Annotated in this window: 49 protein-coding genes and 2 pseudogenes (1 of these 51 running past the window's edge); 17 read left to right on the forward strand and 34 right to left on the reverse strand. The window is 70.5% G+C overall.

Going from position 1 to position 57,671, the window contains the following annotated elements; translation table 11 throughout:
* Positions 1-1,245, forward strand: a pseudogene (locus K228_RS28850) (hypothetical protein); the annotation flags it as partial.
* Positions 1,246-1,311: 66 nt separating this feature from the next.
* Here the strand turns inward: K228_RS28850 and pulA are convergent.
* The 3 genes from pulA to K228_RS28855 form a co-directional block, all read right to left on the reverse strand.
* A complete protein-coding gene (pulA, locus tag K228_RS0114475; RefSeq protein WP_025619081.1) occupies positions 1,312-4,158 on the reverse strand; it encodes a pullulanase-type alpha-1,6-glucosidase in 2,847 nt (948 codons plus the stop codon).
* Between the two features lie 128 nt (positions 4,159-4,286).
* The gene (locus tag K228_RS0114480; RefSeq protein WP_025619082.1) at positions 4,287-4,895 is read right to left on the reverse strand and encodes a disulfide bond formation protein B; all 609 of its coding nucleotides are present in this window, start codon (positions 4,893-4,895) and stop codon (positions 4,287-4,289) included.
* Positions 4,896-4,909: 14 nt separating this feature from the next.
* Positions 4,910-5,068, reverse strand: a complete 159-nt coding sequence (locus tag K228_RS28855) for a DUF5993 family protein (protein ID WP_188116204.1) — start codon at positions 5,066-5,068, stop codon at positions 4,910-4,912.
* A gap of 224 nt (positions 5,069-5,292) precedes the next feature.
* Between K228_RS28855 and K228_RS0114490 the strand changes: the two genes are divergently transcribed.
* Positions 5,293-8,136, forward strand: a complete 2,844-nt coding sequence (locus K228_RS0114490) for an aconitate hydratase (RefSeq protein ID WP_025619083.1) — start codon at positions 5,293-5,295, stop codon at positions 8,134-8,136.
* Positions 8,137-8,294: 158 nt separating this feature from the next.
* Positions 8,295-8,543, forward strand: coding sequence for a DUF2630 family protein (locus K228_RS0114495; RefSeq protein ID WP_018251532.1), 249 nt, complete (start codon positions 8,295-8,297; stop codon positions 8,541-8,543).
* A 128-nt stretch (positions 8,544-8,671) separates the two neighbouring features.
* Here K228_RS0114495 and K228_RS0114500 read toward each other — a convergent pair whose 3' ends face one another.
* Entirely contained in the window at positions 8,672-9,598 is a 927-nt protein-coding gene (locus K228_RS0114500) for a serine protein kinase RIO (RefSeq protein WP_025619085.1), read from the reverse strand.
* Between the two features lie 156 nt (positions 9,599-9,754).
* Complete coding sequence (locus K228_RS0114505; protein ID WP_025619086.1) at positions 9,755-10,399, reverse strand: HAD family hydrolase; 645 nt, start codon at positions 10,397-10,399, stop codon at positions 9,755-9,757.
* Between the two features lie 241 nt (positions 10,400-10,640).
* Between K228_RS0114505 and K228_RS0114510 the strand changes: the two genes are divergently transcribed.
* From K228_RS0114510 to K228_RS0114530, 5 genes are all read left to right on the forward strand, one after another.
* Positions 10,641-11,213 carry a TetR/AcrR family transcriptional regulator gene (locus tag K228_RS0114510; protein WP_025619087.1) on the forward strand — a complete coding sequence of 191 codons (573 nt, stop codon included), beginning with the start codon at positions 10,641-10,643 and terminating at the stop codon, positions 11,211-11,213.
* 89 nt (positions 11,214-11,302) lie between these two features.
* Positions 11,303-12,226 carry a TIGR04222 domain-containing membrane protein gene (locus tag K228_RS0114515; protein WP_025619088.1) on the forward strand — a complete coding sequence of 308 codons (924 nt, stop codon included), beginning with the start codon at positions 11,303-11,305 and terminating at the stop codon, positions 12,224-12,226.
* Complete coding sequence (locus K228_RS0114520; RefSeq protein WP_025619089.1) at positions 12,223-13,041, forward strand: MbnB/TglH/ChrH family RiPP precursor modification enzyme; 819 nt, start codon at positions 12,223-12,225, stop codon at positions 13,039-13,041. The genes K228_RS0114515 and K228_RS0114520 overlap by 4 nt, the downstream gene beginning before the upstream one ends.
* Complete coding sequence (locus tag K228_RS0114525; protein WP_025619090.1) at positions 13,038-13,544, forward strand: SCO6045 C-terminal-like domain-containing protein; 507 nt, start codon at positions 13,038-13,040, stop codon at positions 13,542-13,544. The genes K228_RS0114520 and K228_RS0114525 overlap by 4 nt, the downstream gene beginning before the upstream one ends.
* A gap of 41 nt (positions 13,545-13,585) precedes the next feature.
* A complete protein-coding gene (locus K228_RS0114530; protein ID WP_025619091.1) occupies positions 13,586-14,350 on the forward strand; it encodes an SDR family oxidoreductase in 765 nt (254 codons plus the stop codon).
* Positions 14,351-14,396: 46 nt separating this feature from the next.
* Here the strand turns inward: K228_RS0114530 and K228_RS0114535 are convergent, their stop codons facing one another.
* The 14 genes from K228_RS0114535 to K228_RS0114600 form a co-directional block, all read right to left on the reverse strand.
* Positions 14,397-16,373, reverse strand: coding sequence for an ABC transporter ATP-binding protein (locus K228_RS0114535; protein WP_029723592.1), 1,977 nt, complete (start codon positions 16,371-16,373; stop codon positions 14,397-14,399).
* Positions 16,374-16,486: 113 nt separating this feature from the next.
* Positions 16,487-17,254 (reverse strand): enoyl-CoA hydratase/isomerase family protein, encoded by a 768-nt coding sequence (locus K228_RS0114540; RefSeq protein WP_025619094.1) that lies wholly within the window; start codon positions 17,252-17,254, stop codon positions 16,487-16,489.
* Between the two features lie 46 nt (positions 17,255-17,300).
* On the reverse strand, positions 17,301-17,528 hold the full coding sequence (locus K228_RS0114545) for a helix-turn-helix domain-containing protein (protein ID WP_007462679.1): 228 nt from the start codon (positions 17,526-17,528) through the stop codon (positions 17,301-17,303).
* A 154-nt stretch (positions 17,529-17,682) separates the two neighbouring features.
* Positions 17,683-19,287 carry an ABC-F family ATP-binding cassette domain-containing protein gene (locus K228_RS0114550; protein ID WP_025619095.1) on the reverse strand — a complete coding sequence of 535 codons (1,605 nt, stop codon included), beginning with the start codon at positions 19,285-19,287 and terminating at the stop codon, positions 17,683-17,685.
* A 211-nt stretch (positions 19,288-19,498) separates the two neighbouring features.
* A complete protein-coding gene (locus K228_RS0114555; RefSeq protein WP_281171583.1) occupies positions 19,499-20,179 on the reverse strand; it encodes an acVLRF1 family peptidyl-tRNA hydrolase in 681 nt (226 codons plus the stop codon).
* 39 nt (positions 20,180-20,218) lie between these two features.
* Complete coding sequence (locus K228_RS0114560) at positions 20,219-20,911, reverse strand: LysE family transporter (RefSeq protein ID WP_025619097.1); 693 nt, start codon at positions 20,909-20,911, stop codon at positions 20,219-20,221.
* A gap of 179 nt (positions 20,912-21,090) precedes the next feature.
* Positions 21,091-21,510, reverse strand: a complete 420-nt coding sequence (locus K228_RS0114565) for a metal-sulfur cluster assembly factor (protein ID WP_025619098.1) — start codon at positions 21,508-21,510, stop codon at positions 21,091-21,093.
* A complete protein-coding gene (gene sufU / locus K228_RS0114570) occupies positions 21,507-21,983 on the reverse strand; it encodes a Fe-S cluster assembly sulfur transfer protein SufU (RefSeq protein WP_025619099.1) in 477 nt (158 codons plus the stop codon). The genes K228_RS0114565 and sufU overlap by 4 nt, the downstream gene beginning before the upstream one ends.
* Positions 21,983-23,287, reverse strand: a complete 1,305-nt coding sequence (locus tag K228_RS0114575; protein ID WP_018722891.1) for a cysteine desulfurase — start codon at positions 23,285-23,287, stop codon at positions 21,983-21,985. Before K228_RS0114575 ends, sufU begins: the two co-directional genes overlap by 1 nt.
* A 26-nt stretch (positions 23,288-23,313) precedes the next feature.
* Positions 23,314-24,087, reverse strand: coding sequence for a Fe-S cluster assembly ATPase SufC (sufC, locus tag K228_RS0114580; protein WP_018216247.1), 774 nt, complete (start codon positions 24,085-24,087; stop codon positions 23,314-23,316).
* Positions 24,087-24,431 (reverse strand): non-heme iron oxygenase ferredoxin subunit, encoded by a 345-nt coding sequence (locus tag K228_RS0114585; protein WP_025619100.1) that lies wholly within the window; start codon positions 24,429-24,431, stop codon positions 24,087-24,089. Before K228_RS0114585 ends, sufC begins: the two co-directional genes overlap by 1 nt.
* Positions 24,431-25,627 carry a Fe-S cluster assembly protein SufD gene (gene sufD, locus K228_RS0114590; RefSeq protein ID WP_025619101.1) on the reverse strand — a complete coding sequence of 399 codons (1,197 nt, stop codon included), beginning with the start codon at positions 25,625-25,627 and terminating at the stop codon, positions 24,431-24,433. The genes K228_RS0114585 and sufD overlap by 1 nt, the downstream gene beginning before the upstream one ends.
* A 75-nt stretch (positions 25,628-25,702) precedes the next feature.
* The gene (gene sufB, locus K228_RS0114595) at positions 25,703-27,133 is read right to left on the reverse strand and encodes a Fe-S cluster assembly protein SufB (RefSeq protein ID WP_025619102.1); all 1,431 of its coding nucleotides are present in this window, start codon (positions 27,131-27,133) and stop codon (positions 25,703-25,705) included.
* Positions 27,130-27,885: a helix-turn-helix transcriptional regulator gene (locus tag K228_RS0114600; RefSeq protein WP_025619103.1), complete on the reverse strand. Its 756-nt coding sequence runs from the start codon at positions 27,883-27,885 to the stop codon at positions 27,130-27,132. The genes sufB and K228_RS0114600 overlap by 4 nt, the downstream gene beginning before the upstream one ends.
* 98 nt (positions 27,886-27,983) lie before the next feature.
* Here K228_RS0114600 and K228_RS0114605 point away from each other — a divergent pair, with 98 nt between their 5' ends.
* Positions 27,984-28,964, forward strand: coding sequence for a COX15/CtaA family protein (locus K228_RS0114605; protein ID WP_029723595.1), 981 nt, complete (start codon positions 27,984-27,986; stop codon positions 28,962-28,964).
* A gap of 122 nt (positions 28,965-29,086) precedes the next feature.
* Here the strand turns inward: K228_RS0114605 and K228_RS0114610 are convergent, their stop codons facing one another.
* From K228_RS0114610 to K228_RS0114620, 3 genes are all read right to left on the reverse strand, one after another.
* Positions 29,087-30,010 carry an ATP-grasp domain-containing protein gene (locus K228_RS0114610; RefSeq protein WP_025619105.1) on the reverse strand — a complete coding sequence of 308 codons (924 nt, stop codon included), beginning with the start codon at positions 30,008-30,010 and terminating at the stop codon, positions 29,087-29,089.
* A 10-nt stretch (positions 30,011-30,020) separates the two neighbouring features.
* Positions 30,021-30,356 carry a hypothetical protein gene (locus K228_RS0114615; protein WP_025619106.1) on the reverse strand — a complete coding sequence of 112 codons (336 nt, stop codon included), beginning with the start codon at positions 30,354-30,356 and terminating at the stop codon, positions 30,021-30,023.
* A 252-nt stretch (positions 30,357-30,608) separates the two neighbouring features.
* The gene (locus K228_RS0114620; RefSeq protein WP_025619107.1) at positions 30,609-31,571 is read right to left on the reverse strand and encodes a heme o synthase; all 963 of its coding nucleotides are present in this window, start codon (positions 31,569-31,571) and stop codon (positions 30,609-30,611) included.
* A gap of 255 nt (positions 31,572-31,826) precedes the next feature.
* Between K228_RS0114620 and tkt the strand changes: the two genes are divergently transcribed.
* Genes tkt through pgl form a run of 6 tightly spaced genes read left to right on the forward strand, consistent with a single transcriptional unit; the run spans position 31,827 to position 40,184 of the window.
* Positions 31,827-33,965 carry a transketolase gene (gene tkt / locus K228_RS0114625; RefSeq protein ID WP_025619108.1) on the forward strand — a complete coding sequence of 713 codons (2,139 nt, stop codon included), beginning with the start codon at positions 31,827-31,829 and terminating at the stop codon, positions 33,963-33,965.
* A 15-nt stretch (positions 33,966-33,980) separates the two neighbouring features.
* The gene (gene tal, locus K228_RS0114630) at positions 33,981-35,159 is read left to right on the forward strand and encodes a transaldolase (protein WP_025619109.1); all 1,179 of its coding nucleotides are present in this window, start codon (positions 33,981-33,983) and stop codon (positions 35,157-35,159) included.
* Positions 35,156-36,820, forward strand: a complete 1,665-nt coding sequence (locus tag K228_RS0114635; RefSeq protein ID WP_025619110.1) for a hypothetical protein — start codon at positions 35,156-35,158, stop codon at positions 36,818-36,820. The genes tal and K228_RS0114635 overlap by 4 nt, the downstream gene beginning before the upstream one ends.
* A gap of 31 nt (positions 36,821-36,851) precedes the next feature.
* Positions 36,852-38,369, forward strand: a complete 1,518-nt coding sequence (gene zwf, locus K228_RS0114640; protein WP_025619111.1) for a glucose-6-phosphate dehydrogenase — start codon at positions 36,852-36,854, stop codon at positions 38,367-38,369.
* Positions 38,370-38,403: 34 nt separating this feature from the next.
* A complete protein-coding gene (locus K228_RS0114645) occupies positions 38,404-39,417 on the forward strand; it encodes a glucose-6-phosphate dehydrogenase assembly protein OpcA (RefSeq protein WP_025619112.1) in 1,014 nt (337 codons plus the stop codon).
* Positions 39,414-40,184: a 6-phosphogluconolactonase gene (pgl, locus tag K228_RS0114650; RefSeq protein ID WP_025619113.1), complete on the forward strand. Its 771-nt coding sequence runs from the start codon at positions 39,414-39,416 to the stop codon at positions 40,182-40,184. Before K228_RS0114645 ends, pgl begins: the two co-directional genes overlap by 4 nt.
* Positions 40,185-40,301: 117 nt before the next feature.
* Here the strand turns inward: pgl and secG are convergent, their stop codons facing one another.
* The 7 genes from secG to rapZ form a co-directional block, all read right to left on the reverse strand.
* On the reverse strand, positions 40,302-40,562 hold the full coding sequence (gene secG, locus K228_RS0114655; RefSeq protein ID WP_018251559.1) for a preprotein translocase subunit SecG: 261 nt from the start codon (positions 40,560-40,562) through the stop codon (positions 40,302-40,304).
* Between the two features lie 96 nt (positions 40,563-40,658).
* Complete coding sequence (gene tpiA, locus K228_RS29195; protein WP_025619114.1) at positions 40,659-41,450, reverse strand: triose-phosphate isomerase; 792 nt, start codon at positions 41,448-41,450, stop codon at positions 40,659-40,661.
* Positions 41,451-42,650: a phosphoglycerate kinase gene (locus tag K228_RS29200; protein WP_025619115.1), complete on the reverse strand. Its 1,200-nt coding sequence runs from the start codon at positions 42,648-42,650 to the stop codon at positions 41,451-41,453.
* 52 nt (positions 42,651-42,702) lie between these two features.
* Positions 42,703-43,707 carry a type I glyceraldehyde-3-phosphate dehydrogenase gene (gene gap / locus K228_RS0114670; RefSeq protein WP_025619116.1) on the reverse strand — a complete coding sequence of 335 codons (1,005 nt, stop codon included), beginning with the start codon at positions 43,705-43,707 and terminating at the stop codon, positions 42,703-42,705.
* 264 nt (positions 43,708-43,971) lie between these two features.
* Positions 43,972-44,952 (reverse strand): DNA-binding protein WhiA, encoded by a 981-nt coding sequence (gene whiA, locus K228_RS0114675; protein WP_012014313.1) that lies wholly within the window; start codon positions 44,950-44,952, stop codon positions 43,972-43,974.
* Positions 44,953-45,006: 54 nt separating this feature from the next.
* Positions 45,007-45,996, reverse strand: a complete 990-nt coding sequence (locus tag K228_RS0114680; RefSeq protein ID WP_025619117.1) for a gluconeogenesis factor YvcK family protein — start codon at positions 45,994-45,996, stop codon at positions 45,007-45,009.
* The gene (gene rapZ / locus K228_RS0114685) at positions 45,993-46,901 is read right to left on the reverse strand and encodes an RNase adapter RapZ (protein ID WP_025619118.1); all 909 of its coding nucleotides are present in this window, start codon (positions 46,899-46,901) and stop codon (positions 45,993-45,995) included. The genes K228_RS0114680 and rapZ overlap by 4 nt, the downstream gene beginning before the upstream one ends.
* Before the next feature lie 206 nt (positions 46,902-47,107).
* On the opposite strand from rapZ, the gene recQ reads away from it, so the two are divergent.
* A complete protein-coding gene (gene recQ, locus K228_RS0114690; RefSeq protein WP_025619119.1) occupies positions 47,108-48,949 on the forward strand; it encodes a DNA helicase RecQ in 1,842 nt (613 codons plus the stop codon).
* A 122-nt stretch (positions 48,950-49,071) separates the two neighbouring features.
* On the opposite strand, the pseudogene K228_RS0114695 reads toward recQ, so the two are convergent.
* The 5 genes and pseudogenes from K228_RS0114695 to rsgA all read right to left on the reverse strand — a co-directional run.
* Positions 49,072-49,866, reverse strand: a pseudogene (locus K228_RS0114695) (alpha/beta fold hydrolase); the annotation flags it as partial.
* 39 nt (positions 49,867-49,905) lie between these two features.
* On the reverse strand, positions 49,906-51,918 hold the full coding sequence (uvrC, locus tag K228_RS0114700) for an excinuclease ABC subunit UvrC (protein WP_025619121.1): 2,013 nt from the start codon (positions 51,916-51,918) through the stop codon (positions 49,906-49,908).
* A 69-nt stretch (positions 51,919-51,987) separates the two neighbouring features.
* Positions 51,988-52,524, reverse strand: coding sequence for a Rieske (2Fe-2S) protein (locus tag K228_RS0114705; protein WP_025619122.1), 537 nt, complete (start codon positions 52,522-52,524; stop codon positions 51,988-51,990).
* A gap of 304 nt (positions 52,525-52,828) precedes the next feature.
* Positions 52,829-55,792: an excinuclease ABC subunit UvrA gene (gene uvrA, locus K228_RS0114710; protein ID WP_025619123.1), complete on the reverse strand. Its 2,964-nt coding sequence runs from the start codon at positions 55,790-55,792 to the stop codon at positions 52,829-52,831.
* Positions 55,793-56,047: 255 nt separating this feature from the next.
* A complete protein-coding gene (gene rsgA, locus K228_RS0114715; RefSeq protein WP_025619124.1) occupies positions 56,048-56,833 on the reverse strand; it encodes a GTPase RsgA in 786 nt (261 codons plus the stop codon).
* Between the two features lie 122 nt (positions 56,834-56,955).
* Between rsgA and K228_RS0114720 the strand changes: the two genes are divergently transcribed.
* On the forward strand, positions 56,956-57,671 hold the 5' portion of the coding sequence (locus tag K228_RS0114720) for a maleylpyruvate isomerase family mycothiol-dependent enzyme (RefSeq protein ID WP_025619125.1). 1 nt of this gene lie beyond the right edge of the window; only the first 716 of its 717 coding nucleotides appear in the window; it begins with the start codon at positions 56,956-56,958; the stop codon is cut by the window's right edge — 2 of its three bases fall inside, at positions 57,670-57,671.

Raw genomic sequence — 57,671 nt, forward strand, 5'->3', positions numbered from 1 at the left:
AGCAGCGACGCGGCGGATGCCGACGCCAACGCAGACGACGCTGGCTACAACAATGACGTGGCCGACGCCGACACCACCGACACGGCCGACGCCAACGGCAACGACGCAGCCGCTGACACTACCCACACAGCGGACGCCGACACGGCCGACGCCGACACCACCGACGCAGCCGCTGACACCACCGACACAGCGGACGCCGACACGGCCGACGCCGACACCACCGACACGGCCGACACCAACGGCAACGGCAACGGCAACGGCAACGGCAACGGCAACGGCAACGGCAACGGCAACGGCAACGGCAACGGCAACGACGCAGCCGACGTCAACGCAGACGTTGACAGCAACGACGCCGACACCAATGCCTTCGGGGACGCGAATGTCAACGACGGCGCCGGTGTCCTGGTGCAGGCGGGGGGTTCCGCTGAATTCAAGAAGTCCCTTCTGGAGCACAACGTCGCTGGCGGGGTCGGGGGCGGAATCGCCAACTTCGGCAAGACCAGCCTCTACCACACCACGGTGCAGGATGCTGCTGCCCTAACCTACGGCGGCGGAATCTTCAACGCCGGCATCCTGAAGGTCTCCTCGTCGAAGGTGAAGGACAACGGTGCCGCCATGGGTGGCGCCGGCATCGCCAACGGCGCGGCGTACGTCGATGGCGACGACATTGAGGCCGGCACGGTCCGGCTCGAGAAGGCCGATGTCAGCGGGAACAACACGCTCGGCTTCGGCGGGGGCCTGCTCGACATCGGTGGCGACACCACGGTCGAGCACTCAAAGATCAACAGCAACCTGGGGCTCGCCGCCGGCGGTGGTATCGCGGCGGTCAAGCACAGCAACCTCTACCTGAAGGAGACAGAGGTCTCCGACAACGACACCGTCGGTGTCGGCGCCGGTATGGCCCTGGTGTACGACGCCATCGCCAACGTGGACAAGAGCAAGATCACGGAGAACAAGGCCGGTGTCGCCGGTGGCGGTGTCTTCAACGAACTCAGCGCGGTTACCCTCCGGTACAGCTCGGTCTCCGAGAACACCGCCGGCAGCAACGGTGCGGGAATCTTCAACGTCGAGGGCAGCGTTGACCTGACCGCTAGCAAGGTGCTGAAGAACCGCTCCCTCTTCGAGCCGGGTGGCGTGTTCAGCGACGAGGGTGAAGTATCGGTCGACAACAAGTCCGCGATCAAGGGCAATGCCCCGACCAACTGCAAGGGCAGCCCCGACGAGATCGAGAACTGCTTCGGCTGATCGATCAGCTAGCCAGTCCGGCCCCCTCCGCTGGCGCGGAGGGGGCCGGACCCCATTGTGCGGGGGTCACCGCTGCACGAAGACCGCCACGCTGCGGGCCGGAACCGTGAACGTGCCGCTGTCGGCCGCGAACGAGGAGGTCCGCAGCATCTGATCGGCGGAGCTGCGCAGCACCGGGTGTAGCGCAACGTCCGCCCCGCGCAGGTCGGTGAGTTGTTGGGTAGCCGACTCCGGCGTGGCGTTGAAGACCACCGTTACCGACCGCCACGGACCACCCAAACCCCGGCTGTCCAGCGTCATCGTCAGTACGCCGGGCTGCTCCGCGCGGCCCGACAGCGGGAACGCCACCCGCTGCTGCACCTGCTCCGCCGTCCGCAGCCCGAACACCGGCGACGAGGAGCGAATCTGGAGCAACTCGGCGTAGCGCGCTTCGGCCAGGTCCACCGTCGCGCAATCGGGCACCAGCCCCGGGTCGGCCAGCAGGGGCCGGGCGTACGGCCACTTGTCCTGGTTGTCGGACTCGGCCGGGAGCCCGACGCCGAACCCGTTGCCCTGGGCGCAGTCCCACCGGATCTGGTTGAACCAGTCACCCGAGTTGTACGAGTTGCGGTCCAGCGACTTCGACCGCAGCCGCTCGCTGCCAGCGGTGACGAAGCCGGCGCCCTGCCCCAGCACGGTGGTGCCGAGCGCAAGCACCTGCATCCGGGCTCGGTCCATCGCCGCGGTCTCCGCTGGCAGCTTGTACGCCAGCGCGTCGTACAGGATCTCGTTGTCGTGCGCGTCCACGTAGGTGACCGACTCACCTGGTGCAGCCGTATAGCCGGCCGGCGATCCGTTGTAGTCCACCTGCGCCCCGGTGACCTGCTCCCCGGCGGTGTTGGTGAACCGGTAGCCGCGCAGGTTGCCGGCGAGCCCCACCTTGATCAGGTCATGCTGGTGCAGCAGACGTGCGCGCTGCTGCGCCAGCGAACCGTTGACCGGGTCGTGGTTGGGGTCGGTGTACAGCCCAGAGGCGAAGCCCTGGCGCCGTGGGTTGGCGTCGAAGGGGCCACCCCCACGCACCGCGTCCCGGAACCGATCGTTGAAGGTGCCGATACCGGTGCCGGCCAGGTTGGTCTGGGTCGCCTGAACGAACCGGGCGCCGTCGGCCACCTCACCGAAGTCCCAGCCCTCGCCGTACAGCAGGATGCCCCGACCATCCACTCCGTCGCGGGCGAGGGTCAGCTCGTCCAGTGCGGCACGGACGGCCAGCATGTTCGCCTTCGGATGGTGACCCATCAGGTCGAACCGGAAGCCGTCCACCTTGTACTCTCTCGCCCAGGTGACCACCGAGTCGACCACGAGCTTGCCCATCATGGCGTGCTCGGGAGCGGTGTTGGCACAGCAGGTTGAGGTGGCGACCGAGCCATCCGCCAGCAGCCGGTGGTAGTAGCCGGGAACCACCTGGTCCAGCACCGAGTTCGGGTCGGTGCCCGTCGCCGAGGTGTGATTGTAGACGACGTCGAGCACCATCCGCAGCCCAGCCCCGTTCACCCCGGCGACCATCCGTCGGAACTCGGTGCTCCGCGCCGCCCCGGCCGGGTCAACGGCGTAGCCGCCCTCCGGCACGGTGTAGTGCAACGGGTCGTACCCCCAGTTGTAGCCGTCGGTGTCGGCGACCGCGGCGACGCATCGCTGCTGCTCCTCCGAGTCCGGCGGGAGCGCCGCCAGGTCGCAGGGGGGTTGCTGCTGGTCGGCGCGGCGTTCGGGGATCGTGGCGAAGTCAAACGCCGGGAGCAGGTGCAGGTGGGTCGTCCCGGCCTCGCCGAGCGCCCGCAGGTGTCGCATCCCCGCCGTGGTCGGGTCGGTGAAGGCACGGAAGGTGCCGCGCCGCTCGGCCGGCACCGTGCTGTCAGCGATCGAGAAGTCCCGCACCGACAGCTCGGAGATCTGTGCCTGCGTCGCCGGTACCGCCGCCGGCTTACGCAGGTGCGTCCAGCCCGGTGGCGCGAGCCGCGGGTCGGCCAGATCGACGATCTGGCTGTGGGTGGAGCCGGGGGCGAGCGCCAGCGAGTACGGGTCGGTCACCGCCGCGGTGACCATCTGCTGCTCGGCCGGCTGCCACGCCTCAACCTGGTAGCGGTAGTACTTCCCGGTCCAGGCGGGGGTTCCCCGCACCGACCACACGCCGGTGCGCTCGTCCCGTCGCATGGGGACTGGCCGCGGTCGCGACGTCGGTGTGTCGAACAGCTGCAGTGCCACCGTACGGGCGGTGGGGGCCCAGACCGCGAGCGTCGGCGCCGCACCGGCGAAGGTCGGGCCGAGCCGCGCCCGGGTCGCCGGGGCGTAGACATCGTCGAGCACACCCGGGATCTGGACGCCGGTGGCGGCGCGCAGGGACCCTCCGGCGTCCCGCTCGGTCACCACGAGTTGTCCGCGCAGCGCCGCTGGCACCCCGGCCAGGTGCTTTCGGTTGAGGGCGAGGGCCTGATACGCCCCCAGGTGCGGGAATCGCTCGCGTTGCGCCGCGGTCAGCCCGTGCCGCCGGGCCTGCAGCGGGATCGTTCGGTACGTCCCGGCGAGTTCGCCGTCGACCAGGGTCACCCCGCCAGCCGCAGCGGTCATCAGGGCATACGTCGTGCCGTCCGGAATTTCGGTCGGCCAGGCGAGGGTGCCGCGGTCGATCCAGTGCGCCTTCTGTGTGGTCAGGTCGAGGCCGGTGGCGGTCCCGGTCTCCGGCTGGTGGCTACCGGCGGCGAGCAGCGTGGTGGTGGCGAGGTGGTCGGCAGCCCACGGCTCGGCGCCGGCCACGGCCAGCACATCGGCATCGCCGGGCGGTTCGAGGTGAACGAGGGTGTTGGTGCCGGCGAGGGTGAGGGTCGCCAGCGAGGCGAGAGTGAGCAGCGCCTTGCGCGGAATCGGCGAGGGTTTCATCGACGGCCTTCCTCTGGTCGCTGATGAGCCGCACGCTAGCTGCCACTGAAATTTTCTGCAATACCTTGCAACAACAGTCGGAAGCAGGCAGACAACTTGCACAAGTGGTCGACCCCCGGCTACCGCCCTCACCCAGCAGCGCCGCCGGGCATCGCCGCACCCAGCAGCGGCAGGCCAGGGAAGGTCTCGTAGCGAGTGGGGTCGGGCGGCAGGAACCAGTGGAAGCCCAGTTCGAAGAAGGCCGCCACCAGGTTCGCCGCCACAATCACCAGGAACAGCCCGCAGACCACCTTCGACGGCCAGCCGAACCGCACTCCCCGCGGCACCAGCTCACGGCCGAAGATGAGGCTCACTCCACAGAACACCAACACGACGCAGAACGTGATGAACGACCAGGTGTAGAGGTGCAGCCCCAGAACGGTTGACCCGTAGCCGGGATCTGGCGGCGCGATGTGCAACAGGATCTGACGGGCCGCCACGGCGGCGCCGACCACGGCGGCGACGATGCTCATTCCGTAGCCCGTGGTGTAGTCGGCGAGCGTCACGTCGCCGCGGCGGGTCCGCGCGATGATGTAGAGCGGCCCACACATCACCAGGATCATGGCCTGTCGTTGCAGGAGGCAGAGCGGGCACGGGAGTTCGTCGCCCCCGAACTGTACCGCGAACCCGGCAAGCAGCACCCCGCAGTAGCTGAGGACGAAGAGGTGCGCGAGCCAGAAGCCCAGACGGCCGGTCATGACGCCTCAATCGATCAGAAGTTCAGGGACAGCTTCGCTGCCACATGGTGGTTGAACACCACCAGGACGGCACAGAGCGCAACCGTCCACACGGCGAGGACCGCCCCGCGCCCGCTGCCCCGCACGGTGAGCCAGCCGGCGAGGAGCAGCACCGCAAAGATCAATATCGCCATTTACCGACGATACCGCTACTAAAGAGAGATTCCTGGCCAGAATGGCAAACTCACCATCGATGATCCGCCCGGTGCCGACCCACTCCGCCCACGAGCCGAGGTTGCACGAATAGCAAGACGGACGTACGGTTTGTACACGCAATCACGGCAAGTAAGGGCCGCCTAAGCACCACACCGCACCCGCCGGTGCGACAGACTGCTCAGGACTGCTCACGGCCACTGGTGTGAAGGAGTACGACGTGGCGAGCCTCGACACCTTCGGTGCGAAGACCCAGCTACGCGTCGGCGACGCGAGCTACGAGATTTTCAAGATCAACAAGGTGGAGGGGTACGATCGGCTCCCCTACAGCCTCAAAGTCCTCCTGGAGAACCTGCTCCGGACCGAGGACGGCGCGAACATCACCGCCGACCACATCCGGCAGCTCGGCGCCTGGGAGCCGACCGCGGACCCGAGCGTGGAGATCCAGTTCACCCCGGCACGGGTGCTGATGCAGGACTTCACCGGCGTGCCCTGCGTGGTTGACCTGGCCACCATGCGTGAGGCCGTGCGGGACCTGGGCGGCGACCCGACCAAGGTCAACCCACTCGCACCAGCCGAGTTGGTCATCGACCACTCCGTCATCGCCGACCTGTTCGGCCGGGAGGACGCCTTCCAGCGCAACGTAGAGCTGGAGTACGAGCGCAACAAGGAGCGCTACCAGTTCCTGCGCTGGGGTCAGACCGCCTTCAACGAGTTCAAGGTCGTCCCGCCGGGCACCGGCATCGTGCACCAGGTCAACATCGAATACCTCGCCCGTACGGTGATGGAACGAAACGGCCAGGCCTACCCGGACACGGTGGTCGGCACCGACTCGCACACCACGATGGTCAACGGCCTCGGCGTGCTCGGCTGGGGCGTCGGCGGCATCGAGGCCGAGGCGGCAATGCTCGGCCAGCCGGTCAGCATGCTCATCCCGCGGGTCGTCGGATTCAAGCTCTCCGGTGAGATGCCGGCCGGCACCACCGCTACCGACCTGGTCCTGACCATCACCGAGATGCTGCGCAAGCACGGTGTGGTCGGCAAGTTCGTCGAGTTCTACGGCCCCGGCGTCAGCGCGGTGCCACTGGCCAACCGGGCCACCATCGGCAACATGTCCCCGGAGTACGGCTCCACCGTCGCGATCTTCCCGATCGATGCCGAAACCGTGCGCTACCTGGAGCTGACCGGGCGCGACCCGCAGCAGGTCGCGCTCGTCGAGGCGTACGCGAAGGAACAGGGCCTCTGGCACGACCCGGCCGCGGAGCCGAACTACTCGGAGCGGCTGGAGCTGGACCTGGGCAGCATCGAGCCGTCGCTCGCCGGCCCGAAGCGGCCCCAGGACCGGGTGCCGCTGGGCAACGCCAAGACCCTGTTCCGGGCAGCGCTCACCGACTACGTCGCCGCGGACGGGGCCGGCGACGAGCAGGGCATCAGCGGCCCCGCCGACGAGGCCAGCGCCGAGTCCTTCCCGGCCAGCGATGCCCCCGCCAACGAGGTCACCGACCCCGCTGACGCCCCGCGCGAACTCGTGACCGCGGCGGTGGGCTCCGGCGGCCGGGCCACCAACCCGATCCGGGTCACCGGCGCCGACGACACCGAGTTCGAGCTGGACCACGGTGCGGTGGTGATCGCCGCCATCACCTCCTGCACCAACACCTCCAACCCGCAGGTAATGATCGGCGCCGCGCTGCTGGCCCGCAACGCCGTGGAGCGGGGCCTGGCCCGCAAGCCGTGGGTGAAGACCACCCTCGCCCCGGGCTCGAAGGTCGTCATGGACTACTACGAGCGGGCCGGACTCACCCCGTACCTGGAGAAGCTCGGCTTCCACCTGGTCGGCTACGGCTGCACCACCTGCATCGGCAACTCCGGCCCGCTGCCGGAGGAGATCTCGGCGGCGGTGAACGAGAAGGACCTCTCGGTCGTCTCGGTGCTCTCCGGCAACCGCAACTTCGAGGGCCGGATCAACCCGGACGTCAAGATGAACTACCTGGCGTCCCCGCCGCTGGTGGTCGCGTACGCGCTCGCCGGCACGATGGACATCGACCTGGCCAACGAGCCGATCGGCGAGGACACCCAGGGGAACCCGGTGTTCCTGCGCGACATCTGGCCAAGCAGCGCCGAGATCCAGGAGGTCATCTCCGCCGCGATCGGCGCCGGTGGCTTCAGCGCGGCGTACGCGGATGTCTTCGCCGGTGACGAGCGGTGGCAGTCGCTGCCGACGCCGACCGGCGACACCTTCGCCTGGGAGGGCGAGTCGACCTACGTCCGCAAGCCCCCGTACTTCGAGGGCATGCAGCGCGAGCCCGTTCCGGTCCGCGACATCGGGGCGGCGCGGGTCCTGGCCAAGCTCGGCGACTCGGTAACCACCGACCACATCTCGCCCGCTGGTGCGATCAAGGCCGACTCCCCTGCTGGTCGGTACCTCGCCGAGCACGGCGTGCCGCGGCACGAGTTCAACTCGTACGGCTCCCGCCGGGGTAACCACGAGGTGATGATTCGGGGCACCTTCGCCAACATCCGGCTGCGGAACCAGCTTCGGGTGCCCGTTGCTGACTCCGCTGCCGGGACCGCACTTCCGGAGGGCGGCTTCACGGTCAACCACCTGACCGGCGAGCAGAGCACCATCTACGACGCCGCGGTGGCCTACCAGGAGGCGGGGGTCCCGCTGATCGTCCTGGCCGGCAAGGAGTACGGTTCGGGCTCGTCCCGGGACTGGGCAGCAAAAGGCACGATGCTGCTGGGCGTCAAGGCGGTCATCGCCGAGTCGTACGAGCGGATCCACCGCTCCAACCTGATCGGTATGGGCGTCCTGCCACTGCAGTTCCCGGCCGGCGAGACCGCCGAGTCGCTGGGCCTGTCCGGCACCGAGTCCTTCTGCATCGTCGGAGTCACCGCCCTCAACGAGGGCAACACCCCGCGGACCGTGCAGGTCACCACCGACACCGGGGTCGAGTTCGACGCGGTGGTCCGCATCGACACTCCGGGAGAGGCGGACTACTTCCGGCACGGCGGCATCCTGCAGTACGTGCTGCGCCGGATGATCGGCTGAAGCGGTAACGGACGGGGCCCCCACACCAGTGGGGGCCCCGTCGTGTATCCGCCCGGCGGGTCGGGCTATCTACCCCGAAGCCACTGACCAGAGGTGGGCCGCGAGACAGCAGCCCGATCCCGGGTGTGATCTCGCCATGCTGTGCCAGGCTCGTGGTCATGGACGACAAGACCATCCTGAAGCGCATCTCCGAGCTGGTTGACGAGGAACACCAGCTCCGCGCCGCGGCCCAGGCCAACGAGGAGGGCACCGACGACGAGAGCCGCGACCGGCTCCGAGATCTGGCGGCGTCGCTGGACCAGTGTTGGGACCTGCTCCGCCGGCGGCGTGCCGCCCGCTCCACCCACGGCGACCCGGATGCCCAGGGCGTACGCCCGGCACCGGAGGTGGCGCGCTACCTCCAGTAGGGGCGGGCACTGCGCCCTCCGACGTTGCGGTACCGGGCTACCGCCTCGACCGCCCAGGAGCACCCGGGTGAGCGCGAGCCCGCCACTCGGAGCGGTGCTCAACGCCGGCCCGCCGCCTGGGGCGGTGCTCAACGCAGGCCCGCCTCCCGGAGCAGGCTTTCGGTGAGGGCGAGCGGGTCTGCCTGCTCCGCCGGCAGGCCACGGGCGACGAACCAGGTGGCGACCACCCGAACGTCTCGGGCCAGGTACTCCGGCCCCTGCGGGTTGGCGACCAGGTCCACGACCTGAGGTAGGTCGATGAGCACCAGGCGCCCCTCGTGCACCAGTAGGTTGTAGGGCGACAGGTCACCGTGGGCATGGCCAGCCCGAGCGAGTACCACCAGCGCCTCGACGAGTTGTCCCCACAGGTCACGCAGGTCGGCCTCCGCCGGCCGCAGCTGCGCCAGCCGTGGGGCGGCCTGCCCCTCGTCGCAGTCCCCAAGAAACTCCAGCATCAGCTCGGTGCCGCGTAGCTGAACCGGGTAGGGCACGGTGATCGTGCCGTACCGGGCCCCGATCTCCCAGAGGCGGCCGAGTACGGCGAACTCCGCCGCCGCCCACTGTCCGGCGATCATCTGCCGGCCGAACGTGGTTCGCCGGGTCATCGCCCGCATCTCCCGGGAGCGTCGGACGCGCCGCCCCTCCAGATATCCCGCGTCCCGGTGGAAGAGCCGGTGGTCGGCATCTCGATATCGTTTGGCCGCGAGCAGGCAGGACCGATCGGTGTCGGGCACGGCCCGGCGAACGAGATGGACGTCCGCCTCCTTGCCGGTCTTGAGCACGCCCAGTTCGGTGTCCTTGGCGGCCAGCTCCGTCACCAGCCAGGCGGGGTACGGCTGGGGACCGTGGACCGCGTCGTCCCAGGACGACCAGGTCTGGGCGTCTGGCAGCGGGTCGGAGTCAACGGGCTGCGGCCCGGTTCTCCACCCGCGCTTGGTGAAGTGTGGTTCGTCATCGTCGAAGCGGCGTCTGCCGCGGGTCCGGCGCTCCGGCGCCGGAAAGTCGTGATCGCGCACTGCGGTGAGATCCCTCGGTCGAGGTCAGTGGAGACAGTGGGAAGTGACCTTTGCTGACGGCCATGACCGACCTCCTCTCCTCAACCGGGCCACCCTCGCCCGGAGTGCACCGTGCGGCCCCATGCTCGCTGGCGGATCGCCGCGCGGCAACCGGTATTACGCCGCGAGCACCGCGGCGAGGCCGGCGATCAGACCGTCGACCGTGAAGGTGGGGGCGAACCGGCCGTCGGTCCAGGTGCGTCCCCGGTGTAGCCAGACGCTGGGCAACCCCACGGCCGCGGCACCGCCGATGTCCGCCTCCGGGCCGTCGCCGACCACCCAGGCCCCACGCAGCGGCATCCGAACCCGCTGCGCGGCCAGTGCGAAGATTCGCGGATTCGGCTTGCTGACGCCGGCTGCCTCGGAGATCACCCAGTCGGCCAGGTAGCGGTCCAGCCCGGTCCGCCGGATCTTCTCCTCCTGCTGCCGTACCGCCCCGTTGCAGACCACCACCGGCATCCACCCGGCGTCACCGACGATCTGCAGCGCGCACGCCACCAGTGGATCAAGTCGGGTGCCGGCGAGCACGCCATCGTGCAGCTCCTCCACCAGGTCGACCGAGCGGACCGCCAGCGAGTAGCGGTTGCGGATCGCATCGGCCACATCCCACCGATCGGTAAGCCCGTCCGCGTCAACGGAGAGCAGCCAGTCGAGGTCACCTGGCGGTGCACCGATCTTGACCAGGAAGCGCTCACCCCAGGATCGGAACAAACTTTCTCGATCGAGCAGGGTGTTGTCCAGGTCAAGAAGGAGCAGCGGCACTCCGGCACCTTACGGGACTGAGGCAGCCGCCCGACAGACCCGAACAGCCAAATGGTCAGAAATTTGTGACAAACGGATGAAGCCCCAGTAGGAGAATTTGCCAAAGTGGGCGGACTCGTGGCTGCCCGGCACCCGAGCTGGCCGATCGGATCTCCTCCGCCGCGCGGGCCGAGCTGGCGGGTCAGACCGCAAGCCGTACGTACGGTTTGCGGGACGCCGGGTGGTTTGACACGATCGACCCGTGCCCAGAGTAAGTCAGGACCAACTCGACGCGCGCCGGCAGGAGATCCTCACCGCCGCCCGGGTCTGCTTCGCCCGACACGGGTACGAGGGCGCCACCGTGCGCCGCCTGGAGGAGGCGACCGGGCTGTCCCGTGGAGCGATCTTCCACCACTTCCGCGACAAGGACTCCCTCTTCCTCGCCGTGGCCGAGGACGATGCGGCGGCGATGGTCGAGACTGTCGCCCGCAATGGCCTGGTGCAGGTGATGCGAGATCTGCTGGCCCGGGCTGCCTCCCCGGACACGACGGGCTGGCTGGGCAGCCAGCTGGAGGTCTCACGCCGGCTCCGCACCGATCCCGCGTTCGCCCAGCGGTGGACCGAACGATCCGCGGCGATCGCCGAAGCCACCCGCGACCGCCTACTCCGCCAGCGCGAGGCGGGCGTCCTGCGCGACGACGTGCCCGTCGATGTGCTCGCCCAGTTCCTGAAGCTGGCGTATGACGGTCTGGTCCTGCATCTGGCGATGGGCCGACCCGCCGACGACCTCGGACCGGTACTCAACCTGGTCGAGGAGGCCGTCCGGCGGCGTTGATCATCCTTGCCCATACCTGCCCTGACGGCCCTCCTTTCAGTTGGCACAGGTGACCCACAATGGGTTCCACCCCACGACAGGAGTGTCCGATGATCCTCCTCGCCGCACCCAGCAACACCTGGGGCATTCCCGGCTCGATCTTCCTCGGGCTATACCTGGTGACCGCCGCCGTTCTCGTCGCCATCGCACTCCGACGTCGAAACGAGGTACTAAGCGGATCGAGGTACAACGCGAGCCTGCTCAGCCCCCAGCAGGCCGCCTACCTCAGCGGTGGTACACCGCTGGCGGTCTGGACATCTCTCGCGGGGCTCCGCAGCGATGGTGCGGTCAACGTGGACTCGGATCGGCGGTTGACCGCCAGCGGCTCGCTGCCCACCGGCAGCGCCCCGTTGGACCAGGCCATCCACCTCGCCGCCAGCCGGGGCCTTCGCGCCCAGGAACTCAGCAGCGACCAAGGAGTGCGGCAGGCCGTCCACCAGCTCCGCGTTGACCTGGAGCAACACGGCCTGGCGCTCTCCGCCGAGCAGCGGGCAGCCCTACGCAACGCGGTACTACCACTCACCATCCTGCTCGCCGTCGGCATGCTGCGGCTCGGGGCGGGTTTGGCGAACGACCGTCCCGTCGGCTGGCTCTTCCTGACCCAGATCGCGCTGCTGGTCGTGACAATCCTGCTCTTCCGGCGTCCATGGCGAACCCGCACCGCCGACCAGGTCCTACGCCGGCTACGCCACCGGCACACGCACCTGGCACCCCGCCACAATCCGGCCTATGCCACCTATGGCGCCGCCGGGGCCGCGATGGGAGTCGCCCTCTTCGGCACGGCCGCCCTGTGGGCCATGGATCCCAGCTTCGCCGAGCAGGCACAGATCCAGCAGCAGTTCCTAGCCGGTGGGTCGACAGCCGGCGGGGGCGGGGCCGCCGGAGCAGATAGCGGTGGTGGCGGTGGTGATGGTGGCTGTGGCGGTGGTGATGGTGGCTGTGGCGGTGGCGGTGGCGGTGGGTGCGGAGGATGACCGGTCCGGTCGGGGTGGGCATCGGCTGGCGGCCCGAGATCGCTGGCTTCGTCGCGGGACTCCCCGGGCTACGGTTCGTCGAGGTGATCGCCGAGTCGGTGCCGACCGCCGGCCCGCTGCCGGCTGGGCTCACCGCGCTGCGGGAACGCGGCGTGGCCGTCGTACCACACGGGGTGCGGCTCTCCCTCGGCGGCGCCGAACCGGTCGCCCCTGCCCGGGTAGCGCACCTGGCCGCGGTGGCTGAGCTGACCAACGCAGCGCTGGTGAGCGAGCACATCGCCTTCGTCCGGGCCGGCGGGCTGGAGGCTGGTCACCTGCTACCCCTGCCGCGCAGCAGAGAGGCGGTAGCGGCGGTCTGCGCCAACGTCACCCGCGCCCAGGCCGAGCTGCCGGTGCCGATCGCGCTGGAGCCGATCGCCGCGCTCTTCGACTGGCCCGACGACGAGCTGGACGAGGCGGCATTCCTCACCGAGATCCTGGACCGCACCGACGCCCACCTGCTGCTCGACATCGCCAACGTCTACGCCAACGCCCGCAACCGCGGCACCGACCCGCTCGGCCTGCTGGACCGGCTGCCGCTGGAACGGGTCGCGTACGCGCACGTGGCCGGCGGGGCCGAGCGGGACGGCTTCTACCACGACACACACACCAGCCCGATATCCCGGCCGGTCCTCGACCTGGTGGGCGAGCTGTGCGCTCGCCACAGACCGCCGGCCCTGCTGCTGGAGCGGGACGGAAACTACCCCCCGGCCGCTGCCCTCCGCGCCGAGTTGGACGCGCTCGCTGCCGTCGGCGGCCTCCCGGTGGTCACGTGAACCCCACTAGCCCGACGAACGTACCGACGACGCGGTCCACCGACCCGACGGTGAGCACGCTGGCCGCCCGGCAGGCCGCCCTCGTCGCCGCTCTGGTGGCCGACGCCCCGCCGCCACCAGGTTTCGCTCCGGAACCGCTGGCCGCTACCCGGGCCGCCCTGCTGCGCAAACGGGCCGGCGAGGTGGCCCGGTACTGGCCGCTGCTCGCCACCAGCCTGGGCCCATGGTGGCTGGAGGTGTTCCAGCACTGGGCTGCCGGGCGACCGCCCGCCGGTGCCCTTCGCGAAGGTTGGGAGCTGGCCCGCTACCTACACGGCGCCGACGAACTGTCGCCGTTGGGCGCGGACGAGTTGGCCTGCTGGCAGGCCGGATACCACTACCCGGAGCCGGGGCATCCGCCCCGGCCACGCCGGCTGCCGTCCTGGGGGCGAGTCGGCGGCGCCGTCGCGATTCAGTTCGCCGGGCGGGTGCGCCTCCTACGTCCCGCCCGCCGCCAGCCCTAGCCAGCCCCGCCCGACGACGCCGGATACGGCAGGATCAGGGCATGGATCTCGGCCTGACTGACCGCGTGTACGTACTCACCGGCGCGTCTCGGGGCCTCGGCTACGCGACCGCCGAGGCGCTCGTCGCCGACGGGGCTCGCGTCGTCCTCGCCGCCCGGGACGCCGCGGCGGTGACCGCCGCCACCCACCGCCTCGGTGGCCCCGCGCACGCCGTCGGCGTGGCCGCCGCCGACCTCGCCGACCCGGAGCTGCCCGAACGGCTGACGGCGACCGCCCGGGAGGCGTTCGGGCGGCTGGACGGCGCGCTGGTGTCGGTCGGCGGCCCACCGCCGGGTAGCGCGGCCACGGTGACCGACGAGCAGTGGCGCAACTCCTTCGAAACAGTCTTCCTCGGCACCGTCCGAATGGCCCGGACCGTCGCCGCCGCCCTGCCCGACGGCGGGGCGATCGGGCTGGTGCTGTCCACCTCGGCCCGGGCACCGCTGGCCGGCCTGGGCATCTCCAACGGCCTCCGGCCCGGCCTGGCCGGTGTCGCCAAGGACATGGCCGACGAGTACGGCCGCCAGGGCGTCCGGGTGGTGGGGCTGCTGCCAGGGCGGATCCTCACCGACCGGAACGCCCAGCTCTTCGCCGCCGCCGGGGACCCCGAACAGGCCCGCGCCACGGCGGAGGCGGAGATCCCGCTCCGCCGGCTGGGTGAGCCGGCGGAGTTCGGCCGGGTGGCGGCGTTTGTGCTCTCCCCCGCTGCCAGCTACCTGACCGGAATCACGCTGCCGGTGGACGGCGGCGCGCTGCGCGGGCTGTAGTCACCCAGCCCTCACCGCGGAGGCCGGGCGGGGACACCCGGCGCTGCTAGTTGGCGGCGGCCGGCGGCAGCGCCTCCTCGGCGACGTAGGAGCGCATCGGCAGCGTCACCGGTTCCGGCCCGGTCGCGTCCTGGTATGGCGTGGGCGAGTCGGCGACCGCAAACTGCGTCCGGTACAGCTCGGCGTAGAGCCCGCCCAGGACGACCAGCTCCTCATGTCGCCCCCGCTCGACGATCCGCCCCTGATCGAGTACGAGAATCTGGTCGGCCTCCCGCACCGTGGAGAGCCGGTGCGCGATGACCAGCGCGGTCCGCCCCGTCAAGGCCACCGAGAGCGCCTGCTGCACCGCCGCCTCACTCTCCGAGTCCAGATGCGCGGTGGCCTCGTCGAGGATCACGATCGAGGGTGCCTTGAGCAGAACCCGGGCGATCGCGATGCGCTGCTTCTCCCCGCCGGAGAAGCGATAGCCGCGCTCGCCCACCACCGTGTCCAGGCCGTCGGGCAAAGCCCGCACGAGGTCCGCCACCTGAGCACCGGCGAGGGCAGCCCAGAGTTCGTCGTCGGTGGCCGCCGGCTTGGCGTACCGCAGGTTCTCGGCGATGGTCTCGTGGAACAGGTGCGAGTCCTGGGTGACGACACCGATCTCGTCGCGCAGGGAGTCCAGGCTGGCGTCCCGGACATCAACCCCGCCGACGAGCACCTGACCGTCGGTAACGTCGTAGAGCCGAGAGATCAGCATGGACAGGGTGGACTTGCCGGCGCCGGAGGGCCCGACCAGGGCGACCATCTGCCCCGGCTCGACGGTGAACGACACGCCCCGAAGCACCGGCTCGGTGGCCGTCCGATCGAGGGCGGCGACCTCCTCCAGGGAGGCCAGCGAGATCTCGGCGGCGCTCGGATAGCGGAACCGCACCGACCGGAACTCGACCCGACCGTCGCCTCGTGGCACGGTGACGGCAGCGGCCTGCTCGGTGATGGCGGGTTCCAGGTCGAGCACCTCGTAGACCCGGTCGAACGAGACCAGCGCGCTCATCACGTCAACCCGCACGTTGGACAGCGCGGTGAGTGGGCCGTACAGCCGGGTGAGTAGCAACGCGAGCGTTACGACGGTGCCGGCACTGACGCTGCCGGTGACCGCCAGCCAGCCGCCCAGCCCGTAGGTGAGCGCCTGCGCGAGCGAGGCGACCAGCAGCATCGCCACGAAGAAGGTCCGCGAGTACATCGCGGACTGGATGCCGATGTCCCGGACCCGCTCGGCCCGCGCGGCGAACCGGCGTGCCTCGTTGTCGGGCTGGCCGAAGAGCTTGACCAGCAGGGCCCCGGAGACGCCGAAGCGCTCGGTCATCGTCGCGTTCATCTTCGCGTCGAGGTTGTAGGACTCGCGGGTGATCTCGGCGAGGCGCCGCCCGACCCGGCGGGCCGGGATGATGAACACCGGTAGCAGCACCAGCGACAGGGCGGTGATCTGCCACGACAAGGTGAACATCACCGCTGCGGTGAGCACCAGCTGGATGACGTTGCTGACCACCCCGGACAGGGTCGAGGTGAACGCCCGCTGCGCGCCGAGCACGTCGTTGTTGAGTCGGCTGACCAGCGCGCCGGTCTGCGTCCGGGTGAAGAACTGCAACGGCATCCGCTGGACGTGGTCGTAGACCCGGGTCCGCAGATCGAGGATGATGCCCTCTCCGATGCGGGCCGAATACCACCGCTGGGCGAGCGAGAGCAGCGCATCGGCCACCGCGAGCGCGGCGATCACCAACGCCAGCCGGACCACCAGGGAGGACGCTTCGGTGCCGCCCCGCGTGATGGCGTCGATCACCTTGCCGGCGAGCACCGGGGTGGCGACCCCGATCATGGCGGCCAGCACGACGGTAACCAGGAAGACGACGATGTCCCGCCGGTACGGCTGGGCGAAGCCGACGATCCGACGCGCCACCCCGCGGTGGAGCCGGTGCGCCGAGATCTCGTCGTGGCTACGCATTGACCGGAGCATGCTCCAGCCACCCATGCCGCCACCGGACATCGGATTGGACACGGTCACCTCCGGGTCATCGGGCCGACCACAACCTCCGGGTCGATTCTCCCGACGCCTGTGACAACCCGGTAAGTAACCCGAATCTTCCCGTACGGCCCTTACTACTCTCCCCTGCCGGCGAGTTCCCGCAGCCGCCGGGTCTGCGCCTCCCGCTCGGCTCGTTCCTGCTCGGCCGGGGTGCGGCCGGACGCGCCCGCGAGCAACGCCTTGATCTCCACGACCGCGTCCCGGTCATTGGCGAGCAGCCCCGCCGTCAGGTCGCTGACCGCGCCGGTCAGCTCCCCGGCCGGCACGACCAGGGTCGCCAACCCGATCCGGTCCGCCTCGGCAGCATCCAACCGCCGCCCGGTGGCGCAGATTTCCAGGGCGCGCGAGTAGCCCACAAGCTCGACCAGGCGCTTGGTGCCGGCCAGGTCGGGGACCAGGCCAAGTGTCACCTCGGCCATGGAGAACCGGACATCCTCGGCGAGAACCCGTAGGTCACAGGCGAGTGCCAGCTGAAACCCGGCGCCGATCGCGTGCCCCTGCACGGCCGCGATCGACACCAGGTCGGGGCGGTGCAGCCAGGTGAAGGCGTCCTGAAGCTCGGCGATCCGGTCCGCGCACTCCTGCTCGGGCAGGGTGGACAGCTCGGCGAAAGAGCCCGGCCCGGAGGCACCCGCCACCGACAGGTCAAGGCCGGCGGAGAAGGCCCGGCCTTCACCGCGGACGACCACGACGCGCACGTCGCCGGGGAGCTTCCGGGAGAAGTCGCGCATCGCCTGCCACATCGCCGGCGTCTGCGCGTTGAGCACGTCGGGCCGAGCCAGCGTGACCGTGGCCACCGCCCCGTCGCACTCCAGCCGGACCCCGGTCGCCTCGGCAGTCACCGGACGGCCCGGGGAACGGTGCTGATGGGTGGCGCCGCTCGGCGGCTCACGCCTTCTTGCGACGCCGGGCGCCGCCGCGCTGCCGCAGCTGCACCCCGGACTCGGTGAGCACCCGGTGGATGAATCCGTAGGAGCGGCCCGTCGAGGCCGCGAGCGCACGGATGCTCTCCCCCGAGGTGTACCGCTTGACCAGGTCCTTGGCGAGCGTCTGACGCTCGGCCCCGACGATCCGGCGACCCTTCTCAGTGCTGGTGGCTGTGCCAGTGGCTGCCATGCTGTGTCCTCACGTCCCAGACTGTGCGGTTCGGATACGGTCCCACCTATTAGACCGCCTCGAACGATCATGCGCCAGATATCAACTATTCGCCAACCGACACGCTATGTAATGTCGGCTTCCCGATAGGGCAAAACCCGGAGCCCACGATCGGTCAGGCCAGCTCGACCAACTCCAGGAGGTCGTCGCTCCAGGCGTCCTCGTCCCCGTCGGGCAACAGGATGGCCCGATCCGGCTTGAGCGCGGTCACCGCGCCCGGATCGTGCGTGACCAGCACGATCGCCCCGGGATAGCGGGCGATAGCGTCCAGCACCTGCTCCCGACTGACCGGGTCGAGGTTGTTCGTCGGCTCGTCCAGCAGCAGCACGTTCGCACCGGAGCAGACCAGAGTGGCCAGGGCCAGCCGGGTCTTCTCCCCACCGGAGAGCACACCGGCGGGCTTGTCCACATCCTCCCGGGAGAAGAGGAACGCACCGAGGATCCGGCGCAGATCGGTGTCACTCTGCTCCGGCGCGGCGCTGCGCATGTGTTCCAGAATCGTCCGCTGGACATCCAGGGTCTCGTGTTCCTGGGCGTAGTAGCCCAGCCGGAGCCCGTGTCCGGGCCGTACCTCACCGGTGTCCGATTCCAGCAAGCCACCAAGGATCCGCAGCAGGGTGGTCTTACCGGCGCCGTTGAGGCCGAGGATCGCCACCCGGGATCCGCGGTCGACCGCGACATCCACATCGGTGAAGATCTCCAACGACCCGTACGACTTCGACAGTCCACTCGCGGTCAGCGGGGTGCGACCGCACGCCGCGGGGGTGGGGAAGCGCACCTTCGCCACCTTGTCGGCGACCCGCACCTCCTCCAGGCCGGAGAGCAACCGCTGGGCCCGACGGGCCATGTTCTGGGCGGCGACGGTCTTGGTGGCCTTGGCCCGCATCTTGTCCGCCTGCGCCATCAGCGCGCCGGCCTTCTTCTCCGCGTTGGCCCGCTCCCGGCGACGACGCCGCTCGTCGGTCTCCCGTGCCTCCAGGTATGCCTTCCACCCCAGGTTGTAGACGTCAACCACCGAACGGGTGGCATCGAGGAACCAGACCTTGTTGACCACCGCCTCCAGCAGAGCGGCGTCGTGGGAGATCACGATCAGGCCGCCCTTGTGGTTTGCAAGGAACCCGCGCAGCCAGGTGATCGAGTCGGCGTCCAGGTGGTTGGTCGGCTCGTCGAGCAGCAGAATGCCGCCGCCGTTCTCCCCCGCGTCGCGGAACAGGATCCGCGCCAGTTCGATCCGGCGGCGCTGGCCACCGGAGAGGGTGCCGATGGTCTGGGCCAGCGCCCGGTCGGGGAGCCCGAGGTTGGCGCAGATGCGGGCCGCCTCCGCCTCGGCCGCGTACCCGCCCAGCGAGGCGAACTGGTCCTCCAACGTGCCGTAGCGGCGGACCAACCTGTCGTCGGGGGTCTCGGCGAGCTTCGCCTCCAACTCGGCCATCCGGGCCATCAGCTGGTCGAGGCCGCGGGCGGAGAGGACCCGGTCGCGGCCGGTCACGTCGAGGTCGCCGGTGCGTGGGTCCTGCGGCAGGTAGCCGATGTTGCTGCGGCGGTCGAGCTGACCGGCGTACGGCTGCCCCTCTCCGGCCAGCACCTTCAGCGTCGTGGTCTTGCCGGCGCCGTTGCGGCCGACCAGGCCGATCCGGTCCCCCGACTGCACCCGCAGCGTGGTGTCGGAGAGCAGGATTCGGGAGCCGGCGCGGAGTTCCAGGCCGGTGGCAGTGATCATGTCGGAAGACTCGCTCTCGGGGTGGAGGGCTGACTCAGGGCACGCGAAAGCACCGACGGGCCGGAGGACCGTCGGTGCGGGGCGGTTCAGCCTTCGCAGAGCAGCACGCGGCAAGTGTACCGGGGCATCCCCCACCCGGTCCTGCGGATTCTCCCGACAAGATCACTCACCGTCCGCGGGCCGCCCGCCGTAGGCCGGCGCCGACCATCGATCAGGTGGCGGACCCGGCGTTACGCGAAGCCCCCACCGCGGGATCACGGACGAGGATGTGGACGGCTCGGGCGGCGGGAATGGCGTCGAGCAGCACGGCGCGCCGGGGCTCCGGCACGGTCAGGAGGCGCTCGGCACGCAACCCGACCAGCGGAGCCAGCCGACGATCCGCGAGCACCGCGTCGACCGTCCGGCGGTCCCCACCACAGACCAGGGCAGCGAGCGTCGGAGCCGCCGGCAGCAGCCGGCGCACGGCCAACTCGACGGCGTCCGCCACCGCCGCCTTCGCCTGATTCTCCCGCCGCCGGGCGAACCGCTGCTGCGACCAGCCGCCGGCAGCCGTCCGGCCCTGCACGTAGTGCGTATCGACCTTCGACACGACCAGCTCCGCTCCCTCGGCGACACCGAGGGCCACCGCGCCCTTGCGGGCGAGTAGCAGGCCGATCCGCCGGGCCTGGGACACGGCCGCCAGGAACCCGTCCAGGTCAGCCGCGCCCGACGCGCCGGGCGGGGTATGCAACTCGGCGGTCGTACCGTCCGCAGCGGTCAACAACAGCCCGTACTCCTGCGGGGTGGAGGTCGACGGACCGTGCCGGCCGGTGAAGCCGGCAACCCAGCGAGCGACCCGGCCCGGGTCCACGTCGACCCACCGGCCGCCTCCCGCTGCGGGCCTACTACGCACACTCCGAACCTACCCTGTCGTCCGGCGGCCTTCGTCGGGTCAGGCCGCCACAAGCATGACGACGGCGAGGGCAGCGATGATGGCGCTGGACACCAGGGCCGTGCCGAGCCGGCCACGGGGACCGGCAAGGATCCGACCGACCATCGTGCCACCCCCCGCGACCATCAGTTGCCAGCTCGCCGAGGCGAGGAAAGCCCCGAGCACGAACGCCCCGACGGCCGGTAGAGCCGGGGCTGCGGAGTCCTGACGGCCGAGCACGAGCGCCGCGAAGTAGACGACGGTGGCGGGGTTCAACAGGGTCAACGCCAGTACCCCGGCGAACGCCCGGGGCGGCGTCTCCAGGCCCCGGCGGCCCGCGAATGGTCGGCTGCCGAAGCCCGGACCGCCGGAGGTGGAGGTGGGGTCGGTGCCGGCAACCGCACCCGGCCGGGCAGAGCGCAGGGCCCGCACCGCGGTGTGGGTCGCCAAGGCGAGCAGTATCGCCGCGGCGACCATCCGGAGCGGACCTGCGACCGGGGTAAGCACCGTGACCAACGCCGCGCCGCCGAGGGCAGCGACGGCCGCGTACAGGCCATCGGCCGTGGCGACGCCGAGGGCCGCGGCGGCCCCCACCCGGAACGAGGTCCGCGCGGCCAGCCCCATGACGAGTACCGCGATGGCGCCGACTGGGATGGCCACCCCGAATCCGGCGGCCAGCCCAGCCAGGAACACCCCGGTCATGGTTGTGGGCAATGGGCCAAGCCCGCCCCGGCCAGCCGGGTTCGCTGTCGGCGCCCGGCCCCGGCTACGCGGACTGGAAGCGGCAACAGGTACACCTCGGTCATTCCGTCATCCTGCGCCGCCCCGACGCCCGCGGCTACCGGTTTTCCCCGACGGGCGCGGCTACCGGTTCTTCCCGACGGGCACCCTGGTCAGACGTTGAAGCCCAGCGCCCGAAGCTGCTCGCGCCCCTCGTCGGTGATCTTGTCTGGGCCCCACGGCGGAAGCCACACCCAGTTGATCCGCATCTCGTTGACCAGGCCGCCCCCCGGACCGGTGGTCAGGGCCGACCGCGCCTGGTCCTCGATGACGTCGGTCAGCGGGCAGGCCGCCGAGGTGAGCGTCATGTCCAGCGTGGCGACGTTGTCGTCGTCAACGTGGACGCCGTAGAGCAGGCCAAGGTCGACAACGTTGATGCCCAACTCGGGGTCGACGACATCCTTCATCGCCTCCTCGACGTCGGCGACGGCGGCCTTGCCGGCCTTCGCGGCCGGCACGCCCTCCGGAGCCGCCGCACCGGTCGCGCCATCGCCAGGGGCCGGCGTGGCCTCGGTGGCAGTGTCCTCGCTCATCCCTGAACCTCCGTCGGGCTCGTGTCCACACCGGCGCGTGCCGCAGCGTCCTTGAACGCCATCCACGGCAACAGCGCGCACTTAACCCGGGCGGGGTAGCGGGCGACGCCCGCGAACGCCACCCCGTCCCCGAGTACCTCCTCGTCCGGCGTGACCTCGCCCCGGCCGGACATCAACTCCACGAACGCCGCGTGCACCGCGAACGCCTCGGCGGCCGGACGGCCGGCGAGCAGCTCGTGCAGCACACTCGCCGAGGCCTGGCTGATAGAGCAGCCGTACCCGTCGTACGAGACATCGTGCAGCACCACACCGTCGGTGGCGACCCGGACGGTGACCTCGTCCCCGCAGGTCGGGTTAACGTGGTGCGCCTCGGCGACGGATGCCGCCGGGTCGTCCGCGTCGCGCAGCCCCCGGCCGTGCGGGTGCTTGTAGTGGTCCAGGATGATCTCCTGGTAGAGCTGGTCAACCTGCATCAGGCGAACACCTTCCGCACCTGCTCCAACCCCGCCACCAGAGCGTCGATCTCCTCCGTGGTGGTGTAGAGGTAGAACGAGGCCCGGGTCGTGGCCGGCACCCCGAACCGGGTACAGACCGGGCGGGCGCAGTGGTGACCGACTCGCACCTGCACGCCCAGCGAGTCGAGCACCTGCCCGACGTCGTGCGGATGGATGTCACCCAGCGCGAACGAGATCGTTCCACCCCGGCCAACCGGAACGTTCGGCCCGAAGATCCGCAGCTCGGGCACCGTCGCCAGGGCATCCAGGGCATACGCGGTGAGTTGCTTCTCGTGCCACTGGATGGCCCGCATGCCGACACCGGAAAGGTAGTCCACCGCCGCGCCCAGCGCGACCGCCTCGGCGATCGGCGGGGTTCCCGCCTCGAACCGGGTCGGCGGCGGGGCGAAGGTCGACCCCGACATCGCCACCGTTTCAATCATCGACCCACCGCCGAGCACCGGCGGCATCGCCGCGAGCAGCTCGGTGCGACCCCAGAGCACTCCGATGCCGCTCGGGGCACACATCTTGTGCCCGGTGAAGACGATGAAGTCCGCGTCGTAGTCGACCACGTCCATCGGCATGTGCGGCACCGACTGCGAGCAGTCGAGCAGCAGTAGCGCCCCGACCTCCCGGACCCGCTGAGTGATCCGGGACGTCGCGTTGACGGTGCCGAGAATGTTGGACATGTGCACCAGCGAGACGATCTTCGTCCGCTCGTTTACCAGGTCCGTCAAGCCCGACTCGTCCAGCCGACCGTGGTCGGTGACCGGGAACCAGCGCAGGGTGGCGCCGGTGCGCTCGCAGAGCAACTGCCAGGGGACGATGTTCGAGTGGTGCTCCATCTCGGAGATCACCACCTCGTCTCCCGGGCCCAGCCGGAACCGCGGGTCGGCGTCCGGACGCAGCGACGCGTTCGAGAAGGCGTACGCCACGATGTTGATCGCCTCGGTGGAGTTCTTGGTGAACACCACCTCGTCCGGGCTCGGGGCGTTGATGAAGGCGGCGACCTTGGCCCGCGCGCCCTCGTACGCCTCGGTCGCCTCGGTGCCCAGCGTGTGCACCGAGCGCGACACGTTCGCGTTGCGCCACTCGTAGTGCTCCCGCAGCACGTCGAGCACCTGCCGTGGCTTGTGTGACGTGTTCGCGCTGTCCAGGTAGACCAGCGGGTGCCCGTTGACCGTCCGGTCCAGGATCGGGAAGTCAGCGCGCACCGCCGCCACGTCGTAGCTTGGCACGTCGCCGTACTGCGGCATACCCGGTGGAATCGCGATGGTGGTCATCGTGACCGGCCTTTCCTTTGAGGTCGTCAGGCCCGTGCCGAGCCAGCCCCGGCGACGTACCGCTCGTAACCCTCGTCCTCGAGCTTGTCGGCCAGCTCCGGGCCGCCCTCCTCGACGATCCGGCCGGCGACGAAGACGTGCACGTGGTCCGGCTTGATGTACCGCAGGATCCGGGTGTAGTGGGTGATCAGCAGCAGGCCGGTGTCGCCGGTCTCGCGGACCCGGTTGACACCCTGGCTGACCACCCGGAGTGCGTCCACGTCGAGGCCGGAGTCGGTCTCGTCGAGGATCGCCACCTTCGGCTTGAGCAGCTCCAGCTGCACGATCTCGTGCCGCTTCTTCTCGCCGCCGGAGAAGCCCTCGTTGACGTTGCGCTGGGCGAACGCCGGGTCCATCTGCAGGCGCTCCATGGAGCCCCGCAGCTCACCCGCCCAGGTGCGCAGCTTCGGCGCCGTACCGTCGATCGCGGTCTTCGCGGTGCGCAGGAAGTTCGCCACCGACACCCCGGGAACCTCGACCGGGTACTGCATGGCCAGGAAGAGGCCGGCGCGGGCCCGCTCGTCCACGGACATCTCCAGGACGTCCGCGCCGTCCAGGGTCACCGAACCACCGGTGATCTCGTACTTCGGATGCCCGGCGACCGAATAGGCCAGGGTGGACTTGCCGGAGCCGTTCGGGCCCATGATGGCGTGCGTCTCCCCCGACCGGACGGTCAGGTCGACACCGTGCAGGATCGGCTTGAGCTCACCCTCGGGCAGCTTGACCGACACCTGCAGGTCACGGATCTCAAGGGTGCTCATTATCGGGTCACTCCATTGCTCGGCATCGGGCGGCCGTCGGCGCCCACTGGGATGTAGATGTCGCCGTCGCGGATCTCGACGGGATAGACGGGGACGGGTTCGGTGGCGGGTAGCCCGGTCGGCTCGCCGGTGCGCAGGTCGAACCGCGAACCGTGCAGCCAGCACTCCAGGGTGCAGCCCTCGACCTCCCCCTCGGAGAGGGCCACCGCGGCGTGCGAGCACTCGTCGTAGACGGCGTAGAAGGCGCCGTCCTCGCCGTGCACGATCGCGATCTTCACACCGTCAACGTCCGCACTGACCACGCTGCCCTTCGGCACGTCCTCGGCGGAGCAGATGCGGATCATCACGCACCGGCCTTCGCGGCGGTGTCCCCGCCCGCGTGCGTGGGGTCGGCGAACTCGCTCCCCCCGCTGGCCAGCCGGGCCTCGATCGCCGCGCCGAGGCGCTCCCGCAGGGACTCGACTGGGATCTTGTTGAGCAGCTCGGCGAAGAAGCCGCGGACCACGAGGCGCCGCGCCTCGGCCTCCGGGATGCCCCGGGCCATCAGGTAGAAGAGCTGCTCATCGTCGAAGCGGCCGGTCGCGCTCGCGTGACCGGCGCCGGCGATCTCCCCGGTCTCAATCTCCAGATTGGGTACGGAGTCCGCCCGCGCACCCTCGGTGAGCAGCAGGTTCCGGTTGATCTCGTAGGTGTCGGTGCCGGTCGCCTCGGCCCGGATCAGCACGTCGCCGACCCAGACGGTACGGGCGCTCTCGCCCTGCAGGGCACCCCGGTAGCCCACGTAGCTGCGGCAGTCCGGGACCGAGTGGTCCACCAGCTGCCGATGCTCCAGGTGCTGCCCCTCGTCGGCGAAGTAGACACCGTACAGCTCGGCCTCGCCGCCCCGCTCGGTGTACTCCACGGTGGTGTACTGCCGGACCAGGTCGCCGCCGAGGCTGACCTGGACGTGCACGACCCGGGCGGCACGTCCCAGCCGCACCTTCAGGTGCTGCGCCTGTACCGCGTCGTCGGCCCAGTCGGCGACGGTGACCAGGATCAGCTTCGCGCCGTCGGCGACCGCGACCTCGACGTTGTCGGCGAGCGTCGCCGAGCCGACGTGCTCGAGCACCAGCGTCGCCTCGGCGAACCGACCCACCTCGACGAAGGTGTGCCCGAAGGCGGGCTCGTCGGCGCCCTCGCCGACCACCCGCAGGGTCACCGGCTCGGCCAGCACGGCCTCATCGGCAACCCGCACCAGCTGCGCCTGCGCCGCACCGCGGTACGCGAGCGCGCTGATCCGGTCCACCGGCACGAGTACGCTGCCGATCCGCGGATCGTCCTTCGCGACCGACTCGACGGTGACGCCCGCGGGCAGGTCGCCGTGCTCGTGCCGGACCGCGCCCGCGCTGGCCGGCACCCCGCCGGTCAGGCCCCGCAGTCGGTTGAGTGGGGTGAAGCGCCACTCCTCCTCCAGGCCGGTGAGGGCCGAGAAGTCGGTGACATCGTATGAGCGCAGCGCCTGCGACTTGGTGCTGGGCGGCGCGGAAGCCTGGGTAGTCATCTCTTCCTTGGTTCTGTTCTGCGACGACGGTGTCAGTAACGGGGACGGGTCTGGACCGTCCCGGCCGCGGCGGCCTCAGCCGACCGCGCCCTCCATCTGCAGCTCGATCAGGCGGTTGAGCTCCAGCGCGTACTCCATCGGAAGCTCCTTGGCGATCGGCTCGATGAAGCCCCGGACGATCATCGCCATCGCCTCGTCCTCACTCAGTCCCCGGCTCATCAGGTAGAAGAGCTGGTCTTCGCTGACCTTCGAGACGGTCGCCTCGTGCCCCATCGACACGTCGTCCTCGCGGATGTCGACGTAGGGGTAGGTGTCCGAGCGGGAGATGGTGTCGACCAGCAGCGCGTCGCACTTCACGGTGCTCTTGCTGCTGTGCGAACCCTCCAACACCTGCACCAGGCCGCGGTACGAGGTGCGACCGCCACCGCGGGCGATCGACTTCGAGACGATGGTGCTGCTGGTGCTCGGTGCGGCGTGCACCATCTTGGCGCCGGCGTCCTGGTGCTGGCCTTCACCGGCCATGGCCACCGAGAGCACCTCGCCCTTGGCGTGCTCACCGGTCATGAAGACCGCCGGGTACTTCATCGTGACCTTGGAGCCGATGTTGCCGTCGATCCACTCCATGGTCGCGCCCTCGTGGCACACCGCGCGCTTGGTGACCAGGTTGTAGACGTTGTTCGACCAGTTCTGGATGGTGGTGTAGCGGCAGCGGGCGTTCTTCTTGACGATGATCTCCACGACGGCGCTGTGCAGCGAGTCCGAGGAGTAGATGGGGGCGGTGCAGCCCTCGACGTAGTGCACGTACGCACCCTCGTCAACAATGATCAAGGTCCGCTCGAACTGGCCCATGTTCTCGGTGTTGATCCGGAAGTAGGCCTGGAGCGGGATCTCCACGTGCACGCCCTTCGGCACGTAGATGAAGGAACCACCGGACCAGACCGCGGTGTTCAGGGCGGCGAACTTGTTGTCGCCGACCGGGATCACCGTGCCGAAGTACTCCTTGAAGAGGTCCTCGTGCTCCTTGAGCGCGGTGTCCGTGTCGAGGAAGACGACGCCCTGTTCCTCCAGGTCATCACGAATCTTGTGGTAGACGACCTCGGACTCGTACTGCGCCGCCACTCCGGCGACCAGCCGCTGCTTCTCCGCCTCGGGGATGCCCAGCTTGTCGTAGGTGTTCTTGATGTCCTCCGGCAGCTCCTCCCAGCTGGTCGCCTGCTTCTCGGTGGAGCGCACGAAGTACTTGATGTTGTCGAAGTCGATCCCGGTGAGGTCGGCACCCCATGCCGGCATGGGCTTGCGATCGAACAACCGCAGACCCTTGCGCCGCAGGTCGAGCATCCAGGCCGGCTCATCCTTCTTGGCCGAGATGTCCCGCACGACCGCCTCGTTGAGGCCACGCTGCGCGACGGCCCCGGCCGCGTCGGGGTCGGCCCAGCCGTACTCGTAGCGACCGAGGGCGGCGAGCTGCTCCTCCTGGGTCAGGGGCTGGACGGTCTGCTCGGTCATCTATCTGTCCTCACAGTGGTGACGGTCTTACTGGACTGAACACGCCCCGGCTGGCCCGGAATGTGCGTCGTGCACACCCCGTCGCCGTGCGCGATGGTCGCCAGGCGCTGCACATGGGTGCCGACCAGACGGGAAATCACCGCGGTCTCGGCCTCGCACAGCTGGGGGAACTCGGCGGCCACATGCGCCACCGGGCAGTGATGTTGGCACAGCTGCCCCCCCGAGGCGATCGTGGAGGCGTTGGCAGCGTAGCCCTCCGCGGTCAGGGCGGCGGCGAGCGCCTCCGCGCGGGCGAGCGGGTCGTCGCCGGCGTCTTCCATGGCTGCCAGGCAGCGGGTCTCCAGGGCGGAGACCTGCTCGGCGGCGAAGGCCGCCACCGCCGCCGATCCCCCACCCCGGGCGATCCAACGCAGCGCGGCGGTGGCCATGTTGTCGTAGTGGTGGGTGCCGCAGCGACCTCGGGCCGCCTCGGTCAGCAGGAAGACCCGGGCCGGACGGCCACGCCCGCGGTGGCCTCGGACCGCCGGATCGCGGGCGAGGACATCTCCCTCGGCGAGCATCGCGTCCAGGTGCCGTCGAATCGCGGCGGGGCTGAGCCCAAGCTCGCGCCCCAGCTGCGCGGCGGTGGTGGCACCCCGCTCCAGCAGCAGCTGGGTGACCCGGTCGCGGGTTGACGGGTCGGCGACGGCCGACGCGCCGGCGACCCCGACAGGCGCCGGCTGGCGCCCCGAGACCCCCGCCGCGTTTTTCACAACGCCAACGTTACGTAATTCGCCTGGGGCCTGCAAACTCGGGGTCCGGTGATCCAAAACACCGTTCCGGCGAAGCCACCCGAGGGGGCACCACTACGATGCGTAGGATTTGCGCCGTGACTGTCGCCGCCCGGTTCCCGGTCTCCACCACCACGCTTCGCCGGCTGGCGTTCGCCAACATTCTCGCGAACGTGCTGATCGTCGTTACCGGCGGGGCCGTCCGGCTGACCGCCTCCGGCCTGGGCTGCCCCACCTGGCCCCGATGTACCGACGCGTCGTACACCGCCACTGCGGAGATGGGCCTACACGGGGCGATCGAGTTCGGCAACCGACTACTGACCTTCGCGGTCGGCATTGTCGCTCTCGCCGTGGTGGTCGCCGTCCTGCTGCACCGACCGCGCCGGCGCGGCCTGCTGCCGCTCGCGGTCGCGGTCCTGCTCGGCATCCCGGCGCAGGCGGTGATCGGTGGGATCACCGTCCTCACCAAGCTCAACCCGTGGGTGGTCGGGCTGCACTTCCTCGCCTCGATGGTCGTGATCGCCCTCGCGTACGTCCTCTGGCGGCGGATCGCGGAACCGGACGGCCCGACCGTGCCGGTGGTGCCCGGGCCGCTGCGCACCCTCGCGGTGATCACCACCGCGGTCTGCGTGGCGGTACTCGTGGTCGGCACCTGGGTCACCGGCAGCGGCCCACACGCCGGTGACGGTGGGGCGGCTCGCAACGACCTCGATCCCGAGCAGATCTCCCAGGTCCACGCCGATGGCGTGTTCCTGCTGATCGGCCTCTCGGTGGCCCTGGTCTTCGCCTTCCGGGCGGTCGGCGCCGCCGGCCCCGCCCGGGCCGCGCTGGTGTTGGTCGGGGTAGAGGCGGGGCAGGGCGTGATCGGCTACGTGCAGTACTTTACCAACCTGCCGGAGCTTCTCGTCGGCGCCCACATGCTCGGCTCCTGCCTGGTGCTGCTGGCCACCCTCGCGGTGCTCCAGTCGACCCGGGAGCGCAAACCGATCGTCACCCCCACCCCCGACGTGCCCACCGCCCGCGACACCGCGACCGAGCGCTCGGATCCCGTTCCCGCCTGAGTTGTCGGTCCCGTCCGGGCCCGAGTCGTCAGTCCCGGGCGAATGGCGAGGTCCGGGCCCCCAAAGCGCCGACGTCGTCGGACCGCGAAAGCATCGGTCCGACGACGTCGAGTGAGGGTGTCTCAGGGTTTGCGGTGCAGGTGGGTCAGGATGGCTTCCGCGAGGCGATCCGGGGCGGCGTCGGCGTACCCGAGGAAGAGTGACGGCTCGGTCAGCTCCAGCTCGACCAGGAGCGGCGTGTCGCCCTCACCCAGGATCAGGTCGACCCGGGCATAGAGCAGCCGATCCGGCCCACCCGGAACCTCGGCGAGGATCTTCTCCGCCACCGCCACCTGCTCCGCGGTGGCGGTACGGGCGGTGATCCGCTCGGTCTTACGAGGGGTCTCCGGCCCCAGGTCCGGGCCGGTCAGCATCGCGCCCTTGCGGATCGCATGACTGAACCGCAGCCCGTCGGGGCCGGCGAGGAAGAGCAACGCGGTCTCGCCATCGGTGTCAACGGCGGAGAGGTACGGCTGCACCATCGTCACTCGCCCGGCCTCCCCGAGGCGCCGAACATGCGCCTGGGCGAGCTCCCGGTGCTCGGGGTCGGCCAGGTCGTACCGGCCGGTGTCCCGACTGTCCGCGCTGACCGAGGGCTTGATGACGTACTCCCCGCGCTCCGCGGGGAGCGACCACTGCCGCCCCGGCTCGATCCAGGTGGTCGGGACGGTGGCCACCCCGGCGGCGGAGAGCTGCTCGAGGTAGCGCTTGTCGGTGTTCCAGCGGACGACGTCCGCCGGGTTGGCCAGGGTCGGCACCGACGCCGCCCAGGCGACGAAGGCGTCCCGGCGGGCGGTGTAGTCCCACGGCGAGCGGAGGACCACGAGGTCATAGCCCGCCCAGTCAACGCCGGGATCATCCCAGATTACCGCCTCGGCGGTGACGCCACGAGCCGCGAGCGGCGCCTGGACGAGGCGGTCGTCACTTTCGAGGTCGGGAAGGGCCGTGCAGGTCACGATGGCGACCCGGGGCTCCCCACGGGTCGGCTCGGGCGAATTGATCACCATAGCCGGGAGCCTAGCGAGCCATCGTGCGCCGGGCCATCGAGCGCCAGAGATCGTTACTTGGGCGCATCTGGTCCATCAGTTCCCGCTCCCACGCATTCTCGACGGTGACGCCCGCCTTGGCGCACGCCTGCCGCGCGGTGACGGTGTCGTCCGCGAACTGGTCGCCCCAGACCCCGTCGGAGCCGACAAGGACGATGCGCGCACCGCGCTTGCCGACGTACTCGATGACCGCCTTCGCCCCGCCGTGCCCGGCGGCGAACGACTTGATGCCGGCCACCAGGCCACTGGGGGCCGGAGCGTTGGCGGCCTGCTCGGCCGTCAGCGTCGTATCGGAACGATCTGCCATGACGCGAAGCCTAAGCAGAGTTCCCCCCATGCGGGCGAGTTCGGTGAACCTTTTGTGATGCCAGTTACCCCGAAAGCGTGACCTAAGATGCCCCTTTTGGCCCGATTTACCTGCATAATTTTCGCATTATCGGCCAGGAGATTTCTAAACCATAAACCACAGTGACGGGTTTCCGACCATCCAGGGATTCCCGCAGATCAATGGCGGAGCCGGCTAAAGCCCAATACCGTCGCCTCAGCCGGGGCAGGGCGGTTAGATCAACGCGTCCAGCGCAACGGCGGCGAAGACGACGGTCAGGTAGGTGGTGGACCAGTGGAACAGCCGCATCGGCTTGACCGCCTCCCCCCGTGTCGCCCGACGGCAGAGCCGGTGCGCCTCGACCAGGAAGATAACCCCCACGACGAGAGTCGGCAGCCCGTAGATCGGCCCCATCCCGGCCCCGAGCGGCCAGGCCACCAGCGAAACCAGCACCGTCAGCCAGGCGAAGACGAGAATCTCGGCGTTGACCCGCCGGGTGGACGCCACCACCGGCAGCATCGGAATGCCCGCCCGCGCGTAGTCCTCCTTGTACTTCATCGCCAGCGGGTAGAAGTGCGGCATCTGCCAGAAGAAGACAACCCCGAAGAGCGCCCAGGCGGCCGGCGCGAGGGAGCCGGTCACCGCGGCCCAGCCAATCAACACCGGCGCCGCCCCACAGGCCCCGCCCCAGAAAGTGTTCGCCGTGGTGGTGCGCTTGAGCCAAGCGGTGTAGACCAGGTCGTAATAGAGAATCGCGGCCAGCGTCAACCCGGCGGCCAACGCATTGGTGAAGACGGCCAACAGAGTGACCGAGACCACCGCCAGCACCAGGCCGAAGATCAGTGCACTCCGTGGTGCGACGGTGTGCGCCGGCAGCGGGCGACGCTTGGTGCGCCGCATCACCTGATCGATATCCCGGTCGATGTAGCAGTTCAGGACGCTGGCCGCGCCGGCCGCCAGCGACCCGCCGACCAGGACCACCGCCATCAGCCAGAGCGACGGCAGACCGCCGTGCGCGAGCATCATCGCCGGCACGGTGGTGACCAGCAGCAGCTCCACGATCCGCGGCTTGGTCAACGCCACGTAGGCCGCGACCACCGCCCGCAGGTCCCGCCGCGAGCCGACCGCCCCATCCCCCGTCGTGCTGACCGACTGCCCGGCGGTGTCGCTGACGGGGCGCTCGGTGATCATGCTCACGGATGCCACCTTCCGGCATGGGCGGGGGAGGTCGGAATGATTGGGCCCCACTCCGGGACCATCACCGCCCCACCCTACGCGCCGCCGTAACGGCTGCCCTGGTGACCCAGCAACGGTGCGGGCCGTCACACCCGTACGCGACGAAGTGGCCGGAACCGGGAGAACAGCATGCACGGATCCGTGGGCGGACGTTTAGGACCGCTCGATAGGGTCACCGGTGAGGGTTCCGCCCATCTGCCGAGGAGCACAACCAACGTGGCTGACAACCGACCCGAGCTTCCTGCACTTACCTGGTCCGACCTCGACCGTCGGGCGGTCGACACGGTCCGCGTGCTGGCCATGGACGCCGTCGAGAAATCCGGCAACGGCCATCCTGGCACCGCGATGAGCCTGGCGCCCGCGGCCTACCTACTCTTCAACCGGGTAATGCGCCACAACCCCGCCGACCCGACCTGGTCCGGCCGAGACCGCTTCGTCCTCTCCGCCGGGCACTCCAGCCTCAGCCTCTACATCCAGCTCTACTTCTCCGGCTACCCGATGAGCCTCGCCGACCTCGAAGGGCTGCGGCAGTGGGGCTCGCTCACCCCCGGTCACCCCGAGTACGGGCACACCCCGGGGGTGGAGACCACCACCGGCCCGCTCGGACAGGGCCTGGGCAACGCGGTCGGGATGGCGATGGCCGCCCGTCGGGAACGCGGGTTGTTCGACCCCGAGCCGGCGCCCGGCGCCTCGATCTTCGACCACGACATCTGGTGCATCGCCTCCGACGGCGACATCGAGGAGGGGATCAGTCACGAGGCCAGCGCCCTCGCCGCACACCAGCAGCTGGGCAACCTCTGCGTGATCTACGACGACAACGAGATCTCGATCGAGGACGACACCCGGATCGCCAAGAGCGAGGACGTCGTGGCCCGCTACCAGGCGTACGGGTGGCACGTACAGACCGTCGACTGGCGACGCGGCGACGCCGACGAGGGTGACTACCACGAGGACGTGGCCACGCTGTACCGGGCGCTCCAGGCAGCCAGGGCGGAGACCGGCCGGCCGTCGTTCATCGCGCTGCGCACCATCATCGGCTGGCCGGCACCGAACAAGCGGAACACCGGCAAGATCCACGGTTCGGCGCTCGGCGCGGACGAGGTCGCCGCGACCAAGGAACTCCTCGGCTTCGACCCACAGCGCACCTTCGAGGTCGACGAGGGGGTCCTCAAGCACACCCGCCAGGTACTGGAACGCGCCATCGCCGCCCAGCGCGAATGGACCGAAGCCTTCGAGGCCTGGGGGCAGGCGAACCCGGACCGCCGGGCGCTCTGGGACCGGCTGGCCACCCGGACCCTGCCGCCGGACTGGACGGACGCCCTACCCACGTTCCCCGCCGACGCCAAGGGCCTCGCCACCCGCGCCGCCTCCGGCAAGGTCCTCGCCGCGCTCGCACCGGTGCTGCCGGAGCTGTGGGGCGGCTCGGCCGACCTGGCGGACAGCAACAACACCACCATGAAGGGCGAGCCGTCCTTCATCCCGGCCGAGCACGCCACCAAGGACTTCCCAGGCAACAAGTACGGCCGCACGCTGCACTTCGGCATCCGTGAGCACGCGATGGCGGCCATCCTCAACGGAATCGCCCTACACGGCGGCACCCGCCCGTACGGCGGCACCTTCCTCGTCTTCAGCGACTACATGCGCCCGTCGGTGCGCCTCGCGGCGATGATGCAGCTGCCGGTTACCTACGTCTGGACCCACGACTCGATCGGCCTCGGTGAGGACGGTCCGACCCACCAGCCGGTGGAGCACCTCACCTCACTGCGGGCGATTCCCGGACTGGACGTGGTACGCCCCGCGGACGCGAACGAGACCGCCTGGGCGTGGCGGCAGGTCCTGACGCACACCGACCGACCGGCCGCGTTGGCGCTGAGCCGCCAGCCGTTGCCGACCCTGGATCGATCCGTGCTCAACAGCGCAGAAGGGGTGGCCCGCGGCGGGTACGTGCTGGCCGAGGCCGCCGGCGGCAGGCCGCAGGTGATCCTCATCGGCACCGGCTCGGAGGTGCAGCTCTGCCTCACCGCCCGGGAGCGGCTGGAGGCCGACGGCACCCCCACCCGAGTTGTCTCCATGCCCTGCCAGGAGTGGTTCCGGGCCCAGGACGAGGCGTACCAGGAATCGGTCCTACCCCGTGGGGTAAGGGCACGGGTGAGCGTGGAGGCGGGTGTCGCGATGTCCTGGCGGGCCTTCGTCGGTGACTGCGGTGAGAGCATCAGCCTGGAGCACTTCGGGGCGAGCGCCCCGCACACCGTGCTCTTCGAGCAGTTCGGCTTCACCCCGGATCGGATCGTGGGTGCCGCGCACGCCACGCTGACCCGGGTCGGCGACATCACCGGTAATCCGACCGGCAACTGAGGGGAGCGAGACGGCATGACGGACAGGCTGGGTGAGCTCACCGCCGCAGGCGTGGCGGTCTGGCTCGATGATCTTTCACGGACACGACTCAGCTCCGGTGGGCTGGACCGGCTGCGCCGGGAGAAGCACCTGGTTGGGGTGACCAGCAACCCGACGATCTTCGCCAAGGCCCTGGGCGACGCCGAGGAGTACGACTGGCAGCTGCACGACCTCGCCATGCGCGGGGTGCAGGTCGAGGAGGCGGTCCGCGCCCTCACCGCGTACGACGTGCGCTGGGCCTGTGACGTGATGCGACCGGCGTACGAGGCGTCGGCAGGCGTGGACGGACGGGTCTCGCTGGAGGTGGACCCGCGGCTGGCGTACGAGACCGACCAGACCATCGCCGAGGCACGGGCGCTCTGGTGGCTGGTGGACCGGCCGAACCTGTTCATCAAGATCCCGGCCACCGAGGCCGGGCTGCCGGCGATCACCGCCGCCCTGGCCGAGGGGATCAGCGTGAACGTCACCCTGATCTTCGGCCTGGACCGCTACTCGGCGGTCATGGAGGCGTTCCTGACCGGCCTGGAGCAGGCGAAGGCGAACGGCCACGACCTGTCCAAGATCGGCTCGGTGGCGTCGTTCTTCGTCTCCCGGGTCGACACCGAGGTCGACAAGCGGCTGGAGAAGATCGGCTCGGAGCAGTCCAGCGCGCTGCGCGGTCGGGCCGCGATCGCCAACGCCCGACTGGCCTACGAGCGCTACAGCCAGGTCTTCGCCTCCGACCGGTGGCAGGCCCTCGCCGACGCCGGGGCACACCCGCAGCGACCGCTCTGGGCCTCCACCTCGACGAAGAACCCGGACTACCGGGACGTGATCTACGTCGAGGAGCTGATCGCCCCCGGCACCGTCAACACGATGCCGGAACCGGTGATCAACGCCTACGCCGAGCACGGCGAGACCAGCGGCGACACCGTCACCGGCGGCTACGACGAGGCGCGGGAGGTCTTCGCGGGCCTGGCGGCGGCGGGGGTGGACCTGACCGACGTGATCGACACCCTGGAGCGCGAGGGGGTGGAGAAGTTCGAGGCGAGCTGGAAGGAGCTCATCGAAGGTGTCCGCCGCTCCCTCTCCGCCGCCAACCAGGGCATCGACCACCCCGGCGACGCCGCCACGAACAACGCGCAGGCCGCCGAGCGGGCGGGGGGCAACGCGTGAGCGAGCTTCTCGGACAGCCTGTCGAAGCCGCTGCCGGCCTCTCTGTACGCGGGGCGGACGCGGTCGACCAGGCCGCGGCCGCCTCCACCCGGACCGCGGTGACCACGGCTGGGGTTCCGGGCCAACTGGCTGCGAAGGACCCCACCCTCTGGGGGCCGGAGGCGGAGGCTGAGGCACGGATTCGGCTGGGTTGGGTCGACACCTACACCCGCAGCCGGGAGCTGCTTCCGCAGCTCGCCGAGCTGACCTCGGAGCTGGCCGACCTGGACCACGTGGTGCTCTGTGGGATGGGTGGTTCGTCGCTGGCGCCCGAGGTGATCTCCCGGACGCTCGGCCGGCCGCTGACCGTCCTGGACACCACCGATCCGGGCCAGATCCGGACGGCGCTCGCCGACCGCCTGGAGCGGACCGTCGTCGTGGTGGCCAGCAAGTCTGGTTCGACCGTGGAGACCGACAGCCAGCGACGCGCGTACTGGCAGGCGTTCCTCGACGCGGGAATGTCCGAGGCGGAGGCCGGACGGCACTTCGTGATCGTCACCGACCCGGGCTCGCCGCTGGCGGCGACCGCTGCCGAGATGGGAGCGTTCACCATGCTGGCCGACCCGAACGTCGGCGGGCGCTACGCCGCGCTGACCGCGTTCGGACTCGTTCCGACGGCGCTGGCCGGGGTCGAGGTGGCCGAGCTGCTGGACCAGGCCGAGGCCTTCGCCGGGTCGTTGGCCGCCGAGCGGGACAATCCGGCGCTGGCGCTGGGTGCCGCGCTCGGTGCGGCGGCCACCGCCGGCCGGGACAAGGTGGCGCTGGTCTCGGACGGCAGCGGAATCGACGGGCTCGGTGACTGGGCCGAGCAGTTGATCGCCGAGTCGACCGGCAAGTCCGGGATCGGCATCCTGCCGGTCGTCGTCGAGTCGCCGACCAGCCCGGGCGCCACCGGCGAGGACATCCTCACCATCAGCTACGGCGGGGCGCTGACCGCCGGGGAACTCGGCGGTGGGGAAGGGACCGGCGGCACGCCGGACGTGGCGGTCAACGGGCCGTTGGGGGCGCAGTTCCTCGCCTGGGAGTATGCGGTCGCGATTGCCGGCGTGGTACTCGGCATCGACGCGTTCAACCAACCGAACGTCACCGAGAGTAAAGAGAACACCAAGAAGATCCTGACCTCGGGCGTGCCGACGGAGCAGCCGTCGTTCACTGAAGGCGCGATCGAGGTGTACGCCCCGGCCGGTGTGCCGAACGACCTGGCCGGCGCACTGGGTTGGCTGATCAACGGCGTGGATGATGACGGCTATCTCGCGGTCATGGCGTACCTCGACCGCGGGGCCGATGCCGACGCGGCCCGACTCCGTTCCACGTTGGCCGAGGCCCTCAACCCGCCGGTGACCTTCGGCTGGGGCCCCCGATTCCTGCACTCCACGGGGCAATATCACAAGGGGGGCCCACAGGTGGGCAGCTTCCTTCAGCTAACCGGTACGGTCGACGTTGATCTGCCGGTACCCGGAAAGCCGTACACCTTCGGGGAACTGCAGGCGGCGCAGGCCGCCGGTGACCGGCAGGCCCTGGCTGACCGGAAGCGTCCAGTGCTGCGGCTACACCTGACCGACCGGTCAGCGGGTGTGACGCAGCTGTTGGAGGCTGCTGGCGCGCTACCCAAGCGACGATGAAGGACATAACAAGGCGGAGCGAGGAGACGGCGTGACAAACCCGTTACGCAACCCGCAGGATCGACGGCTGCCCCGCATCCCGGAACCCTGTGCTCTGGTCATCTTCGGCGTTACCGGGGACCTGGCCCGCAAAAAGCTGCTACCGGCGGTGTACGACCTCGCGAACCGGGGGCTGCTGCCCCCGAGCTTCGTCGTGCTCGGCTTCGCCCGCCGGGACTGGGGTGACGGCGACTTCGAGTCCCTCGCCCAGGCCGCGGCGAAGGCACACGCCCGCACACCGTGGCGAGAGGAGGTGTGGGCGCGGCTCGCCGGCAACATCAAGTTCGTCGGCGGGTCGTTCGACGACGACGAGGCCTTCGACCAGCTGGCGGGCACGTTGGACGGGCTCCGCCAGTCGCACGGCATCCCCGGCAACGCCGCCTTCTATTTCGCCATCCCCCCGGCGGCTTTTCCGGTGGTGCTCAAGCAGCTCGCCCGCACCGGAATGGCGGATAACGTCAGCTCCGGCGGGTGGCGCCGAGTCGTGGTCGAGAAGCCCTTCGGGCACGACCTGCCCTCGGCGAAGGAGCTCAACGACCTGGTGGACGATGTCTTCACCCGCCGGGACGTCTTCCGCATCGACCACTACCTGGGCAAGGAGACGGTTCAGAACATCCTCGCCCTGCGGTTCGCCAACAACCTGTTCGAGCCGTTGTGGAACTCGAAATACGTCGACTCGGTACAGATCACCATGGCCGAGGACGTGGGCATCGGCACCCGGGCCGGGTTCTACGACACCGCCGGTGCCGCCCGGGACGTGCTCCAGAACCACCTCCTTCAGCTACTCGCGCTGGTGGCGATGGAGGAGCCCACCAGCTTCGCCGCCGACGAGATCCGCGCCGAGAAGCTCAAGGTACTCAAGGCCATCACCCTGCCACCCGACGTGGACCACGGGACCGTACGCGGCCAGTACCTGCCCGGCTGGGTCGGCGGTGAACGCGCGCTCGGCTACCTGGACGAGAAGGGAGTCCCGGCGGATTCGACCACCGAGACCTACGTCGCGGTGCAGCTTGGCATCCAGAACCGACGGTGGGCGGGGGTGCCCTTCTACATCCGCGCCGGCAAGCGGATGCCCCGGCAGGTGACCGAGGTCGCGATCATGTTCAAGCAGGCCCCACACCTACCGTTCAACGACGCCGATGTGGAGTCGCTGGGCAACAACCAACTCGTCATCCGGGTCCAGCCGGACGAGGGCGTGGTCCTCAAGTTCGGTTCCAAGGTGCCCGGGACCGCCATGGAGGTCCGGGACATCGCGATGGACTTCCAGTACGGCGAGGCGTTCACCGAGGCCAGCCCAAAGGCGTACGAGCGGCTGGTGCTGGATGTCCTGATCGGCGACCGGACCCTCTTCCCGGACGCCGCCGAGGTCGAACAGAGCTGGCGGGTGGTGGACCCACTGGAGCAGGCGTGGGCGGAGACGAAGCCGGAACCCTACCGATCCGGTGAGTGGGGTCCCCGCCGCGCCGACGAGATGCTGGCCCGGACGGGCCGCGCCTGGCGGCGGGCGTGACAACCGAGCGACGCGAGCAGACCGGGAGGCAGCGATGATCGGCCTGTGGGACACCACCGGCAACGAGGTGGTCAAGGCGCTCGCTGCCGAGCGGCGCAGTGCCGGCGGGGTGGCCAGTGGCATGGCACTCACCCTGATCGTGGTGGTGGACGAGAAGCGGGTCCGCGAGGCGGAGGCAGCGGCGACGATCGCTTCCGCCGCCCACCCGTGCCGGCTGCTGATCGTGGTTCGTTCCGACGTGGATCGGGACCGCAACCGGCTGGACGCGGAGATCGTGGTGGGGGGCCGGCTCGGCCCCGGCGAGGCGGTGGTGGCCCGGATGCACGGGCGGCTGGCCTTGCACGCCGAGTCGGTGGTGATGCCGCTGCTGGTGCCGGACGTACCGGTGGTGACCTGGTGGCACGGGGATCCGCCAGCCGAGATCGCCACCGACTTCCTGGGCGTGGTTGCCGACCGGCGCATCACCGACGTCGCCCAGGCCGACAACCCGATCGAGGCGCTGCGGCAGCGGGCGCACGACTACGCGCCCGGCGACACCGACCTGGCCTGGACCCGGGTCACGTTGTGGCGCACCCTGGTGGCAGGTGCCTTCGACACCACCGAGGCACAGGTCACCGCGGCGACCGTGGTGGCACCGCCGACCGATCCGACGGCCGCGCTGATGCGCGGCTGGCTCGCCTCCCGGCTAGGGATCGACCCCGAGTGGCGGCACACCGACCAGTACTCCCGGATGCATGAGGTGCAATTGCGCTGCGCCAACGGCGACGAGCTGACACTGACCCGCAACAACAGCATGGCGGTGTTCCGCCGCACCGGCCAGGAGGACCGCCTCCTGCCGCTGGTGCGCCGGCCGCTCGGCGATGAGCTGGCCGAGGAGTTGCGCCGGCTCGACGCCGACCAGGTATACGCGGAGGCGCTGGGTGCCGCGGCGGAGCTCTCCGGGCTGCATTGTCGTCCCGCCCAACGGGTGCATGTCTGGAGGGACCCGGCTCAGGCCCGGCGGGCCGAGGCGGGGATCACCGCGCACGCTGGGATCGCGCGGGCATGAGCGAGGCGAGTATCGCGGTCCACGCCGACGCCGAGCTGCTGGCGCAGGCGGTGGCCGCCCGGCTACTGGTCCGGATCCTCGATGCGCAGACCGGGCGCGGTCAGGCATCGGTGGTGTTGACCGGCGGGCGGATCGCCGCCGCCGTCTATCGGGCCTTGGCGGCGCTGCCCGCCCGCGAGGCGGTCGACTGGTCCCGGGTAGACGTCTGGTGGGGTGACGAGCGGTTCCTGCCTGACGGTGACCCGCAGCGCAACGCGACGCAGGCCCGGGCGGCGCTCCTGGACGCGGTGCCGCTGGACCCGGCCCGAGTGCACCCGATGCCGGCCTCGGACGACCCGGCCGGCAGCGACCCGGAGGAGGCCGCCGCCCGGTACGCGGCGGAGCTGGCCCAGGCGGCCCGCCCCGGCACCGCGGTCCTCCCCCACTTCGACGTGCTCCTGCTGGGGGTGGGTGAGGACGGGCACGTTGCCTCGGTCTTCCCGGAGCATCCGGTGCACTACGAGAGCCGGCCGGTCAGTGCGGTCCGGGGCAGCCCGAAGCCGCCGCCGATCCGGACCACCCTGACTCTGCCGACGATCAACACCGCGGAGGAGGTGTGGCTGGTCGCCAGCGGGGCGGACAAAGCCCGCGCGGTCGGCCTGGCCCTGGCTGGTGCGGGGCCGGTGCAGCTACCAGCCGCGGGTGTGCGGGGCATCAACCGCACCCTCTGGTTACTGGATCGAAGCGCCGCCGCCGACCTACCAGCCCGCTTCCGCAGCCTGCGCTGAGCTGCCGCCCCCGTCGGCGCTGCCGGCGGGGGCGGGCACCTGCGGTCGGATGAAAACACACCGCGCGCGGCTCGTCCGAAGACGAACCGCGCGCGGTGTTGACTCGACGTGCTGGGCTCAGCCGAGGCTGGACTGCTGAAGACGCAGCCAGAGCCCAAGACCGACGATGCAGGCGAACCAGACGATGCCCACCAGAACGGTGTAGCGGTCCAGGTTCTTCTCGGCGACCGACGACCCAGCCAGGCTGGAGCTGACCCCGCCGCCGAACATGCTGGACATCCCACCGCCCTTACCCCGGTGTAGCAGGATCAGCAGGGTGAGCATGACGCTCGTAATGACCAGCAACACGATCAACGTGTACGCGAACCAGATCGGCATGGCGGGGGACAGTCCTCTCGTTGCGATCCTCGCCCGGGCAGAACGGGCACGGTGGCACCGACCGGCGGACGGGCGGAGTCAAGGATAGCGAAACGATCAGCCGGTGGTGTGCTCCGGGAACCGGCAGATCTTCGCGAACTCCTCAGCGTCCAGGCTGGCACCGCCGACAAGGGCGCCATCCACGTCCGGCTGAGCCATGATGGCGGCCACGTTCGACGACTTGACCGACCCGCCGTACAGGATCCGCACCTGGTCGGCCGTCTTCTGGCCGAAGTGCCCGGCAAGGCGCTGACGGAGCGCCCCACACACCTCCTGGGCGTCCTCCGGGGTGGCCGTCTTGCCGGTGCCGATCGCCCAGACCGGCTCGTACGCGACGACAACCTGGGTCACCTGCTCGGCGGAGAGCCCCTTGAGGGCGGCGTCGAGCTGGTCGTTGCAGTGCGGCACCTGGCCGCCCTGCTCCCGAACGTCCAGCCCCTCCCCCACGCAGAGGATCGGGCTGAGGCCATGGGTGAGCGCCGCCTGCACCTTCGCGTTGACGACAGCGTTGTCCTCGTGCTGGTTCGCCCGCCGCTCGGAGTGGCCAACCGCCACGTACGTGCAGCCCAGCTTCGTCAGCATCGGCCCAGCGATGTCACCGGTGTGCGCTCCCGACGCGTGTGGCGAGAGGTCCTGCGCGCCATAGCCCACCAGCAGCTTGTCCCCGTCAACGGCGGTCTGCACCGTCCGTAGGTCGGTGAACGGCGGTAGCACCACCGTCTCGACATCGGTGAGCTGCTTCGCGGTGAGACTCGCGGCGAGCTTCTGCACCAGCAGATTCGCCTCGAGATGGTTGAGGTTCATCTTCCAGTTGCCGGCCATCAGTGGCCGGCGGGTGGGGTTGGCCATTCAGCTCTCCAAGGCCGCGATGCCGGGGAGGGTCTTGCCCTCCAGGTACTCAAGACTGGCGCCGCCGCCGGTCGAAATGTGGCTGAACGCCTGCTCGTCGAGGCCGAGGGCCCGCACTGCGGCGGCGGAGTCGCCGCCGCCGACCACGGTGAACGCGTCCGACTTCGCGATCGCCTCAGCGACACCGCGGGTGCCGTGCGCGAAGGCCGCCATCTCGAACACGCCCATCGGGCCGTTCCAGAAGATCGTCCGAGCGTCCCGCAGTGCGGCGGCGAACCCGGCCACCGTCTCTGGGCCGATGTCGAGCCCGACCCGCTTGCTGGGGATCCCGTCGGCCCGCACCGTGTCGTGCGCAGCGTCGGGAGCGAACGCGTCCGCCGCCACCACGTCAACCGGAAGCATGATCTTGCCGTCGGCGCGCTCCAGCAGACTCCGGCAGGTCTCGACCATCTCCTCCTCCAACAGCGAGGAGCCCACCTCGTGGCCCTGCGCCTTGAGGAAGGTGAAGCACATGCCACCGCCAACTAGCAGCCGGTCGACCTTCGGCAGCAACGCCTCGATCACCGCCAGCTTGTCGGAGACCTTCGACCCACCGAGCACCACCACGTACGGGCGGTCCGGCTCCCCGGTGAGGGTGCCCAGCACCTCCACCTCGCGCAGCACCAGCTGGCCCGCCACGTGCGGCAGCCGGGCCGGTACGTCGTACACACTGGCGTGCCGACGGTGCACCGCGCCGAACGCGTCGTCCACATACGCGTCGGCGAGCGCGGCGAGCTGGTCGGCGAAGGCGCCCCGCTCCGCCTCGTCCTTGCTGGTCTCACCCGGGTTGAACCGAAGGTTTTCCAGCAGGGCGACCTGACCGTCGGCGAGGCCGGCCACGGTGGACCGGGCCGAGTCGCCGACCGTGTCCTCGGCGAAGTGCACCGGCGCGCCGAGCAGCTCACCGAGCCGCCCGGCGACCGGGCGCAGGCTGAACGCCGGGTCGGGGCTGCCCTTCGGCCGCCCCAGGTGCGAGCAGACGACCACCTTCGCGCCGGCCTGGACCAGCGCGCCCAGGGTCGGCAGCACGGCCCGGATCCGGCCGTCGTCGGTGATCTGACCAGTCTGCTTGTCGAGCGGGACGTTCAGGTCCGCGCGGACCAACACCCGCCGACCCGTTACCTCCTCGGCGAGCAGGTCGTCGAGGGTACGGATAGTCACCGGACCGACCTTCCCTTCGTCACCGGGCCCCCCGCGAGCTGCCTGCGCGCACTCACAGCGACTGACCAACCAGCTTCACGAGGTCCACCAGGCGGTTCGAGTAGCCCCACTCGTTGTCGTACCAGCCGACGATCTTCACCTGGTTGCCGATCACCTTGGTCAGCGGGGCGTCGAAGATGCAGGACGCCGGGTCGGTGACGATGTCGGCCGAGACGATCGGGTCCTCGTTGTAGGACAGAACGCCGTTGAGCGGGCCGTTGGCGGCCGCCTTCATCGCGGCGTTGACCTCGTCCACCGTGGTCTCCCGGCCGACGGTGACGGTCAGGTCGGTGGCGGACCCGGTCGGGATCGGCACCCGCAGCGCGTAGCCGTCCAGCCGGCCCTTGAGCTCCGGCAGCACCAGGCCGATCGCCTTCGCCGCACCAGTGGAGGTCGGCACGATGTTCAGCGCAGCGGCACGGGCGCGCCGCATGTCCTTGTGCGGAGCGTCCTGAAGGTTCTGGTCCTGGGTGTAGGCGTGGATGGTGGTCATCAGACCCTGCTCGACGCCGAACGTGTCCTGCAGGACCTTCGCCATCGGCGCCAGGCAGTTGGTCGTGCAGGAGGCGTTGGAGATGACGGTGTGCTTGGCCGGGTCGTACTCCGCGTGGTTGACGCCCATCACCACGGTGACGTCTTCGTTCTTCGCCGGCGCGGAGATGATCACCTTCTTGGCGCCGCCGTCGACGTGCGCCTTCGCCTTGGTGGCGTCGGTGAAGAGGCCGGTGGACTCGATGACCACGTCCACGCCCAGCTCGCCCCAGGGCAGCTTCGCCGGGTCCTTCTCGGCGTACGTCTTGACGGTCTTGCCGCCCACGGTGATCTCGTCCGCGCTGGCCTTCACCTCGTGCGGCAGGCGACCGAGGATGCTGTCGTACTTGACAAGGTGGGCAAGCGTCGCGTTGTCGGTCAGGTCGTTGACCGCCACGACCTCGATGTCAGCGCCGGACGCCAGCACTGCCCGGAAGAAGTTACGGCCGATCCGGCCGAAGCCGTTGATGCCAACCCGGATGGTCACAGGTCCCATCTCCTCGCGTTCTAGTCCGCCGGCGTGATGACCACGGGCCGGCGACTAGTCTGCGCCAGCCGGTGGAACCGGCCATTTGACGGTTCATCTCGGCCGCCCCGCCGCGGTCCGAGGGACCGACCGCCCGAGGCGGTGCGCACGGCGAGGAATGCCGAGTGCCGGCTCCCTTGCCGTACGCAGCGACCCTATCCGAGCACGGGGGTTCACGCTGCGGCGGGTGGCGATCCTGCCGCCCCGTAAGCCGCCACCGTCCTATCAGACCACGAGCATGTCCGGCGTGACTGCCGCTTCGGTATCCGGGATGCCGAGATCGCGGGCTCGCTTGTCGGCGAGCGCGAGCAGTCGCCGGATCCGGCCGGCGATCGCATCCTTGGTCAACGGCGGGTCGGCGAGCGCGCCCAGTTCCTCCAGCGATGCCTGGCGGTGCTCCAGCCGCAGCCGGCCGGCCGAGGTCAGGTGGTGCGGCGCGTCGTCAGCGAGGATCTCCAGGGCACGGGTGACGCGGGCGGCGGCGGCGACCGCCGCGCGCGCCGACCGACGCAGGTTCGCGTCGTCGAAGTTCGCCAACCGGTTCGCGGTGGCCCGCACCTCCCGCCGGACCCGACGTTCCTCCCAGGCCAGCACGCTGGCGTGGGCACCGATCCGGGTGAGCAGGGCGGCGATGGCGTCGCCGTCCTTGACGACCACCCGGTCCACGCCGCGCACCTCGCGGTTCTTCGCGGCGATGCCGATCCGGCGGGCCGCGCCGACCAGGGCGAGTGCCGACTCCGGGCCGGGGCAGGTGATCTCCATCGCACTGGAGCGACCCGGCTCGGTCAGCGAACCGTGCGCCATGAACGCGCCACGCCAGGCCGAGACCGCGCAGCAGACGTTGGCGGCCACCACGTGCGGTGGCAGGCCCCGCACCGGACGACCGCGGACATCGAGCAGGCCGGTCTGCCGGGCGAGGAACTCGCCGTCCTTGACCACCCGCACGATGAAGTGGCTGCCCTTGCGCAGACCACCGGAGGCGAGGACGTGGATCTCGCTGGGGTAGCCGTAGACCTCGGCGATCTCCCGCCGCAGCCGTCGGGCCACCGCCCCGGTGTCCAGCTCGGCCTCCACGACCACCCGACCGGAGACGATGTGCAATCCGCCGGCGAAGCGCAGCAGCGCCGCCATCTCCGCCCGCCGGCAGCAGGGCTTGGGCACGTCAACCCGGCTCAGCTCGTCCTTGACCGCCGCCGTCATCGCCATTGTGCGTCCTCTCACGGACCGGTTCCGGCGTGTCGCCGGAGATTACGTACGTGTCTAACGAGCGGCGCCCAGGACCGGCACCAAAGCAGCGGCGAGAGCAGCCGAATCATGACAGGGCGTGCCGTCGTTAACCCCGACCGGGGCGAGGATCAGACGAGCACCCAGCGATTCTGCCGCACGTTCGACCGGATCGGGGTCACCCACCGCCTTGACGTCTCCGAGCACACAGTCGACCCGCAACTTCGGCACGTACCACCGCAGCTCGGCCAGGTGATCAGCGACGGAGAGCCCGAAGGTCTCCTTCTCGGCGGCCAGGTTCAGGGTGACCAGCCGGCGGGCGGGGCTCGCGACGATGGCCGCGGCCAGCTCCGGCACCAACAGGTGCGGCAGTACGCTGGTGTACCAACTGCCCGGGCCGAAGAGGAGCCAGTCGGCCGCGCCGATGGCGGCCAGCGCCTCGGGGCAGGCCTCCGGTGCCACCGGATTCAGCCGCAGCGACTCGACCCGCCCGGTGGTGACGGCCACCTGATGCTGGCCGCTGACGATACCGACCTCCGCCGGCCGGTCCGGATCAACGCCCCGGACCCGCGCCTCGATCCCGACCGGCTCGCAGGACATCGGCAGCACCCGCCCGACCGTGCCCAACATCGCGCCGGCGTGCTCCAGCGCCGCCACCGGGTCGCCGAGCAGCTCCATCAGCCCGCAGAGCACGAGATTGCCGACAGCATGCCCGGTCAGCCCGCCCGTCGCCGCCCGGTCGCCGGCCGTCGGCGTCGGGACCGCGGCGAAACGGTGCTGGAAGAGCCCGGCGCTGCGCTGGGTGGCGGGGTGGTCGCCGGCCAGCGCGACGAGCGCCTGCCGCAGGTCCCCCGGCGGCAGTCCGCCCCGCTCCGCGCGCAGCCGGCCACTGGACCCACCGTCGTCGCCGACCGTCACCACGGCGGTCAGATCAAGGTCGAGTTCGGGAGCGCAGCGCCGCAGTGCCCGCAGCGAAGCGGAGAGTCCGTGCCCGCCACCGAAGGCGACCACCCGGATGGCCGTCACTCGCGCCCCAGGTCCCGGTGCTGCGCGTTGGCGGCGAGGCCGGTCTGGCGCAGCCGCGCGGCCAACTCCTCGGCGATGGCGACACTGCGGTGCTTGCCGCCGGTGCAACCGACGGCGGCGGTCAGATACCGCTTACCCTCCCGCTCGAAACCGGCGGTGGTGGCGTTGAGCAGGTCGGCGTAGGTCGCCACGAAGTCCTCGGCGCCCGCCTGGCCCAACACGTACGAACTGACCGCCTCCACCTGCCCGGTGTGCTCGCGCAGCTCCGGAACCCAGTACGGGTTCGGCAGAAACCGGGCGTCGCAGACGAAGTCGGCATCCGGCGGCACGCCGTACTTGAAACCGAACGACACCACGGTCACCCGTAGCTGACGGGCGTCCTCGGCGCCGAAGAGCTCCTCGATCCGCCGCCGCAGCTGGTTGACATTGAGGTGGCTGGTGTCGACGAACACGTCGGCCTGGTCGCGGGCCCCCTCCAACAGCCCGCGCTCGACCGCGATGCCGTCGGCGAGCCGCCCGTCCCCCTGCAGCGGGTGCGAACGCCGGACGCTCTCAAAGCGTCGGATCAACACCTCGTCGTCGGCGTCAACGAAGACCACCCTCGGGCCGAAGCCCCGCTCCTTGAGTTCCCGGATCGCACCGGCCAGGTCGGTGGAGAACGCCCGGGAGCGCACGTCCAGCACCATCGCCGTACGCCGGGCGGCGCCACCGGCCTTCATCGCCAGCTCGGCCATGTCCAGCATCAGCGCCTGGGGCAGGTTGTCGACCACGTAGTAGCCGACGTTCTCCAGGGCGCGGGCGACGGTGCTGCGCCCACCGCCGGAAACCCCGGTCACCACCACGAGCGTGGTGTCAGTGTCCGACGGATCGGGCCCACCCGGCACGCTCGTCTGCGCCTCGATCACCTAATACCCCCAACGTGTGGCACCGCGACCGGAATCGGGCCGCGGGTTCGAACAGCGACTCTAACCCGCCGAGCCACACAGATCTCCCGCGTCACATTCCCGACACCGGGACAGCTCGCTCACCACCGGCCACCAGGCTTCTCCGCCCGCTGCGCACGGCCTGGGCGTGGACCGTCGCGTCAGGGGCCACTCGTAGACTGCGCCCCATGCCCTCCCCCACCGACCAGCAGCCCGCCGCGCTGGAAACGCTGCGGCGTGTCTTCGGCTACGACGCCTTCCGCGGCTTCCAGCAGGAGGTCATCGAGCACCTGGCGGCCGGCGGGGACGCCCTGGTGCTGATGCCCACCGGCGGCGGCAAGTCGCTCTGCTACCAGATCCCGGCGCTGCTGCGGGACGGCATCGCGGTGGTCGTGTCACCGTTGATCGCGCTGATGCAGGACCAGGTCGACGCGCTGACCGCGGTCGGGGTCCGGGCCGGCTTCCTCAACTCGACGCTGGACCTCGACGCCCGCCGCGCCGTCGAGCGGGCCTTCGTCGCCGGGGAGCTGGATCTGCTCTACCTCGCGCCGGAGGCCCTGGGCACCCGGGGCGTGCAGCACCTGCTCGACCAGGGGCGGATCAGCCTCTTCGCGATCGACGAGGCGCACTGCGTGTCGCAGTGGGGGCACGACTTCCGCCCGGACTACCTGGCCCTGTCGATGCTGCACGAACGCTGGCCGGGGGTGCCCCGGGTGGCGTTGACCGCCACCGCGACCAGCGCCACCCGGGACGAGATCGCCACCCGGCTCCAGCTCACCTCGGCCCGGCACTTCGTCGCCAGCTTCGACCGACCCAACATCCAGTACCGCATCGCGGCGAAGCGGGAGCCGAAGCGGCAGCTGCTGGCCCTGCTCCGGGACGAGCACCCGGGGGACGCCGGCATCATCTACTGCCTCTCCCGGGCCAGCGTGGAGAAGACGGCGGAGTTCCTGGTCGACAGCGGCATCGCCGCGCTGCCCTACCACGCCGGCCTGGACGCGGTCACCCGCGCCCGGCACCAGCAGCGCTTCCTGCGCGAGGACGGCCTGGTCATGGTCGCGACGATCGCGTTCGGGATGGGCATCGACAAGCCGGACGTGCGGTTCGTCGCCCACCTTGACCTACCGAAGTCGGTGGAGGGCTACTACCAGGAGACCGGCCGCGCCGGACGGGACGGCCTGCCAGCGACGGCCTGGCTCGCCTACGGTCTGACGGATGTGGTGCAGCAGCGCCGGCTGATCGACACCTCGGAGGGGGACCTGGCGCACCGGCGTAACCTCGCCGCCCATCTGGAGGCGATGCTCGCGCTCTGTGAGACGGTCCGCTGCCGCCGGGTGCAGCTCCTGGACTATTTCGGCGAGACCGCCGCCGCCTGCGGCAACTGCGACACCTGCCTGCAGCCGCCCGAGTCGTGGGACGGCACGGTCGCCGCGCAGAAGCTGCTCTCCACGGTCTACCGGCTCGACCGGGAACGCAACCAACGCTTCGGCGCCGGGCACTGCGTCGACATCCTGCTCGGCCGCGCCACCGACAAGATCCAGCAGCACCGGCACGACTCCCTGACGGTCTTCGGCATCGGCACCGAGCTGAGCGAGGCGGAGTGGCGGGGGGTGGTCCGGCAGCTGCTCGCCGAGGGGCTGCTGGCGGTCGAGGGAGACTACGGCACCCTGGCCCTCACCGACACCAGCGCGGAGGTACTGGGCCGGCGTCGCACCGTCATGCTCCGCCGCGAGCCGGCACGGAAGGCCCGACCGGCGAAGCCGCGCGGCGCGGCCACCGTGGTCGCCAAGCTGGCGCCGGCCGCCGCCGAGGCTTTCGAGCGGCTACGCGCCTGGCGGGCCGCCACCGCCAAGGAGCAGGGCGTGCCGGCATACGTGATCTTCCATGACGCCACGCTGCGGCAGATCGCCACCGACGCCCCGGCCGCCCTGGCCGACCTGTCCCAGGTCAGTGGCGTCGGCGAGGCGAAGCTGGCGAAGTACGGCGAGCAGGTGCTGGCCGTACTCGCCGACGCCCCACACCCGGCTTAATCAACAGTGGGCAGCCGATCCACTGCCCACCCAGGACCCGTGGGTTGCTGGAACACGCTGGCGATGTCGTCCCACCCGCGCCAGGCGCGAGGACCGACCGGGCCGAGCACGGCGCCGGTGCAGCGTCGGGCGATGAAATCCGTCAGCACCGGGGCGAGGGTCTGCGGCGACGGTACGTGCCCCTCGCCGGGCAGCACCCGGTGTGTGCCCTGCGGCAGCGCCACGGCGGCGGCACGGGCCACCTCGATCATCCAGCCCGGGCTGTCGCCGCCGCTGAGCACGAGCGCGGGCACGGAAACCCGGGCGGCGACCTCCACCGGCAGGGTTCCACCGCGGCTGCGGTCACCCATGACCGCCGAGTCGTAGGCGAGCGTCGGCGCGAGTGCCACCACGTCGGCCCACCACGGCTCGTGGCGCAGCTCGGCCACGGCCTCCGCCGGCACGCCGGTGGTCTGGAAGAACAGCGCCACCGCGTCGTCGCGTCGATCCTCCGCCAGCAGCGCGGTCAGGGCCTCGGCGTAGTCGCGGGCCTCCTGGCGGTCCTCGTCGGTGTCCGCGCCGAACGGTGGTTCGTGGAGCACGATCGCTCTGGCCGGCACCCCGGCGGCGGCGTGCAGCACCAGAGCGGCACCGGACGAGTGCCCGTACAGGATGACGTCGGCACCGAGGTCGTTGACGAGGGCGGCGATATCCTCGACCTCCCGCTCGACGGCGTACCGGCTGGCGTCGCCGCTGTCGCCGCGACCACGGCGGTCGTAGTTGACGACCGACAGGTGGGCGCCGAGCCCTTCGGCCAGTGCGCGGGTCTTCGCCCGGTCGCAAGTGGCGCCGCCGACCACGATCAGCGGATCCGCGCCGAGCTCCCCGTAGCGTTCGTACGCGATCGCCGTGCCGTCCACGGATGTCACCTTCAGCATGCCCAGCCCTTCTGTCAGCAACGCTCCGATAGACACGTACTACGTGCGGGGTTCATCGGGCTGCGTCGAGTCGCCGAGCGCGGCGAGGATCGCCTCGGCGGTCCGCTTGCCGACCCCGGGGACCTCGGTGATCTCCTCCACCGAGGCGGCGGAGAGTCGCTTCAGCGAGCCGAAGTGGCGCAGCAGCGCCTTGCGCCGCACCTCGCCCAGCCCAGAGACCCGGTCCAGCGCCGACTCGGTCATCCGCCGGGAACGCCGCTGCCGGTGGAACGTGATGGCGAACCGGTGCGCCTCGTCCCGTACCCGTTGCAGCAGGTAGAGGCCCTCCGAGGTGCGCGGCAGAATGGCCGGGAAGTCGTCGTCGGGCAACCACACCTCCTCCAGCCGCTTCGCCAGCCCGCACAGCGCCACGTCATCGACGCCCAACTCGGCGAGGGCCTGCGCCGCCGCCGCTACCTGCGGCGCTCCCCCGTCCACCACCACCAGCTGCGGTGGGTAGGCGAACTTGCGCGGCCGGCCGGTCGTCGGATCGACCAGGGCGCCAACCCGCGGCTCGCCGGGTGCGCCCGGCTCGGTCGAGGCCGGCTCGGTCGGGATTCGCCCGGTCGAGGCGGCTGGGTCACCGGCCGACTCGACACCGGCCTCCCCCGTCTCGGCCCGGGCGTCCAGGTAGCGGGCGAACCGTCGCCGCAGCACCTCCGACATCGCCGAGAGGTCGTCGGTGGCGCCCCGGATGATGAATCGCCGGTACTCGCTCTTGCGCGGCAGCCCGTCCTCGAAGACCACCATGCTGGCCACCACGTCGGTGCCCTGGATCTGGGAGATGTCGTAGCACTCGATGCGCAGCGGCGCTGTCTGCAGGCCCAACGTCTCGGCGATCTCGTCGAGGGCCTTGCTCCGGGTGGTCAGATCACCGGCGCGTTTGAGCTTGTGCCGGGCCAGGGCGTCGGTGGCGTTCCGCGCGACCGTCTCCAGCAGGGCCCGCTTGTCGCCGCGCTGCGGCACCCGCAGCGTCACCCGGCTGCCGCGGTGGTCGGAGAGCCAGTCGGCGAGCGCCTCGACGTCGGCGGGCAGCTCGGGCACGAGCAACTCCCGGGGGACATCAGCCTCGCCGTGCTCCCCGCCATAGACCTGGGTGCAGAAGTGGTGGACGAGGTCGCCGATGCTCAGCTCCTCGGTCTTCTCGACCACCCAGCCACGCTGGCCACGGATCCGCCCGTCCCGCACGTGAAACACCTGCACGGCCGCCTCGAGCGGGTCGTCGGCGAAGGCGACCACGTCGGCGTCGGTGCCGTCGCCGAAGACCACGGTCTGCTTCTCCATCGCCCGGCGCAGGGCGGCCAGGTCGTCGCGGAGCCGGGCGGCCCGCTCGAACTCCAGCGCTGCGCTGGCGTCGGCCATCTCCCGCTCCAACCGGCGGACCATGAGGTCGGTCCGGCCGCCCATGAAGTCGCAGAAGCCGTCCACGATCGCCCGGTGCTCCTCGACGGAGACGCTGCCGACGCAGGGCGCGGAGCACTTGTCGATGTAGCCCAGCAGGCAGGGGCGGCCGACCTGCCCGGCCCGCTTGAACACCCCCGACGAGCAGGTGCGCGCCGGAAAGACCCGGAGCAGCAGGTCGAGCGTCTCGCGGATCGCCCAGGCGTGCGAGTACGGCCCGAAGTAGCGCACACCCTTACGCTTCGCTCCCCGCATAACCTGGAGTCGGGGGAACTCCTCGGCGACGGTGACCGCCAGGTACGGGTAGGACTTGTCGTCCCGGTAGCGGACGTTGAACCGCGGGTCGTACTGCTTGATCTCGGTGAACTCCTGCTGGAGCGCCTCGACCTCGGTGGCGACGGAGATCCAGTCCACCGATTCGGCGGTGAAGACCATCTGCCGGGTGCGCTGGTGCAGATTGACCGGGTCGGCGAAGTAGGAGTTGAGCCGGTTGCGCAGGTTGCGCGCCTTGCCGACATAGATCACCCGGCCGGTTCCGTCGCGGAACCGGTAGACCCCCGGTGACTCCGGGATCGTGCCGGGGGCGGGACGGTAGGACGAGGGATCAGCCACGTTCCGAGCCTAGTCGCCGACTCCGACGGCCTCCTGCTACGCCAGCCCCCGGCACGCCAGCCCGCGCGGTCAGGCGAGCGAGATCCGGTCGCCGGTGACCTTGACATCCCGCGGGGCGAGGGGCTTGGTCGACGGGCCGGACTGCACCGCGCCGTCCTCGATCGAGAACTTGCTCCCGTGACAGGTGCAGTTGATCGTGCCACCGTCAACGTTTGCCACCGGGCAGCCCTGGTGAGGGCAGATCGGGTCGAAGCCCTTGAACTCCCCTGGCGAGGGCTGGGTGATGACAATCCCCTGGGCGGCGTAGACGGTGCCACCTCCGACCGGGATGTCGCTGGTCCGGGCCAGCGACTGGGCGCCCTCCCGATCGCCGCCACCCGGGTCGCCGCTCTCGGTCAGCGCCGGGCCGGGGCTGACCCCGGCTTCGCCGGTGGAGTCGTCGCCGCAGGCGGCCAGGGCCATCGCCGCGCCGACGGCACCCGCACCGGTCAGCAACACCCGCCGGGTCCGCGCACTGTTGCCAGCCCCGGCTCCGGCGCTAGCTCCGGCTCCGCTGCCAGCGCCGGCTTCGGTGCCAGTCCCCGTCGGCATCTGCTCGTCACTCATTCCGCAATCTCCTCGGCCACCAAACCGCCGCCATGATGTACGCCCCAGCCGGCTTCCCGGACCACGCTCACCGGCAGTTCGCCCGGTCGGCGCCGCGTTCCTGGCATCCGCACTCGATGTCAGCGCCCGGGGCTACCCGTGCGACCCTACCCGGCCAGCCGGAGCCACCACTCTGGTCACACTGCCGCCCTGGTCACGCCACCGGTCCCGGTCATCGCAGTGACCGGGACCGGTGGCGCAGACCACGACCAGTGCCGTGGACCACGACCAGTGCCGTGGACCGGGACCGGTGGCGGTAGCTCTTCTACCGAGCCTGGGCAGCGGTCTTTCGGGGGGCGCGGGTCTTCGCACCGGCCGCGCGGGTCTTCGCCCCGTTGGCCTTGGCCGCCCGGGAGGTGGCCTGCGCCGCCCCCTTCGCCGCGCCATCGAGCTTGAGCACCTGGCGCACAAACTGGCCGGTGTGGCTCTCGGGCACCTCGGCGACCTCCTCCGGGGTGCCGGCGGCGAGGACCGTGCCGCCGCGATGGCCGCCCTCCGGTCCCATGTCGATGATCCAGTCGGCAGTCTTGATCACATCGAGGTTGTGCTCGATGGTGATCACCGTGTTGCCCTTGTCGACCAGCCCCTCCAGCACCATCAGCAACTTCCGGATGTCCTCGAAGTGCAGCCCGGTGGTCGGCTCGTCGAGCACGTAGACCGTCCGCCCGGTAGAGCGCTTCTGCAGCTCGGAGGCGAGCTTGACCCGCTGCGCCTCGCCCCCGGAGAGAGTCGGCGCGGGCTGGCCCAGCCGGACGTAGCCGAGCCCCACGTCCACCAGCGTCCGAAGGTGTCGGTGGATGGCCGGAATCGCGGAGAAGAACTCCGCCGCCTCCTCGATCGGCATCTCCAGCACGTCCGAGACGGTCTTGCCCTTGTAGCGCACCTCCAAGGTCTCCCGGTTGTACCGAGCGCCCTTGCAGACCTCACACGGAACGTAGACGTCGGGCAGGAAGTTCATCTCGATCTTGATCGTGCCGTCGCCGGAGCAGGCCTCACACCGACCCCCCTTGACGTTGAACGAGAACCGGCCCGGCCCATAGCCCCGAACCTTGGCCTCGACCGTCTCGGCGAACAGCTTGCGAACGTGGTCCCAGACGCCGGTGTAGGTGGCCGGGTTGGACCGTGGGGTGCGGCCGATCGGCGACTGGTCCACCCCGACGACTTTGTCCACGTGTTCCAGACCGGCGACCCGGGTGTGCCGGCCCGGCACCAGCCGCGCCCCGTTGATCTGGTTGGCCAGCACCGCGTACAGGATGTCGTTGACCAGAGTCGACTTGCCGGAGCCGCTGACCCCGGTGACGGCGATCAGCTGACCGAGCGGGAACGTCACGGTCAGGTTCCGCAGGTTGTGTTCGCGGGCCCCGCGCACCGTCAGCTCCCGGCCCGGCGTCTGCGGACGGCGCCGCTCCGGCGTCGGGATCTCCTTCCGGCCGGCGAGATACGCCCCGGTGACCGACTCCGGGTTCTCCAACAACGCCGGGACCGACCCGCTGTGCACGATCCGGCCGCCGTGCTCGCCCGCCCCCGGGCCGATGTCGACGATCCAGTCCGCCGTACGGATGGTGTCCTCGTCGTGCTCGACGACGATCAACGTGTTGCCGAGCCCACGCAGGCGCAACAGCGTCTCGATCAGCCGGTGGTTGTCCCGCTGGTGCAGGCCGATCGACGGCTCGTCCAGCACGTAGAGGACGCCGACCAGGCCGGAACCGATCTGGGTGGCCAGCCGGATGCGCTGCGCCTCACCCCCGGAGAGGGTGCCGGCCGGGCGGTCCAGGGAGAGGTAGTCCAGCCCGACATCGAGCAGGAACCGCAGCCGGGCGTTGATCTCCTTGAGGACCCGTTCGGCGATCAGCCGCTGCCGATCGGTCAACTCGACGCCGGCGAGCAACTCGGCGCACTCCCCGACAGACATCCCGCACACCTCGGCGATGCTCCGACCGGCGACGGTGACCGCCAGCACCTCCGGCTTGAGCCGGGCGCCACCGCAGGCGGCACAGGGCACGTCCCGCATGTAGCCCTCGTACTTCTCCCGGGACCACTCCGACTCGGTATCCGAGTGCCGGCGCTCGATCCACTGCATCACGCCCTCGAAGCCGGTGTAGTACGAGCGCTCCCGGCCGTACTTGTTGCGGTAGCGCACGTGCACCTGGTCGTCGGCGCCGTGCAGGATCGTCTTCTGGATCCGGGCCGGCAGCGCCCGCCACGGCGTGTCGAGATCGAAGTGCTCCGCCTCGCCCAGCGCCCCCAGCAGGCGCAGGAAGTATTCCAGGGTGTGCCCGCCGGACCAGGGCTGGATCGCCCCTTCCCGCAAGGTGCGCTCCGGGTCCGGGATCACCAGCTCCGGGTCGACCTCCTTCTTCGTGCCCAGGCCGGTGCACTCCGGGCACGCGCCGTAAGGGGCGTTGAAGGAGAAGACCCGGGGCTCCAGGTCCTCGATCGCGAGCTGGTGGTCGTTGGGGCAGGCCAGATGCTCCGAGTAGCGCCGCTCCCGCTCCGGGTCGTCCTCGGGCAGGTCGACGAAGTCCAGCAGCACCAGACCGCTGGAGAGCCCAAGCGCCGCCTCGACCGAGTCCGTCAGTCGCTGCTTGGCGGACGGCTTCACGGTGAGCCGGTCGATGACCACCTCGATGGTGTGTTTCTCCTGCTTCTTGAGCTTCGGTGGCTCGGTCAGCGGGTGCACCACCCCGTCCACCCGGGCGCGGGCGTAACCCTTCACCTGGAGCTCGGCGAAGAGGTCCACATATTCGCCCTTACGACCCCGGACGACCGGCGCGAGCACCATGAACCGGGTGCCCTCAGCCATGGCGAGGACCCGGTCCACGATCTGCTGCGGGGTCTGCCGGGAGATCCGCTCGCCGCAGACCGGGCAGTGCGGCTGGCCGATCCGGGCGAAGAGCAGGCGCAGGTAGTCGTAGACCTCGGTGATCGTGCCCACGGTCGACCGGGGGTTACGCGAGGTCGACTTCTGGTCGATGGAGACGGCCGGGCTGAGCCCCTCGATGAAATCCACATCCGGCTTGTCCATCTGGCCGAGGAACTGCCGCGCGTACGACGACAACGACTCGACGTAGCGCCGCTGCCCCTCAGCGAAGATGGTGTCGAAGGCCAGGCTCGATTTGCCGGAACCGGACAACCCGGTGAACACGATGAGCGCGTCCCGCGGCAGGTCGAGACTGACGTCACGCAAGTTGTGCTCGCGCGCGCCACGGATGATGAGTCGGTCAACCACGGTGCGTGTACTCCCGGGGTGCGGATTGATGGCAGCTGTCGCCCGACGGCCCGCCCGGGAGGTCTGACCCGGATGACGGCCAAGCGGTCGCGCTGTGCGGTTGTGTCGCCCGTTGGGCGTGGTGGTCACCTTGCTGCTTGGTTGCCTTGGCTACCTGGTAACCCTGGTCACCCAAGCGCCAAAGAGCGCCTCGGCAAGCCTAGCCCTGGGGTGTGACACTTCCCTTCGCCCGCTCATTCCCCCAGCTCAGATCGGTCAGCCGCGCACCGCCCGTACCCCCGGGGTCTTCACCACCGCGCCACCGCCCGGCACCGCCACCAGCGCCCGCCCAGCGGAGTTGGATCGGCCCGCGCCGTCCGCCCGTCGGCTCGCCGACGTCGGCAGCACCACCGCGCCGGCCAGCGCGTTCACCAGACTCGACCGGCCCGCCCGGGAGGAGCCGAGCAGGCCGAGGGTCCGACCCGGCGCCACCTCCGCACGCAGCGGATCGAGCCCCGCACCCCGCTGCGCGCTCACCGGCAGCACCGACACCCCCGGCGCCGCCGCCGCGGCCTGTCGCACCACCGCAGCCGGATCGGCGACCAGGTCAGACTTGGTCAGCACCACCAGTGGCCGGGCCCCCGACTCCTGCGCGAGCGCGAGCAGGCACTCGATCCGTCCGAGGTCGGGCTCGGGACGCATCGGTTCGACCACCGCCGCGACGGTCAGGTTGGCCGCCAGCACCTGCCCGTGGGCGGCCCTACCGGTGGTCCGGGACACCAACGCGGTACGCCGGGGCAGCACCGCCTCGACCGTCACATGCCGGTCGGGCCAGGTAGCGAGCAGCACCCAGTCCCCCACGCATGGCAGGTACGTCCGGTCCCGGGCGGCGGTGGCCAGCACCGCACCGCCGAGGGTGGCGCGGAGCGGGCCGGCAGCGGCGAGGACGGTGCACACCCCCCGCTCCACCCGGGCCACCCGGCCCGGCTGATAGTCGGCGCGCCGTCGTGCGTTGGACGCCCAGTCGGCGTCCCAGCCCAGGGCCGTCAGGTCGATGGTCACGGGCTCCCCTCCTTCTCCGACCTCCCGGCCTCGCGTTGTCGCCGACCGTAGGGTGCACCGCCGGGGACCCGAAACCGATTTCCCCGACGACGAAGGGACGATCCGACCGCTAGGGTCGAGAGGTGACCTCCGATCCACTGCGGCTGACCGGCGAGGTGGACGACGCCACGGCCCGTCTCCTGCGCACCACAGCTAACCTCGACAAGACGAGCCTGGCCACCGCGTCCCTGCTGCCCGGTTGGACCCGGGGGCACATCTTGGCCCACCTCGCCCGCAACGCCGACGGGTTCGTCAACCTGCTCACCGCCGCCCGCACCGGCGACCCCATCCCGATGTACGCGAGCCCCGCCGCCCGCTCCGCGGACATCGAGGCCGGCGCCGTCCGCCCACCCACCGCGCACCGGGACGACCTGCGCCGCAGCGCGGAGCGCTTCGCCGAGGCGGTGGCGGCGATGCCGGCCGAGGCGTGGGGCGCCACGGTCACCACCCGACGCGGGCCGTGGTCCGCGGCGAACCTCGTCTGGGGCCGGCTCCGCGAAGTCGAGGTGCACCACGTGGACCTGGCCGTCGACTACCGACCCGCCGACTGGCCGGAGGCGTTCGGCCACCGGCTCCTGCGCGAGGTCGCCACCGGGCTGGCCGGGCGCTCCGACGCGCCACCGATGGTGCTGCGCTGCGACGGCAGACAGCACGAACTGGTGGTCGGCGACCGTACCGCCGCCCCCACCGTGAGCGGTGCAGCGGTTCACCTCGCCGCCTGGCTGATCGGCCGCAGCCCCGGCACCCGGCTCACCGTCACTCCCGACGGCCCGCTACCGACCCCACCCGAATGGATCTG

Source organism: Salinispora cortesiana, assembly GCF_000484695.1.
GTDB classification, from domain to species: domain Bacteria; phylum Actinomycetota; class Actinomycetes; order Mycobacteriales; family Micromonosporaceae; genus Micromonospora; species Micromonospora cortesiana.

Bases quoted from the DNA above. Each gene is read 5' to 3' on its own strand.
- pulA (WP_025619081.1), bottom strand. From the start codon at position 4,158: ATGAAACCCTCGCCGATTCCGCGCAAGGCGCTGCTCACTCTCGCCTCG.
- K228_RS0114480 (WP_025619082.1), bottom strand. From the start codon at position 4,895: ATGACCGGCCGTCTGGGCTTCTGGCTCGCGCACCTCTTCGTCCTCAGC.
- K228_RS28855 (WP_188116204.1), bottom strand. From the start codon at position 5,068: ATGGCGATATTGATCTTTGCGGTGCTGCTCCTCGCCGGCTGGCTCACC.
- K228_RS0114495 (WP_018251532.1), top strand. From the start codon at position 8,295: ATGGACGACAAGACCATCCTGAAGCGCATCTCCGAGCTGGTTGACGAG.
- K228_RS0114515 (WP_025619088.1), top strand. From the start codon at position 11,303: ATGATCCTCCTCGCCGCACCCAGCAACACCTGGGGCATTCCCGGCTCG.
- K228_RS0114520 (WP_025619089.1), top strand. From the start codon at position 12,223: ATGACCGGTCCGGTCGGGGTGGGCATCGGCTGGCGGCCCGAGATCGCT.
- K228_RS0114530 (WP_025619091.1), top strand. From the start codon at position 13,586: ATGGATCTCGGCCTGACTGACCGCGTGTACGTACTCACCGGCGCGTCT.
- K228_RS0114535 (WP_029723592.1), bottom strand. From the start codon at position 16,373: ATGTCCGGTGGCGGCATGGGTGGCTGGAGCATGCTCCGGTCAATGCGT.
- K228_RS0114545 (WP_007462679.1), bottom strand. From the start codon at position 17,528: ATGGCAGCCACTGGCACAGCCACCAGCACTGAGAAGGGTCGCCGGATC.
- K228_RS0114550 (WP_025619095.1), bottom strand. From the start codon at position 19,287: ATGATCACTGCCACCGGCCTGGAACTCCGCGCCGGCTCCCGAATCCTG.
- K228_RS0114565 (WP_025619098.1), bottom strand. From the start codon at position 21,510: ATGAGCGAGGACACTGCCACCGAGGCCACGCCGGCCCCTGGCGATGGC.
- sufU (WP_025619099.1), bottom strand. From the start codon at position 21,983: ATGCAGGTTGACCAGCTCTACCAGGAGATCATCCTGGACCACTACAAG.
- K228_RS0114575 (WP_018722891.1), bottom strand. From the start codon at position 23,287: ATGACCACCATCGCGATTCCACCGGGTATGCCGCAGTACGGCGACGTG.
- sufC (WP_018216247.1), bottom strand. From the start codon at position 24,087: ATGAGCACCCTTGAGATCCGTGACCTGCAGGTGTCGGTCAAGCTGCCC.
- K228_RS0114585 (WP_025619100.1), bottom strand. From the start codon at position 24,431: ATGATCCGCATCTGCTCCGCCGAGGACGTGCCGAAGGGCAGCGTGGTC.
- sufD (WP_025619101.1), bottom strand. From the start codon at position 25,627: ATGACTACCCAGGCTTCCGCGCCGCCCAGCACCAAGTCGCAGGCGCTG.
- sufB (WP_025619102.1), bottom strand. From the start codon at position 27,133: ATGACCGAGCAGACCGTCCAGCCCCTGACCCAGGAGGAGCAGCTCGCC.
- K228_RS0114605 (WP_029723595.1), top strand. From the start codon at position 27,984: ATGCGTAGGATTTGCGCCGTGACTGTCGCCGCCCGGTTCCCGGTCTCC.
- K228_RS0114610 (WP_025619105.1), bottom strand. From the start codon at position 30,010: ATGGTGATCAATTCGCCCGAGCCGACCCGTGGGGAGCCCCGGGTCGCC.
- K228_RS0114615 (WP_025619106.1), bottom strand. From the start codon at position 30,356: ATGGCAGATCGTTCCGATACGACGCTGACGGCCGAGCAGGCCGCCAAC.
- tal (WP_025619109.1), top strand. From the start codon at position 33,981: ATGACGGACAGGCTGGGTGAGCTCACCGCCGCAGGCGTGGCGGTCTGG.
- K228_RS0114645 (WP_025619112.1), top strand. From the start codon at position 38,404: ATGATCGGCCTGTGGGACACCACCGGCAACGAGGTGGTCAAGGCGCTC.
- pgl (WP_025619113.1), top strand. From the start codon at position 39,414: ATGAGCGAGGCGAGTATCGCGGTCCACGCCGACGCCGAGCTGCTGGCG.
- secG (WP_018251559.1), bottom strand. From the start codon at position 40,562: ATGCCGATCTGGTTCGCGTACACGTTGATCGTGTTGCTGGTCATTACG.
- tpiA (WP_025619114.1), bottom strand. From the start codon at position 41,450: ATGGCCAACCCCACCCGCCGGCCACTGATGGCCGGCAACTGGAAGATG.
- whiA (WP_012014313.1), bottom strand. From the start codon at position 44,952: ATGGCGATGACGGCGGCGGTCAAGGACGAGCTGAGCCGGGTTGACGTG.
- recQ (WP_025619119.1), top strand. From the start codon at position 47,108: ATGCCCTCCCCCACCGACCAGCAGCCCGCCGCGCTGGAAACGCTGCGG.
- K228_RS0114705 (WP_025619122.1), bottom strand. From the start codon at position 52,524: ATGAGTGACGAGCAGATGCCGACGGGGACTGGCACCGAAGCCGGCGCT.